A 57,671-nucleotide genomic window follows, 5' to 3' on the forward strand; every position below is an offset into this window, starting at 1 on the left:
CGTAATACTCCGCTATTAATACAATTATTTTTCTTGTATTATGGATTAACTAAACTTGGGGTAACTTTAAGTGGAACAGCCTGTGCAATTATTGGACTATCCTTCCTTGGTGGAAGTTATATGGCTGAAGCATTTAGAGGTGGAATAGAAGCAGTTAGTAAATCGCAAATTGAATCTGGTCTTAGTATTGGACTTACAAAGGCTCAATTAGCGAGATATGTAATATTGCCTCAAGCTTTTTCAGTAAGTGTACCAGCTATAGGAGCAAATTGTATATTTCTTTTAAAAGAAACTTCAATTTTTAGCGCCATAGCAATAGTGGATTTGATGAATGTTACTAAAGATTTGATAGGACTTTATTATCAGACATTCGAATCTTTATTTATGTTAGTTGTATCTTATTTAATAATATTATTGCCTCTGTCCCTTCTTTTGACATGGCTAGAAAGGAAGGTAAGGTATGCAGAATTCGGTAATTAGCGCTATCTTTGAAGGAAACAATTTTCTTAGGCTTTTGGGTGGATTGTTGGTAACAGCCAGAATAGCATTTATCTCAATAATAATTGGATCTGTTTTTGGTATTGTTCTTGGATTACTTAGAACTACTAAGTATAAGGTAATAAAATTTGTCTTGAGACTTTATTTAGAGATATTTAGAATAATACCAACTCTAGTATGGCTATTTATACTTCATTTTGGAGTAACTGCTGCCTTGGACATACAAATCGATGGAGAAGTTGTGTCTATAATAGTTTTTAGTTTATGGGGTGCAGCTGAGATGAGCGATATAGTTAGAGGAGCTTTGGAGTCTTTACCTAAACATCAGCTTGAATCAGGAAAAGCTTTGGGGTTAACTTATATTCAGTTGTATAGATATATACTTATACCACAGGCTATAAGGAGATTGCTTCCTGGAGCTATAAATTTAGCAACTAGAATGGTTAAGACTACTTCTTTAGTTGTATTAATTGGAGTTGTTGAAGTAGTAAAAGTTGGACAACAAATAATAGAAACAGCAAGATTTACTGTTCCAACAGCTTCTTTCTGGGTATATGGGATAGTATTCATATTATATTTTATAATTTGTTATCCTCTATCATTGTTATCAAAAAGACTTGAAGCAAAGTGGAATAGTTAGGGGTGGTTATCATAGATAAAGTAAATAATGAAGTGTTGCTTGAGATAAAAGGCTTACACAAAGAATATGAAAGTAAGAAAGTTTTAAATAATATAGACTTGGAAATACACAAAGGTGAGGTTCTTGTAATACTAGGACCTTCTGGATGTGGAAAAAGTACCCTTCTAAGATGTTTAAATGGTCTTGAACCAATTCAAGGAGGGGATATAAAACTATCTGGAAAGTCATTAACTGATAAGAATGTAAACTGGCAAGAGGTACGTCAGAAGATAGGAATGGTATTTCAGAATTATGAGTTGTTTCCACATATGACAGTTATTGAAAATATTCTTTTAGGGCCAACTAAGGTTCAGAAAAGAGATAGAAATGAAGTATTGGAGCAAGCAAAGCAACTTTTGGATAGAGTAGGACTTCTTGATAGAATGGATTCATATCCACGTCAGCTTTCAGGTGGACAAAAGCAAAGAATAGCCATAGTAAGAGCTTTATGCATGAACCCGGAAGTAATGCTATTTGATGAAGTAACTGCATCACTTGATCCGGAGATGGTAAGAGAAGTATTAGATGTTATGTTAGAACTTGCAAAGCAAGGGATGACAATGGCAATAGTAACTCATGAAATGAATTTTGCTCAAGCTGTTGCAGATAAGATAGTTTTCCTTGATTCAGGAAACATATGTGAAGTTGCAACTCCTGAGGAGTTTTTTAAAAATCCTAAGACAGAACGTGCTCAGCACTTTCTAAATATATTTGAATACTAAAATTGGGGGGAAGATTTATAATGAAAAACATTAAAAAGGTTTTAGCAGCAGTTATAGTTGGTACTTTACTAGTGGGTAGCTTTGTTGGATGCAGCAAGTCTACTACATCAGATGATAAGTCAAAATCATCAGCAGCTACAAGTTCATTAGAAGATATCAAAAAACGTGGAAAGATTAGAGTTGGTGTATTTAGTGATAAACCACCTTTCGGATATGTAGATTCAAACGGTAAGAACCAAGGTTTTGACGTTGAAATAGCTAAGAGATTTGCAAAGGATCTTTTAGGGGATGAGTCAAAAGTAGAATTTGTATTAGTAGAAGCAGCAGCAAGAGTATCAGTTTTAGAATCAAATAAAGTTGATATAACAATGGCTAACTTCACAGTTACAGATGAAAGAAAGCAAAAGGTTGATTTTGCTAATCCATATATGAAGGTTTCTCTTGGAATAGTTTCTCCTGATGGAGCTCTTATAACTTCAGTTGACCAATTAAAAGGTAAGAAGCTTATAGTTAACAAGGGAACAACTGCAGAAGCTTACTTCATGAAGAACTATCCAGATATAGAATTATTAAAGTATGACCAAAATACAGAAACTTTTGAAGCTTTAAAGGATGGTCGTGGTGCTGCACTAGCTCATGATAACACAGAAGTTCTTGCTTGGGCTAAGAGCAACAAAGGATTCACTGTTGGAGTTCCAACACTAGGAAGCCAAGATACAATAGCTCCAGCTGTAAAGAAGGGTAACAAAGAGCTTTTAGATTGGATCAACACTGAACTTGAAAATATAGGAAAAGAAAACTTTATTCACAAAGCATACGAAGATACCTTAAAGCCAGTATACGGTGACTCAGTAAGTCCTGATAACCTTGTAATTGAAGGCGGAAAATTAAAATAGTTTTTGAGCAGCTGATACTGTAGTATCAGCTGCTTATTTTCATTTATATGAAGATATATATTGTTTTTAAAAGGGAAATTATATAAATAAAATACTTCATATTAGAATTTATCCAAATAAAGATTCGTAGAATTATCGAAATTTAATGATTGAAGTAGTTTATCAGTTCAGAGGAATAAATAATCCAGTTCTATGTAATAAGACTAATAGATACTTATATTAAATAATAATGTCGGTAAGATTATCAACTATAAGTTTTTATGTAATCTAAATATCTTGATTGAGGTATAGCTACTATTCTATAATTAATAGATAATAAATGTCAGTAAAGTATTAAATATTTAAAATTAAAATGGAGGTGAGACACATATTAGAAAATATTGCAGTTGTGAATGACAATGATGAGATTATAGGATATAAAGAAAAAATGTCGGTACATAAGGAAGGTATATTGCATAGAGCTTTTTCAGTAGTACTTTTTAATTCGAAAAATGAAATGCTATTGCAGAGAAGGAGTTTTTCAAAATATCACTCGCCAGGAGAGTGGACTAATGCATGTTGCAGTCATCAGAGAGAGAATGAAACAATTAAAGAAGCTGCGATTAGAAGACTGTATGAAGAACTGGGAATTAATGATGCTATACTTGAAGAAGAATTTATTTTTCATTATAAATGCCAATTTGAAAATGAACTTTGGGAAAATGAAATTGATCATGTTTTTATTGGTAGATATGATAAAGATGTTGAATCTTTTAATATAGATGAAGTTCACGAGGTCAGATGGATTTCAGTATCGGAGTTGCTTAACTGGATTGATGAAAAGCCTGAAGAGTTTACTTTTTGGTTTAAAATTCTAATAAAGAAAGCAGAAGAACTTAAAAAATTATACACTAAATATTAATTTGTTAAGATTTAATGTATAATTCTTCTACATATTGAGGCATAATAATCAATGTAATGTAGCATCTTCTTATAAGTTTTATTCTTTGTAGTTTTAAAATATTTAAGTTACGAAACTATAACTTTAGAAGATTTATACACAAATTACCAAATGAACTCTTCTGAAAACTAATTAGAAATCAAGGTAACCTAGTACATAGCAAGAAAATAATGGATTAAAATGCAAATTATCATCCATAAGGAATGGCTGGTTACATCGGAATTTTATTAGTGAAATGTTCCAGAGAGTTTAAAAAAATAAAATTTCGGAGGTTCAAAATTATGAATGGTACAGTTAAATGGTTTAATCCAGAAAAAGGATTTGGATTCATCACAGGAGATGATGGAAAAGATGTATTTGCACACTTTTCACAAATAAATGCTGAAGGCTATAAATCTCTTGAAGAAGGCCAAAAAGTATCTTTTGATGTTGCTCAAGGTCCAAAAGGTCCACAAGCAGAAAATATTACACTAGCTAAATAGACAGCGGAAATCCCCTTAAAGTATGTACTTTAAGGGGATTTTAGCAATATTTATTGAAAAAGGATACTTAAGGATATTTTATAGTCTCTATTATTTATGATTTTGTTATTCAATCCAAAATGGCTGAGTCCATGCCATGCAACCATCTTCTCTGTTCATTTCAATTCTTACATATTTCTCATTTCCTAATACTGTATATTCGGCTTCATGACCGTAGCTTTCTTTTAAAACTTTGCCTTTATAACCTATAAATTTAAAAGATACTGGAATATTGTGATGTTTAAGCTCCAGATATAGTCTATTATCAATAGCTTCAATTTTATTTAGTAAGATACCAGTGGAACTATAGAAACTTCCTTTTCTCAAAGATTCAAGTATTGATACAGAACTTTTCTCTTCACATAATGCCATATTAAAAGCACAACCACAGCGCTGGAATACGTGCATATCATCGTTCGCGAATCCAAATACTTTTTTACCATTCGACAAAAGATTGTCCCATAAATCAGTAGCTAAAGCTCTTCCTTTGTTATCGAATTTAACATTGTTATTATAAATTTCTAACCCAGTATACCCATTTAACTGTAGTAATTCTTCTAGTGGCCAGTAATTATCTTCATAAACATGAGGATGGCATATTATATTTAATCCGCCTTCATCATTTACTTTATTAAAAAGTTGTTGATGATTATCATAATTACGTTCATCGTCACAGTAATCTTTAATGTTTATACCAAGAGTTTGATAATCTCTATATTTATATTCAGTTCCAGGGAAAATAACTATATCTTCGTAACTTTCATTAAGTTTTGTGAGCATACAGTGATCCGTAATGGCTAAAAAATCATATTTCATTTTATAAGATTTGTACATATCTATTACTGTCTCTAAAGAGTAGTGACCACATTTACTATTTTCAGTATGGGTATGTAAATTTCCCTTAAGCCATATCCCAGTAGACAGGTAAGGATTAATTATCATAAGTTTACCTCCATATGAGTTTTAATTTTAAATACACAATTCAAGTTTAAAACCTATTAAAATTTTAAAAGCTCAATTCATTAATAAGCTGCTATTTTGTCAAATAGTATAATTTTATTATATAACAGTTAAAAAAAATAGTAAAATTTATATCGAAAAACAGAAAAAACTTATTAAAGCTACTTTATAAAATAACTTGAAAAAGTTTTTTTCCAATGATATACTTTAGTCAAGGATGGTCAATACAATTAATAAATAAAATGGGAATGAGAGGGTACGAGAATGAAAGAGTATTTTTCAAACATATCTAAGGTAGTATATGAGGGGCCAAAATCAACCAATCCATATTCATTTAAATATTACAATCCTGAAGAAGTAGTTGGAAATAAAAAGATGAAAGAACATTTAAGATTTGCAGTATCTTATTGGCATACTTTAACTGCAAATGGAACTGATCCTTTTGGGGTTGGGACAATGCTTCGTCCTTGGGATAATGTAAACGATTCTATGGAACTTGCTAAAGCAAGAATGGAAGCTGCATTTGAATTAATGGATAAGCTAAACATTGATTATTTCTGTTTCCATGATAGAGATATTGCACCAGAAGGAAATAGCCTAGCTGAGACTAACGAAAACTTAGACAAGTTGGTAGCATATTGCAAAGAATTAATGAAAAAATATGATAAAAAATTGTTATGGGGAACTGCAAATTGTTTCTCTAATCCAAGATATGTACATGGAGCAGGTACTTCATGCAATGCTGATGTTTTTGCATATACAGCAGCTCAAATTAAAAAGGCTATTGAAGTAACAAAAGAATTAGGCGGAGAAAATTATGTGTTCTGGGGTGGAAGAGAAGGTTATGAAACTCTTCTAAATACAAACATGGAATTAGAACTTGATAACTTTGCTAGACTTCTTCAAATGGCTGTTGACTATGCTAAAGAAATAGGATTCACTGGACAGTTTTTAATAGAACCAAAGCCAATGGAACCAACAAAACACCAATATGATTTTGACACAGCTACAGTATTAGCATTCTTAAGAAAATATAAATTAGACAAGCATTTTAAGATAAATATTGAAGCAAATCATGCAACCTTAGCAGGTCACACTTTCCAGCATGAGCTACATGTAGCTAGAATAAATAATGTTCTTGGAAGCGTAGATGCAAATCAAGGAGATCCTAATTTGGGATGGGATACTGACCAGTTCCCAACTAATGTATATGATACAACTCTTGCTATGTATGAAATACTTAAGAATAACGGTATTGCACCTGGTGGTTTGAATTTTGATGCAAAGGTAAGAAGAGCTTCATTTGAACCAGAAGATTTATTTTTAGCTTATATTGCTGGAATGGATACTTTTGCGAAAGGGTTAAGAGTAGCTCATAAACTGCTAACTGATGGAGTTCTAGAAAACAATATAAAAGAGAAATATTCAAGTTTTGAAGGTGGAATCGGAAAAGAAATAGTTGAAGGAAATGTAGGCTTCAAAGAGTTGGAAAAGTACGCTTTAGAAAACAGTAGAATTTCCAATAAGTCTGGAAGACAAGAGATGTTGGAGTCTATTGTTAATCAATATATATTTGAAGATAAATAGATTTCTTAAATAAAAATAAGATTTATATTTAAGTAAGAGTGTATCTTAAACTGAATTAATTAAAAAGATGTACCACTTCGTATTTAATTTTATATTTTTAAATTTAATCACTATAAGCAGTGAGAGTTTAAAAATTAGATTGAAGATCGGAGTGGTACATACTGTATATAGATGAATCCATTCATAATTAAATTTATATTTTTAAAATATCCTCTGAATTTTGAAAATAGGTTTTGGATTAGAACGTTTCATCTTTAATAATATTTGCATTAAATTGGGATATGATTAGAAGCTGAAATGCAGAAGCATATAAAAGCTATTATATGGTATATTTAAGCATCCCTTTAGAAATAGAAGTGAATTATTAGTAATCATGCCAGTTGAAGTGAAAACGTTGTATTTGGTATAATTAAGAAAATTATTAAGATAACGTAAAATTTGAACTTTTAGATGTAAGTAAATTAAATGTACAAAGGAATGATAGGATAATGATGAAATTTAAAAATGTAGATAAAGACACAATAAGGAGTTCAAATATAAAGCTTATATTGAACTTATTGTTTGATAAAAGGGAACTTACAAAGCAGGAAATATCAAAAGAAACAGGGCTTAGTATACCAACTGTAATTAACATTACAAACGAACTTATTGAAGATGGATTAGTTGAGGAATGTGGAGTTGCAGAATCAAGCGGTGGAAGAAAACCAATAATAGTAAGATTTATGCCAAATTCCAGATATTCTTTTGGAGTAGAGATAAATTCTAAATACATAAGAATAATTTTAATTAATCTTGATGCTGCTATTTTGGAAGATGAAAGCATAATGTTTAATGATTCATTTAAGCTGAATGAAGGTAATGTAAAAAATATTTTTGATGAAATTTGCAAAATAATTAAAGTTATAATTTTAAAAAGGAATATAAAAGAAGCGAATGTGCTTGGAATAGGATTTTCACTTCCAGGTACAGTGAATGAAGAAAAACTTTTGCTAGAGCTTGCTCCAAATCTTTTTGTTAAGAATATGGATTTTCATTACGTAGAAGAAAAACTTAATATTAAGGTATATGTAGAAAATGAAGCTAATTCTGCTGCAGTGGCTGAGCTAAGACTCGGAATAGCAAAAGATATGAGAAATTTAGTCTACATATCAGTCAGAGAAGGTGTGGGTACCGGAATTGTTGTAAGTGGATACCTTTATAAAGGAAAGAACAAAAGAGCTGGTGAATTTGGTCATATGACTGTAGAAAAAAATGGTATTCCTTGTACTTGTGGAAAAAAAGGATGCTGGGAAGTTTATACTTCATCAGAAATGATTTTAAAAAAATATAATATAGAAGAAAAGAATCCTGTAAGGTCTTTCGACCAATTCTTTAATTTACTTGATGGAAAAGATTTAAAAGCTTCTGCAATCTGGGAAGAATATTTAGATTACTTATCTGTTGGAATTCAAAATATAATTCTAATAATGGATCCCCATTATATTGTAGTAGGAGGAGACATAAGTAATTATGAAAAGTTTCTTATCCCTCCTTTAAAAGATAGAATTTTTAAGGATATCAATTTCTTTAGTGAAGATGATTTAAAGCTACTTACTTCTAAATTTAAGGAGAATTCATCCATAATAGGAGCGTCGATCTTACCAATTGAAAAACTATTTTTTATAAATGAAAGAATATTATAGTGGAGGCATTTATGAAAGTAAAAAAGGAATTTGGAGAAGGACCAATATTTATAGCAACAAATTATATATGGTGGTTTTTAGTTGGGAACTTCTATTTCTGGCTTTTGAATTTGCCAATGTTGTTAGTTGTTCTAGGGATAGTATCTACTGTAGGCAGTGATAATACATTATTGTTCATAATAACTCTTTTACCAATGGCTCCAGCATTAACAGCACTTTTAAGTTCAATGGGGAAGCTTATTAGAGAAAAGGACATAAACATGACAAAGGAATTTTTTAAAGCTTACAAAACAAATTTTGTTGAGTCAATAATTTTTGGCTTTTTTGAAGTGGTAATCCTCGGGGTATTATATTTTGACAGAGTTTATTTTGCGGCTACATCTTCAATCGCAATTCTTCAGATGGTTATATTAGTGCTAGCTATTATTTTCTTTGCAATTATTAATTTTTATATTTTGCCTATAGTTTCTAGGTTTTATTTGAAAAAGATGCAAATAGTGAAGTTAGCCATCTTTTATTTCTTTAGAAGAATACATGTAGCAGCGGCTGCATTAGCAATTTTATATTTACTATGGACAATCTCACTTAAAGGCGGGTCTATTATTTTACTTTTTTCAGCTAGCATTTTATGTTATATAATAATGCTATTTCATACAAATACCTTAATTGAGATAGAAGCTAGGTTGCAACCAGAAGATACTAATGGATTAGATGCATAGAAGGTGTATAGGTGTGAAAAAGATCATAGACTTTTTTAATAATTTAAGTGTGAGATTTAAGTTTGCTTTAGTTTATTTTTTTATATTACTTATTCAGATAGTAATTTTCGGACTTTATATGTATGAGCAAACATCAAACTCAACAGTTAAGCAAGGACAGCTGGTTATGGAACAAAATCTGTTGCAAACCAAAGAGAGTATTCTACAAAAAAGAAACTCTATAGAAAGTGCTGCAGACATACTAGTTTTAGATAAAAGAATACAAGATTTTTTAGATTATAAATATGAAAATTCTGTATATCAAATACAAGATTATCAGTTTAATATATCACCAATTGTTGAAAACATATTAAAACAAAATAGATATATAAATTCCATTAAAATATATATGTCGGATAATATAGTAACCGAAATGGCAGATAGTTATTACAGCGTAAATAAAGATTCAGACTTGAGCAAGTTCTTGGCATTGAATCAAAAGAAACCTTTGGATAATGGATGGACTAGTACCCATGAAGCAAAGACGCGCGCTCTTAAGGATAGTACTGGTACAGGTGAACAAGTATTAACCTACTCAAAGAAAATAATTTCAAGTAATACCTTTAGGGAAACAGGTACTCTTGAAATTGAAGTTAAAGAGACTGTTCTCTTCGATATGCTTCGGGATCCGATTGTAACAAAGCTTGGTAAGATATTTGTTGCAGATGATAATAGCATGGTAGTATCTAACAATATTCCAAGTTTATTCAAGCAAGATGTGATAAAGAGTAATTTCTTTGATTTTACACCAAATAAAAGAATTAGTGAGGTTGGTGAGATATTCAATAAGAAATATATTTTTATTTCAATCCCCATAAGTGAAATCAATTGTAATATACTTGGAATTTTCCCGGCTGAAAACTTCAATAATGAGATAAAAAGTTCATTTAGAAATATTGAACTTGTGTTATTAGGTTCTTCCATCTTTTTGGGGATAATCATATTTTTTACTACAACTGCATTGTTGTCAAGGATTAAAGACATGGTTAAGGCGATGAAGCAAGTAAGAGATGGGAATCTTAATGTTTCTGTGAAGGTAGATTCTACAGATGAATTTGGCGAACTTGGAACTACGTTTAATCATATGACTTCAAGAATACATGAATTAGTAGAGACAGTTTATAAAATAGAGCTTATGGAAAAAGAGGCCGAGCTTAAAGCGTTAGAAGCTCAAATAAATCCTCACTTTTTGTACAATACGCTTGCTACAATAACGTGGGCTGCCAGAAAAGTAAAGTCATCTCAAATAGAAACTATTTCAAATTCTTTAGCTAAATTTTATAGATTAGTTTTAAGTAAGGGAAATAGGGAAATTACCGTAGCAGAAGAAGTAGAAATGGTGAAGGCTTATCTTCATATACAGAAGATAAGATTTGAAGACAAGTTTGATGTAATATATAAAATTGACGAAGCCTCGTATTCTAAGAAAATCATAAAAAACATCCTACAGCCTATAGTAGAAAATGCATTAAGTCATGGGATTGAACCAAAGAGCTCTCATGGAACTATTGTAATAAAAATTAGTTCCTTTGAAAATTTTTTAAGCATAAAGATAATAGATGATGGTGTAGGAATTGCTCAAGGCAAATTGATTAAGGTGTTAAATGGTGATGTAGAAAGCGCTAAAGGCAGTGGATATGCAGTGAAAAATATAATTCAAAGACTGGAAGCTTATTCAGGTAGAAAAGATGTTTTTTCTATTTATAGTAGAGAAGGCATTGGAACTGAAGTGGTGATTTTGATTTAGATACTTTGCTTTCTATCGACGTACTGCTTCTTATTGAAATCTATCAAAGATTTTGGGAACTGGTATATCTACAGCATAATTTTAATTCATGATATAACCAGAAATCACTTTAGGAGGAGGATCTTATGTTAAGAATGTTAATCGTTGAGGATGAGAGATTAGAAAGAGAAGGTCTTCTTGAATTTTTGGATTGGAGTAGCTTTGGAATAGAGGTAGTAGAGACAGCATGTGATGGGTTAGAAGGTATAGAATTAGCTAGAAAGATGAGACCAGATTTAATTATAACAGATATAAAGATGTCAGGTATGGCAGGATTAGAGATGTCAAAAAAGATTAAAGAATTTCTGCCAGAAGTAAAAATCATAATATTGTCTGGATATAATGATTTTAAATTCGCTAAGGAAGCTATAAGGTTTCAAGCTTATGCATATTTGTTAAAGCCTGTGGAAGAAAAAGAGATGGTAGAAGTGATAAAAGGGGCTACAAATGAATGCATAAAAGCTTATGAAATAGCTTTAGAAGAAAGCAAAAATAAGCTTCAGATAGAAGAAAGCTATAGTGTTGCTAGGACACAATTTATAGCGGATCTTTTCGAGGGAAGAGTAAAGGAAGAAGAACTATATGAATATTTAAAGTATTTTCATATAAATCTTATAAAAGAAGATAACATATTAGTAATGATTATAAGGCAATCTAAGTTAAATGATTCAGTAATTATAGATGAACATGATTTATTTGATATAATCAATAATAATATTGATGAATTAAAGGATAAAGATTATTTTAATGTTGAAAAATCTTTTTTATACAAGGACAGTGTTAGAAATCAACTAGTAGCCTGTGTTTCACTAAATTCTGAAGAAGATTTTGATACTTTGCTATATTATATTTCAAACAAGTATCTTGCAAGAATAAAAAGAGAGAACAATGTAACACTTCAGATTGGAATTGGCAAGAAGGTTGAGACAATTGATGATATACATTTATCCTATAACTCAGCTTGCGAAGCAATTGAGTTTGGTGAATTTTGGTCAATACAAGGATTGACCTATTATGAAGGTGTGGAAGTTAATTCAAAAAAGTTTGAGGACAGGTTATGCGAATTTGTAGTAAAAGGGAATTACTTTTCAAAAAATTTGGTTAGTGCATTGAGTTCTTCTGAGGAAGATAAAGTATATCAGCTTATTACTGACATGTTTGATTATATAAATAATACTAAATGCACCGATAGAGACTTACTTAATAACTATCTTTACAATATAATAAATGAGGTGTCTCTTTTTGTTTATAATATAAATAAAAGAACTGAAGAATTTATGCAAGACTACAATGATAGTATTAAAGCTTTTATGAACTTAAGTAATATAAATGCTATAAAAGAATATTTTTATACGTTTTTTGGAAGCGTACTTGCATTTCTAAATGAAAAAAGAGGAAGCAAGGATGAAAGTATTGTAAAAAAGGTTATAAAGCTGATTGATAAAAAATATATGGAATGCATTAGTCTTAAAACAATTGCCGCAGAAGTTTATTTATCTCCTAACTATTTAGGGAATATATTTAAGAAGGTTACCGGAAAAACCTTTAATGTTTATCTATGCGAATATAGAATGGAAAAGGCTAAAGAACTTTTAAGTAAGGCTAATAAAAAAGTCTCTAGTGTTGCTCAAGAAGTTGGAATCCCAAATACGTCATATTTTTGTATGGTGTTTAAAAATACATTTGGTATAGCTCCAGGAGAGTTTCATGAAAGGGTCATAAGAGGATAATATAAGATTTTTAAAAGGTATCAGGTTATTAAAAATTCCTGATACCTTTTTACTGTTTAGTAAAGTATAATATTTTAAATTTAGCTAAATCTAGAGAATTAAAAAATTCTAGGAGTTTTTGATGACCAGACAGTAAAAAATTTAGACTTATTCGCCTGCCAAATTTTCCTCATATGCATTCGGAAAGGCAGATGCGCAAAAAAGCTTGCTGAAGAAGATTTCTTCAGCAAGCTTTTTTACTTTATAATTAACCAACTTTATAAAGAGTGTTGATTATCAAAAGGAGTGTTGTTTTTTTATATATACAGTATATACCATAAGTTTTAAGATATAAATATAGCAAATAACTGAAACATAAAAGTCTAATTAATGTAAATGTAATCCTTTTCTAGAGTAGCTTTTAATATAATTATCGGCCCTAGATATAAAAAAAGCTTAGTAAACGTCTTAAAGTAACAGTAGTTTAAGCAGAAACATTAGCAAACATATATTACTAATTTAAGGGGATAAAAAAAGATGATAACGGTTAAAAAAGCTCATAAAACATCAAATCAAAAGAAGTTTTCAATTCCTAATAAGTATAAACTGTTTCTTATAGCATTGCCATTCTTAATCTTAACATTTTTGTTTTCGTATTTACCGCTTCATGGCTGGTTGTATTCTTTTTATGATTATAGGCCTGGAATACCATTAAGTAAGTCAGAGTTTGTTGGGCTTAGATGGTTTAAATCAATCTTTGCAAATCCTGTACAGACTAAAGAAGTTTTAAGAGTTATGAAAAATACAATTGCAATAAGCAGCATTAACATTGTAACTTCTGTATTTCCTGTTATTTTTGCAATATTACTTACAGAGATAAGGAAGGAAAGATTCAAAAAAACTGTACAAGTTTTAACCACAATACCAAATTTTATAAGTTGGGTTTTAGTTTACTCAGTAGCTTTTACATTATTTTCAGTGGATAACGGGCTAATAAATCACTTACTTATGAATCTTCATATTATCAAGACTCCAATAAATTTCTTGGCTTCTGATAATCACACATGGTTAAATATGACACTTTGGAGTATATGGAAAGGACTTGGATGGGGAGCCATTATGTACCTAGCAGCAATAACTGGTATAGATCAAGAGTTATATGATGCAGCAAAGGTTGATGGATGCGGAAGATTTAAATTGATATGGCATATAACAGTTCCTGGAATTATGCCAACATACTTTGTTCTACTGCTACTATCTATAGCAAACTTTATAAATAATGGTATGGATCAATACTTTGTATTTCAGAATGCAATAAATAAAGAACATATTGAAGTGTTAGATCTTTACGTTTACAACATAGGAATGGTAGGTGCAAACTTCTCATTCTCAACTGCAATAAGTATGTTAAAGTCTATAATAAGCGTGTTCTTATTATTCGTAGCAAATAGCATGTCTAAGTTATTTAGAGGAGAAACAATAATTTAATAGCAATATAGATAAGGAGCGTGGTAAAACAATGAGAACCCATTCAAAGAATTTATCTGATACAATAGTTAATATATTGATTTATATATTTTTTATAGCATTTACCTTAATATGCATATTTCCATTCTATTATTTATTTATAAACACAATAAGCAATAATGATTTGAGTAGTAAAGGGCTCATAAACTTTATCCCTAAAGGAATACATTTTACAAATTATCTACAAGTTCTAAAGATTAGAGGCCTTGGGCAAGCTGCTTTTATTACACTAAGCAGAACTGTAATAGGAACAGCACTTACAGTATTTGCATCTGCATTTTTAGGTTTTTTATTTACGAAAAAAGAAATGTGGGGTAGGAAGTTCTGGTATAGGTTTGTAATAATAACAATGTATTTTAATGCTGGAATTATGCCTTGGTATATAACAATGATGAATCTAAAACTTACAAATAATTTCTTGGCTTACGTTTTGCCAAGCATTATATCACCATTCAATATTATACTTGTAAAGACTTTTATTGAAGGAATACCAGAATCTCTTCAAGAAGCAGCAGAAATAGATGGAGCAGGACTTTATACTATTTTTTTTAAGATAGTAATGCCTCTAATAAAACCAATTCTTGCAACTATAACAATATTCTCTGCAGTTGGTCAGTGGAATTCTTTTACAGATACACTTTTTCTTGTAACTGATTCAAAATTATTTACTTTGCAATTTGTTCTTTATAAATATTTAAATGAGGCTTCTTCACTAGCAGCACTTATAAAGAATAGTCAAAGTGGAATAGCAGCTGCAAATATAGCTAATATGCAAACTGCCACATCTGTAAGAATGACAGTTTCAATGATTGTTGTTATACCAATATTATTTGTATATCCATATTTCCAAAGACACTTTGTAAAAGGTGTAATGATTGGTGCTGTAAAGGGTTAATATTAAGTTTTTATTATTCTAAGTGCTGCTTATAAGTATTTATGATTATGGAAGCTTAAAGAATGTCATTAACATGAGCAGCAATATGGATATTAAAATAAATAGAAACAAATTTAAGGGGGATTAGTAATGAAGAGAGGTTTAAGCAAAAATATTGGAAAAGCAGTAGCTTTAGCTACAGCAATCACAACTATGTCTTTTGGTATGGTTGGATGTTCAAGTGATACTAAAAAAGATGCCAGTAACAGTGATCTAGAAAAAATTGATGTTTTCTCTATGAGTGCAAACTTTGCTGGTGAGCAAAGTGGATGGTTTGGGAAGGTTGTAAAAGATAAGTTTGGTTTAGATATGAATATTATTTCTTCAAACCTTCAAGGTGGAGATAGTAAATTTGCCACAATGATGGCTTCAGGTAACTTAGGAGACATAGTAGTATTCGGTGCTGACGATCAAAAGTATAGAGATGCGATAAAAGCAGGTCTTTTATTAGACTGGACTAAGGATGGTCTTTTGGATAAGTATGGAACTCATATTAAAGAATTCCAAAAGGCTATTGAAAAGAATAAGACAAATTTTGGTGATGGAAAAGCTGTGTATGGCCTTGGAAGCTCAGTTTCTACAATGCCAGCTACCACTCCTTCAGAAGGAACTGAATTGGCTTATGGACCTCATCTACGTTGGGACTTGTATGAAAAATTAGGTAAGCCAACAATAAACACAATGGAAGATTACCTACCAGTACTTAAAAAGATGCAAGAAGCAACTCCAAAGAGTGATTCAGGAAAACCAACATATGCATTTTCAATGTGGAGTGATTGGGATGGAAATATGATGATGATAGCAAAGCAGTTCGCATGTATGCAAGGCTATGATGAATTAGGATTTTTACTAGTTCATGGTAACGAAGAAAAGTATCAAGATATATTAGATCCAAACGGTTACTATCTAAGATCTTTAAAGCTTTATTATAATGCTAATAAGATGGGCTTAGTAGATCCAGACTCAATTTCCCAAAAGTATGATGATGCTGCTAACAAAATGAAGGATGGTCAAGTATTATTCTCATGGTTCCCATTCTACAGCACTGGATATAATACTCAAGAAAGAGTAAATAAAGGACAAGGCTTTAAGCTTGTACCATTTACAGATGAAAAGGATTATTCAAATGGTTTTGCTAATTATGGTAATAGTCAAGTAATAGCAATAGGTTCTAAAGCTAAAAATCCAGAAAAGATAATGAAGTTTATAGATTGGTTATACTCACCAGAAGGTATTATGACAAGTACTAATGGACCTAAGGGTTTAACTTGGGACCTAAAGGATGGCAAGCCAGTATTAACTGATTTTGGTAAGAAAGTTGTTCCTTCTACAAGTTCAGATGTTATTTCTGATCAATATGGTGGTGGAGCATATAAAGATGGTGTAAATGCTCTTAACTTCGTAACAGTAAATGCAAACTCTATAAATCCTGAAACTAAGGAACCTTATAACTGGCAATTATGGTCATCAACAACTAACGATAATGTATCAACTCTTGATAAAAACTGGAGAGCAGCTATGAATGCTAACAATGATAAAGATTACTTTATTAAAAATAATAAGATTGTTGTTAATCCAGTAACTAATATTAGTAGTGATGCTATGGATACAGCTACTCAACAAAAATTAGGTCAAATTGCTACAGTTATAAAGCAAGATTCTTGGAAAATGATATTTGCAAAGAGTGATGCTGAATTCCAATCAATACAAAAAGATATGATCGAGAAGTCTAAGGGCTTAGGTTATGATGATGTTGTTAAGTTTGATCAAAAACAAGCAGAAAGAATATTTGCTGCAAGAAAAACTTTAAAGTAGTTTCTATAGAAGAGGGTCTGATAATATATCAGGCTCTTTTTGCTGTTGAGGAAAGGTAGATGCGCAAAAAAAGCTCATAAAAGAAGGTCTCTTCAGTTGCTATTTCATTAGTTTAGAAACTAAGTTGATTTTTAAGATAATAGTTGATTTTTATTATATACAGCATAAAACATAGTAATTTATAATAATACTAGGAAAACATTTACATTAAATTAGAAAATATTTTCAAGTTAAAAAATATTTTTATGTGTAGATATGCCACTTCCAATCAAGATACCAGTAATAGTTAAAACAACTTTTTGTATGGTTTTTAGATGAGAAGAGTGGGATATCAATTACGCAAGACTGAATTAGTGAGGTGTAATTATATGAAATTTAGTAATGGTTGCTGGCTTAATAGAGATGGTGTAACAACCTACAGTCCTGCTGAGGCTTATGATATTAAAGTGAAAGATGATTCAGTAATTGTATATGCACCATGTAATAAGATTAATCATAGAGGTGATACTTTAGGAGGACCTGTTATTACTGTAAAATTATCTTCACCAATGGAAGATGTTATAAGAGTTCAACTATATCATTATATGGGTATTAATAAAAAAGCTCTTGAATTTGAGATACAAGATCAAGGTAATATAGTGAAGATTAGTGAGGATGATCAAGTAGTAAAACTTAAATCGGGAGACTTAAGCGTAAGTATAGATAAGACTTCTGGGTGGCAGATGAACTTTTTTAACAAAGATGAGAAGTTAACTGGTACAGGCTTTAGAGATATGGCTTATGTTAAAACTAACGATGAGGGAGTATTTATGAGAGAGCAGCTTAGCCTTTCAGTAGGAGAGCTTGTATACGGATTAGGAGAAAGATTTACGCCATTTGTAAAAAATGGACAGGTGGTAGATATATGGAACAAAGATGGAGGAACTAGCACAGAACAATCCTATAAGAATATACCTTTTTATATGACTAATAAGGGCTATGGAGTATTAGTAAACCACCCTGAAAATGTATCCTTTGAGGTTGGCTCTGAGAAGGTAACAAGGGTACAATTTAGCGTTGAAGGTGAATACTTAGAGTATTTTATAGTAAATGGACCATCTATGAAAAAGGTTCTTGAAAACTATACTACTCTTACAGGAAAGCCAGCATTGCCACCAGCTTGGTCTTTTGGATTATGGCTTACAACTTCCTTTACAACAAACTATGATGAAGCTACTGTAACTAGTTTTGTTGATGGAATGAAGGAACGAGATATTCCTCTTCATGTGTTCCATTTTGATTGTTTCTGGATGAAGGAATTTAATTGGTGTGATTTTAAATGGGATACTAGAGTGTTTCCAGATCCAGTAAATATGCTTAAGCGATTAAAAGATAAGGGTTTAAAAATATGCGTGTGGATTAACCCATATATAGCACAGGCTTCAGAGCTTTTTGAAGAGGCAATGGAAAATGGATATTTAATAAAAAGAGCAAATGGAGATGTATGGCAATGGGATATGTGGCAGCCAGCTATGGGAATAGTTGATTTCACTAACCCTAAAGCATGTGAGTGGTTCCAAAGTAAACTGCAAGCTCTTGTAGATATGGGAGTAGATAGCTTTAAGACTGATTTTGGAGAAAGAATTCCAACGGATGTAGTTTATTATGACGGTTCTGATCCTAAAAAGATGCATAACTACTATACTTATTTATATAATAAGGTAGTTTTCGAACTCTTAGAAAAGAATTTCGGAAAAGGAAAGGCAACTTTGTTTGCAAGGTCAGCTACAGTAGGAGGACAAAAGTTCCCAGTTCATTGGGGCGGAGATTGTTCTTCTGACTATGAATCTATGGCAGAAAGCTTAAGAGGTGGTTTATCGCTAACCTTATCAGGGTTTGGTTTCTGGAGTCATGATATTGGAGGATTTGAAAGCACTTCTACAGCAGATGTGTACAAGAGATGGGCGGCATTTGGTCTTCTTTCTACTCACAGCCGTTTACATGGCAGTCATTCCTATAGAGTACCTTGGGTTTATGATGAAGAATCTTGTGATGTAGTTAGGTTTTTCAGCAAACTAAAATGTAGCTTAATGCCTTATATTTTCACTCAAGCAAACAATACTTCATATACGGGTGTTCCTATGATGAGAGCAATGGTTCTTGAATATCAAGACGATCCGGCAACTCATTATTTAGATAGACAGTACATGCTTGGTGATTCACTTTTAGTTGCTCCAGTGTTTAGTGAAGATGGAACAGTTTCGTACTATCTTCCTAAAGGAACTTGGACTAACTTCATAACAAACGAAGTTGTTGAAGGTGGAGTGTGGAGAAGTGAAAAACATGATTATTTAAGTATACCTTTAATGGCTAAAGAAAATAGTTTGATTCCAGTAGGAAGTAATACAAGTAAGCCAGATTACGAATATGCTGATGATGTTACGTTACACTTATTTAACCTTAAAGATGGAAAAACAGCAACAACTAAGCTACTTAATTTAGAAAGTCAACCGGTATTCTCAGTAACAGCTAAACGAGAAAAGGATATTATCAGTATCGAAATAGAAGGAGAACATAAGCCTTTTAGCATTCTTCTAAGAGGAATAAATAGGATTAATGAAGCAGAAGAGGCTTCAATTGATAAGAGCAATTTAGGTGTACGAGTTTTAATAAATAAAGATATAAACAAACTTACAATAAGATTATAGTTTATGAAATAAGTAAACTAGTATAAGTTTGGTTTGTGGGGGATAGTGAGAATGAACGAATTAAATCAGTCAGTAAATAAAAAAATAAAAGAAATTATTGAAGAGATGACCTTAGAAGAAAAGGTATCAATGATTCATGGCAATGGTCTTTTTAGAACAGAGGCTGTTAAAAGATTAGGCATTCCTGCTTTAACTATGTCTGATGGACCAATGGGAGTTAGAAAAGACTATAAAAATGATAAATGGGAAGATATCGGAAATACCTATGATTACTCAACATATTTTCCATCAAACATGGCGTTAGCATCTACTTGGAATCCAGATAAAGCATATGAGTTTGGAACTTCAATAGGAGCAGAAGCAAGAGCAAGAGGAAAAGATGTAATATTAGGTCCTGGAATAAATATAATAAGAACACCTCTTTGCGGTAGAAACTTTGAATATATGAGTGAAGACCCACATTTAATTTCAAAGATGGCAGTACCTTTCATAAAAGGTGTTCAGACAAAGGATACAGCTGCATGTGTAAAGCATTTTGCAGCTAATAATCAAGAGTATGAGAGACTTAATATAAATGTAGAAATGGATGATAGAGCGCTTCATGAAATATATCTTCCTGGTTTTAAAGCTGCTGTTAAAGAGGGAAACTCATATACAATAATGGGTGCTTACAACAAAATCAGAGGAGAATACTGTTGTGAAAGTGATTATCTTATTAATGACATTCTAAGAAAACAATGGGGTTATGATGGCGTAGTTATATCTGACTGGGGAGCTGTTCATAATACTGAAACTGCTGCAAAATATGGAATAGATATAGAAATGAGCGTAACAGATAATTTCAATGAATACTTCTTAGCAGATCCATTGATTGAAAAAGTAAAAGCTGGATTGATTGATGAAAAGTTTATAGATGAAAAAGTAGAAAGAATATTGAAGTTAATGTTTAAGTTAAATGTATTTTCTGAAAAGAGAGTAAGAGGGAAATACAATGCTCTTGAACATAGAGAAGCTGCTTTGAATGTAGCAAGAGAATCAATAGTTTTATTGAAAAATCATGATAATGTATTGCCGCTTAAGGATGATAAAGTAAAGTCTCTAGCAGTTATAGGAGAAAATGCTGATAAACAACATTCAAATGGTGGAGGAAGTGCTGAGATAAAAGCATTGTATGAATATACACCACTCATGGGGATTAAGATGAGAGTTGGCGGTAATACAAAGGTGCAATATGCAAAGGGATACTCAAAAGATGAATCTTTAAAATCAGATTTATTAAATGAAGCAGTAAAGTTAGCTGAAAATTCTGATGAAGTGATTATAGTTGTTGGTTTAGATCATGACTTTGATGTTGAAGGAAAAGATAGAGAGGATTTAAATCTTCCATATAATCAAGATGAATTAGTTAAAGCAGTATTAGAAGTTAAGCCAAATGCTATAGTTGTAAACATAAGTGGTTCACCAGTATTTATGGAACAGTGGATTGATGAAGCTAAAGCAGTAGTACATTCTTTCTACGCTGGAATGGAAGGTGGATATGCACTGGCTGAAGTTTTATTCGGTGATGTAAATCCTTCTGGAAAACTTCCAGTAACTTTTCCTAAAGCACTATCTGATTCACCTGCACATTGTATTGGTGATTTTCCAGGGGTAGAAACTGTAGAATACAAGGAAAGTATATTTGTTGGCTATAGGTATTTTGATTCAAGGGGTATTGAACCAAGGTTTGAGTTCGGGCATGGATTATCCTATACTAAGTTTCAATACAGTGATTTGACGCTAATAGTTGATAACTCAGAAGAAATCAATATCGAATTAAGTTTTAATATAACAAATACTGGAGGAACTTCAGGAGCTGAGATAGCACAAGTTTATGTATCTGATCTGGAATCGTCGTTAATAAGACCTAAGAAAGAATTAAAAGCTTTCGAGAAAGTGTTCTTAGAAATTGGTGAAACGAAACTAGTTAAATTAAGCCTTAATAAAGAAGACTTATCATTCTATAATGATAAAGAAAATAAATGGGTATGTGAAGCTGGAGAATTTAAAATCCTTGTGGGAAGTTCTTCAAGTGATATAAAGCTAGAGAGGATATTTACTGTATAGATTTTATTGTGAATTTATAAGATGTAAATTTGCATTAAATTAATTTTTTGTGAGAAAGCATGCTCAAAAGATAAAGTGAAAATTTTGAGTATGCTTTTATTTTGAACTGTGTTTAATTTCAACACGGTACTTTAACAGGCCTTATTTTTAAATTTGATAGGAGAGAATTTATGATAAATGAAAAATTGCCATTTATGTTTTATGGTGGAGATTACAATCCTGACCAATGGCCAGAAGAGGTTCTTGAAGAGGATATAAGATTATTTAAAAAAGCTGATATTAATGTAGTTACTTTACCAGTGTTTAGCTGGGCAAAGCTACAGCCTTCAGAAGAAGTATATGATTTTCAGTGGTTAGATAAGATTATGGATAAGCTTGCTGAAAATGGCTTATATGTGTGTCTAGCGACTTCTACAGCTGCACAACCTGCATGGATGTCTAAAAAGTATCCAGAAATGCTGCCAGTTGATTTTGATGGAAGGAAGAGAAAGCACGGGGGAAGAGTTAACTTTTGTCCAACCAGTGAGATATATAAGGATATGTCTACAAAACTAACTAGAAAACTTGCTGAGAGATATAAAGATCATCCAAGTTTATTATTATGGCATATTGGCAATGAGTATGGAAATTACTGCTATTGCGATCATTGTGAGGAACAATTTAGAATTTGGCTTAAGAAAAGATATGGAACTATTGAGAATTTAAATAGAGCTTGGAATATGAGTTTCTGGGGACATACTGTTTATGAATTTGATGAGATAGTTGTGCCATCTGGAATAAGTGAGATGTGGAGAGATAATGGGAGGGATAGATCTAATTTTCAAGGGATTTCACTAGATTATCATAGATTTATGTCTGAAGCTATTTTTAAATGTTATCTAGAGGAATACAAGATTATTAAGGAAATTACTCCAGATTTATATGTCACAACAAATCTAATGGGAACTTTTAAACCTTTAGATTATTTCAAATGGGCAGAAAAAATGGATGTGATATCTTGGGATAATTATCCTCAGCTAATAGATCCAATGTATGTTACTGCGCTAAGGCATGATCTTATGAGAGGTTTAAAGGATGGAAAGCCATTTATGCTTATGGAACAGACTCCAAGCCAACAAAACTGGCAGCCTTACAATGGCTTAAAACGCCCAGGTGTTATGAGACTTCAGAGTTATCAGGCTGTTGCTCATGGAGCAGATACAGTTATGTTTTTTCAACTAAGAAGATCTATTGGAGCATGTGAAAAGTATCATGGTGCAGTTATTGAACATGTTGGCCACGAAAATACAAGAGTATTTAGAGAATGTACTAAACTTGGAGAGGAGCTTAATGCACTTAAAGATAAAATAATTGATTCTAGAATAGAAGCAAAGGTGGCAATAGTCTTTGATTGGGAAAATTGGTGGGCGGTGGAGCTTTCAAGCGGTCCAACTATAGAGCTGAACTATATAAAGCAGATTGAGAAATATTACAAAGCTTTTCATGATAAAAACATAGCTATAGATTTTGTTAAATCAGAAGCGGATTTTTCTAAATATGACGTAGTTATTGCTCCACTACTATATATGGTTAAAAAAGGTGTTGCAGATAATATAGAAAATTTCGTAGAAAATGGAGGAACTTTTATAACTACTTTCTTTAGTGGAATAGTTAATGAAAATGACTTAGTTACCTTAGGGGGATATCCTGGTGAACTCAGAAAGGTTTTAGGTATTTGGGTAGAAGAAATAGATGCGCTTTTCCCTCATATGAAAAACAGTATAAAGGTAGTTAATAAAGCAATTAATTTAAGTAATGAATACAGCTGTGGAATGCTATGTGACATTCTTCATCTTGAAGGTGCTGAAGCAATAGCTCTTTATGGAAGTGATTTCTACAAGGATTCTCCTGTGTTAACTGAAAATAAGTTTGGAAAAGGAAAAGCATATTATATAGCTTCAGATCCAGAGGAACTGTTTATAAAAGACTTTATAGGACATGTATGTAACGAGAAAAATATATCATCAAGTTTTGAAAATATTGAGGGAGTGGAAATAACAGAAAGAGTAAAGCATGACCGTAAATATATATTTATACTAAATCATAATGAATACAGCGTAGAGCTTAAACTAAATAAAAATGCATATGTAGATCTTTTAACTGGAGATAAGAAATGTGAATCAGTCACAATAAATTCTAAGGATTTACTTATATTAGAGGATAAGATCTAAGAATAAATTTAATTCTTTAGGAGGTTATATATGAATTTTAAAAACAATTGTAAAGTTCTTTTTCAAGGTGATTCAATAACTGATGGTAATAGAACTCGTGATAATGATCCCAATCATTTCTTAGGTCATGGGTATGCATATATAATAGCTGCAAAACTTGGAGCTGATGAGCCAGAAAAGAATTATGAGTTTTTTAATAGAGGAGTAAGTGGTAACAGAATCATAGATTTATATGGTAGATGGCAGGAAGACACTTTAAATCTGAATCCGGATATATTAAGTATATTAGTTGGAGTAAATGATATAGTTTGGGAATTAAATATTAAAGCAGGAATCTCAGCTGAAAAATATGAAAAGATATATAAACTTCTTATCGATGAGACAAGAGAAAAGAATCCGGAAGTGGTAATTGTAATTTGCGAACCGTTCATTCTTCCAGTTAAAGGTGTGAAAGATAACTGGAACTATTGGTGTGAAGAGATAAAAAAACGGCAGATAGCAGCAATGAGTATTGCAAAAGAATATAATTGTATATTTGTGCCTTTGCAAGATGAATTCAATAATGCCTGTAAAAGGAATGAGCCAGAATATTGGATTTGGGATGGAGTACATCCAACTGCTGCAGGACACGAACTTATAGCAAGAAAATGGATTGAAACTATCAATAAGTCTTTGAAATAAATCACTGTTTAAGCATAGCGTTAAAATTAAATGGTTAGTCATTTTCTGCATAACCATTTAATTTTAAAAACATTCTTAAATATAACATTTAAAAAATATATTGGATACAAACAATAGTAGGAGGTGGCTAGATTGAAATTATGGTATACAAAGCCAGCTGAATTAGACAATTGGAATGAAGCTCTACCAATAGGAAACGGTAGCATAGGAGCTATGGTTTTCGGAGGAATAAAGTCTGAAAGGATTCAGCTTAATGAGGAAACTGTGTGGGATGGTGGACCAAGAGATCGAAATAATAAAGATGCACTTAAATATCTTCCTAAGATAAGAAAGCTTTTATTTGAAGGAAATATTAAAGAAGCAGAGAAATTGACCTCTTTAGCAATGGCTGGAACCCCAGAAGATTCCCGACACTATGAATCCTTAGGTGATATATTTTTAACTTTCAATGAAAACACAGATGAAGTTACTAATTATGAAAGATCTTTAGATATAAGTAATGCCATTGCCGAAGTTAAGTACAAGCAAGGTGACGTTGATTTTAGGAGAGAGATTTTTATTAGCTCAGTAGACAAAGTTATGGTGATGAAAGTCTCTTCAAGTAAGAAAAGTTATATTTCTTTTACTTTGAATCTAAGTAGAGAAAGATATTTTGATTATATAGATGCTGTATCCGATGATACAATAATTTTAAAAGGAAAGAGTGGAAGCGAAGAAGGAATTAGATTTTGCTCCATGGTTAAAGTGGAAGCTGATGGAGGAAATACCTACAGTATAGGAAATAAAATAGTTGTTGAAAATTCAGATGAAGTTACAATATTGCTGACTGCTAGGACTGATTATTATAAAGATGAACCCGTAAAGTGGTGCAGTGAGACCATAGAAAAGGCAATGAAAAAAACTTATAGTGATTTGAAGAATGATCATATTGCCGATTATAAGTGTTTGTTTGATAGAGTAACTTTAAAATTAGATAAAGATGAAAAAGTTGATAAAATGCCTACAGATCAAAGGCTTATTAGGATGCAGGACGGAAAGGAAGATTTGGGATTAATCAGTCTATACTTTCAATATGGAAGGTATTTACTGATAAGTAGCAGTAGGCCTGGAACTTTGCCAGCCAACCTTCAAGGAGTATGGAATAAAGATATGATAGCACCTTGGGGAGGAAGATTTACAATTAATATAAATACTGAAATGAACTATTGGCCAGCAGAAACTTGTAATCTTTCTGAACTCCATACACCACTTTTTGATCATATAGAAAGAATGCGAGCTCCAGGAAGAATAACTGCTAAGAAGATGTATGATTGTAGAGGTTTTGTATGTCATCATAATACTGATATTTGGGGAGATACAGCTCCACAAGACTTATGGATGCCAGCAACGCAGTGGCCAATGGGTGCTGCATGGTTATGTCTTCATCTATGGGAACATTATGAGTTTACGAAAGATTATGCTTTTTTAGAAAAAGCATATGATACCATGAAAGAATCAGCTTTGTTTTTTGTTGACTTTCTAATAGAAAATGAAAAAGGACAATTAGTTACTTGTCCATCTGTATCTCCTGAAAACACTTATAGTTTACCTAACGGACAAACTGGATGTATATGTATAGGTCCTTCTATGGATAGTCAAATTTTATTTGCATTATTTTCTAATTGCATAAATGCTTCAAATATTTTAGAATGCGATTATGAGTTTAGGGATAAATTATATGGATTAAGAGATAGATTGCCTAAACCAACTATAGGAAAATATGGGCAGATTCAAGAATGGGCTGAAGATTACGATGAGTTAGAGCCTGGGCATAGACATATATCACAGCTTTTTGCATTACATCCATCAAATCAAATTAATTTACAACAGACTCCAGAACTTGCAGCTGCAGCAAAGAAAACTATTGAAAGAAGATTAACTTATGGTGGCGGTCATACTGGATGGAGTAGAGCTTGGATAATAAATATGTGGGCACGTTTGGAGGAGGGCGATTTAGCATATAAAAATATAAAGGCTTTATTAACAAAATCTACTTTACCAAATTTATTGGACAATCATCCTCCTTTTCAAATTGACGGAAATTTTGGTGGAAGCTCAGGTATAGTAGAAATGTTAATTCAAAGCCATGGAGGATGGATAAAGTTTCTTCCAGCACTACCTAAAACGTGGAGTCATGGAGAAGTAAAAGGATTATGTGCCCGTGGCGGTTTTGAAGTTGATATTATGTGGAGTCATTGTAATTTAGTTAAAGCGACTATTTTCTCAAAGGCTGGTCAACTATGTAAGATATATTCAAATGATAATATATCAGTAATGTGTAATAACAAGTCTGTTGGAAGCTACGATAAAGAAAAATCTCTCATTACTTTTGAAACAAAAGTGGGAGAGACATATGAAGTTATCAAGAACTAAAGAAGGTTGTAAATTAAGGTAATTTAATCAAGTGTGGAATATTAATAATAGGTTTGAAAGCTAGAAGAGTATTCTTCAATGAAATTATGAATTTTTTACAAATACTTTTTTAAAAAATTTAAAAAATTTTTAAAATACGCGTATTAAATTCTGTATAAAGGTTATATTAATATCGTAAGGAACATAGTGATAAGGCAATGCTTATGAAACTAGTTTATACTAACATTATAAGTGATTCTGAATAGTTGCAGCCTGGAACTGCTTTTGTTCAGATTTAGTAGATTTTATATGGTTAGGAAAAGCTTTATTATGGTCATCTTGTTGATCATAATGAGGTTCCAACTTATCATATAAGGTCGAGATAAGATTTTATTAGGTGTTGTAATGGTTATATATAGCCGAAAGGTTATATATAGTTGTGTAAATATGTAATAGGGTCGAGTGAACCATTAATATTGGTAGTGATGTGCTTTTTTATGGTCGAAAGATTATAATCAGGTGATAAATTATCTTTATTAGTGCTAACCACATCACTATGTTTCTTATTTTTTAAAATTAAGGTTAATATTTATACCTAAATATTTAGAGATAGTCTATGAAGACTACCTCATTTTTTTTGTAAAATAATAATTTATAGATAAAACGACTTCAAACATATAGTTAATTGTAATTTTTATATATCTTTGATATAAAGCCAAAAAATGCTGAAGATAGCATGATTCCAAAGGCAATAGCTCCTGCAATTCCAAGCATTAGTACTCCACTATTTTGGGCAGCAGTAAAATTGCTTTGAACAAGGTAAGTTATAGTACTATAGGCCGTAATTCCAGGTACTAAAGGAAAGATACCAGGTACGTAAAACATGGAAGCGGGAGTTTTTATAACTCGCGCCATCAGTTCACTATAGGCATTTACCACTAAAGCTCCCAAAAATGAACTTAACACTTCACTGCTTGTCTTATTTAAAACAATACTGTACACAATCCAACCAAGGGCTCCCCCTATTCCAGCATAGATGATTTTTTTTCTATCAATGTTAAATAGTATTACAGGAAATACACTTCCTACAAACGCTAAAGCAATCATTTTTATTGACATATCAATAGAATCCTTTCATACCTATAAGCAGAGCAGTACCTACTCCTGCGCTTACAGCAGTTATGATTATTAATGCTTCACAGAATTTAGCTATACCAGCAGAAAAATAACCGAAAATAACATCCTTAATTCCATTTGTGAGAACTACCCCAGGAAGTAGAATCATAATTGATCCAGTTATTACGTTATTTTCTTTTATAGAAGGAAATAGTATATGTGAGAGTAGGCTTGTTCCACCGATAATAAAGCCAGCTAAATAATATTTGAAAAATTGAGAAATACCAAAGTTTGAAATCTTTTCAGTAATTAAGTAAGTGATAAGACATACAAATATTGAGGCTATTCCATCAATAAGTGAACCATTAAAAAACAATGAGTAAACAAATCCCGTCATACAGGAAGCAAAAATACGGACAGGGAAAGTGAAAGTTGGAGAGTCCTGTATAGATTCCAGTATTTTTATTGCATCTTCATAAGATATCTTATTATTTTTAAGTTTCCTTGAAAAGGAATTTATTAGTTCTATTCTATATAAATCAACTTGCTTAGGACACACCTTTTTCATTGATGTAACCTTTCTGTGTGCAGAATCTTGAGTTGATAATAATATACCATTAGACATTGATAAGCACTCAGCATTTAACCCGTAGGATTGACAAATAGATGAAACAGTTCCCTCTATTCTATGCGTCTCAGCACCATTTTCTAATAGTATGCCGCCTGCCATAAGAGCAATTTCGCTAACATTTTCTACAGTCATAAAAAATCTCCTTTAAAGCAATACTATATAACTTTAATTCCTTTTATATGGTATCAAGAATGATATTTTAATGCAAGCTTAATAAGGCCACACAATCAAAAGCAAATAATTGTGTGGCTTAAGGTTTAAAGATGCTTATTTTAAGTTTATGCAGATACTGAATAATTTTTTAAGGATATATATTCTTGATGAGATATGTTATCTTTTTTTATTCTTTTTTCTTTTTGTATTTTTTTTAATATTATTCTTAGAAACAGCACTATTAACCACAACAGTTTTCTTTGGTTTTCCTATTGAAAGAAAGTCCATTGCAGCAAACATCAAAAATAAAAATGCTAGGAAAATAAAGGTTGGACCACCTAAGTTTTTATTTATATTTGCAAAACCTGTAATTAAAAATAGACCTATTATAATACCATAAAAAGTTATTGAAACTTTTTTTGATTTTTCCATGAGCAATGCTCCTCTCTACAAAAATTAAAAATATTATTACTTATAAGAATATTATAATATCGTTTTCATTAAAAGTACAGAGGTTGTCCTAATTAGTGATGGGTTTTAACTTCATAGAAGCAATTAGAGAAAAAATAGTAAGTAGATGCCTAAGCACATGTTTATTTAAAATCTCAATAAAATGGTTTATAATCAAATGTGTAATATAAGATTCATCGAAATCTTTACTTTGAGTGTAAGGATTGAAGTAGTTTATCTATAATTAAACAATTATTAAGTGAAGTTCTAAATTACAAACTTTAGAAAAGAAAATTAATATATTAAAACATGTTAATAAAAATATATAAATTTAGGAGGTACTTTTATGATATCTAAGACTAGCGATATTTATGATATAGCAACAAGTAAAAGTTTAACGTACCAACAAAAGCTTTTTAATTTGGCTAATGTAGCAGAAAGACTTTTAGACCCACGAGAAATACTAGGATATACAGAAGAGGAAATGAAATATATAGAGGATGAAATGATTTGTGACCTTAATGAAGGCTATGCAATCTACAGACCAAGATATATTGTTCCTGATTACTCTGTATTACTTGAGAAAGGTTGCAAGTTTTTAGATCTAAAGGCTCCAACTGATTTAGACGAGCTACTTGATAGCTTATTAATATTATATGTTCATATACCATCTATAACTTCCTTCCCTGTATATATAGGAGATTTGGATAAGCTTATGGAACCTTTTATAACAGATGAAGAAAGCGATTATAAAAAGATAAAAAGATTTTTAAATCATGTAGATAAAACAATTGTTGATTCTTTCTGTCATGCTGATATAGGACCAGAAAAAACTAGAGCAGGAGAATTGATTTTAAGAGCTATAGTTGAACTTCAAAATCCAACACCTAATATGTCTATAAGATATGATAAAGATATCACTCCAAGAGACTTTGCATTAAAAGCTGCAGAAGCTTGTTTGAAAGTGTCTAAGCCATCTTTTAGTAACAATAAAAAATATACAGAAGATGTTGGTGACCATAGAATAGTAAGCTGTTATAATGCACTACCAAACGGTGGAGGGGCTTATACTCTTCCAAGACTTAGACTTGGAACTATAGTTAAAGGAATAAGTTCTCTTGAAGAGCTTTTAAATGAAAAGCTTCCAAAAATAACAAAAGCTATGGCAACAATGATGGATAAAAGAATAAAATTTCTAGTTGAAAAATCAAATTTCTTTGAAAGCTCTTTTTTAGTAAAAGAAGGTTTTCTTAAAAGAGAGAATTTTTCTGCAATGTTTGGTATAGTTGGGCTTGCTGATTCTGTTAATTACATTTTAAACCTTGAAGGCTCAGAAGAAAGATTTGGAGCTTCTAAAAGAGGAGACGAAATAGCGCATAGTATATTGAAGCTGGTTGAAAAGATTGCAAATGAACATGAAGCTGTTTACTGTGAAAGAACTGACAACAAATATCTTCTTCATGCACAAGTTGGTGCTAGTTTAAGTGAAGAAGATCACAACAACACACCAGCTCATAGAGTGCCTGTTGGAGAAGAACCAATTCTTCCAGTTCATATAAAACAAGCAATGCCTTTCCATGTTTATTTCACTTCTGGTACTGGTGATTTGTTTGCTTTAGATCAAACATATTTAAATAAACTAGATGCTGTATTAGATATAATTGATGGTGCTTTTGCTGCAGGTGGAAGATACCTAACTACTTATCTTCACAATACTGATTTGATAAGAGTTACTGGTTATCTTGTTAAGAAAAGTGAGATAATGAAAGTACGTGAAGGTGAAGCGGTACTTAGAGACACTGATATCTTAGGTTCTGGTTCAAATACAATGGCACGTGTTCTTGATAGAAGAGTGAGAAAAGATGGAAACTAAAGTTCCTGTAAATAAAATTATACCTTTTTCAAATGTAGATGGGCCAGGCAATAGATTGGCTATATTCTTTCAAGGTTGTAATATTAGTTGTGTCTATTGCCATAATCCTGAGACTATTAACCTTTGTTCTAATTGTAAATTATGTGCTCCAGGATGCCCTGTAAAGGCTATTAAAGAAGCAGATGGGAAAGTAGTTTTTAATGATAAACTTTGTGTTGAATGTGATAAGTGTATAAAGACATGCAAAACTAAGTCTTCTCCAAGAACGAAAAACTACAGTGTAGATGAGCTAATTGAAATAATCGAGGAATACAAGCTTTTTATAAGAGGCATAACTGTTTCAGGTGGTGAGCCGACATTAAAAGCACCTTTTATAGCTGAGCTTTTTAAAAAAGTTAAGAGCTTAGGCCTTACTTGTTTTGTAGATACCAATGGTTTTTTTGAAAAGGATAGTATTTCTGAGCTTATTGAAGTTACTGATAAATTTATGGTTGATATAAAAGCTATAGATAAGCTAGAAACTTTGTGTGATACTAAGATGAAAAATAATTTAGATAATCTAAAGTATCTTCTGAGTATTGATAAAGTTTATGAAGTAAGAACTGTGTTGATTGAAGATCTGATGGATTTAGATAATACAGTTGTTACTGTAGCAAATATTCTTAAAGCCTATCCTGAGGTAATATATAAACTCATAAGGGTTCATACTGAAGGGTTAAAAGATGATCAAAAGGAAAAAATAAAAGATAAAATTCCGACAAAAGAGCGAATGAATTATATTGAAAAGCTTGTAAGAGGAATTGGAGTTGAAAAAGTTGAAATTATTGATACACCAATAATATAGTTTGGAAATTGAATTTAAGCCAAGATAGTGAATATTGCTACTGATTAAGCAGATAAACTACAAATAAAGATTTCGATGATTCTACGAATCTTTATTTGGATAAATTCTAATATGAAGTAATCTATTTAAATATAAAAGTACTCTGAATATATGAAGATGTATTAGAGTACTTTTTCTTTGGTGAAATTAGAAATAGCTTATTAAAAGTTTGATATATGCGCAATTTCAATAAATAAAGAATAAAGTTTCTATCTATAATTAAAACTATATGTTATTATTAATTGTTACATAAAATGCAGTTATAAAATTATGAGATATATCTTAATCTATAGTGTTCCAATATTAATCGTTAATTTATACCTTATCAAAAGTATTAAGATGCTAAGATTTTTGAGTAAGTTTAAATTGAATTTCATTAGAGAACCTATAGCTAGACTATTCTTTTGTTTCTTGAATTTAAAGTAATAATAAGGATAGTGAATTGATTTTACTGTAGGCAAATTTATTAAATATATTAGGTGTGTTCGTTTGACAATTAGATACGCGATTAGATTTTATGTTTAAAAAATGAAAAGATTTAAAGATGTACTATTTTGATTTGAAAATATAAATTTTATTAAAGTTGTGCATCATATTTAAGGCAAGATGAGTTTTAAGTGATATATCTTATGTAAGTGTATAAAGGTAAACTATATAAAGAAGAAAGGTAATTATAATGAATTTTAAAGAACTTGGAATTAATGAAGAAATAATAAAAGTATTAAAAAAGTCAGGAATTACAACTCCTACTCAAATACAACAAGAAAGTATCCAGTTTGTAAGATCTGGTAGAGATGTTATAGCAGAAGCTCAAACTGGAACAGGAAAGACTTTAGCATTTTTGCTGCCTATTTTTGAAAATCTTTGGGGTAAAACTGATACTGTGCAGGCTTTGATACTAACTCCAACTAGAGAATTAGCAATCCAGATAACAGAACAAGCAAATAAACTTAAAGAGGCTAAGGATATTAATATTTTAGCAGCATATGGTGGTAAAGATATTGATGGGCAGCTTAGAAAACTTAAAGGTAACATACATTTAATAATAGCAACACCAGGAAGGTTACTAGATCATATTAAAAGAAAAGCTGTTGACCTGTCAAAGCTAAAGACTTTTGTTTTAGACGAAGCAGACCAAATGCTTCTTATGGGATTTAAAAACGAAGTAGAATCTATAATGAAAGAAACTTCAAAGAAAAGACAGATTCTTTGTTTTTCAGCAACAATGGATTCACAGGTCAAAAAATTGGCATATAGATATATGAAAGATCCTGTTGTGGTTTCAGTAAAGAAATCACAGGAAATCACCCTTGATAACATTAAACAGGAAGTTGTAGAAACTACAGATAGGAATAAGCAAGATGCTCTTTGCAAAGTGCTAGACGAAGATAATCCGTTTATGTCCATAATATTCTGTAGAACTAAAAGAAGAGCGGATGACTTAGAAGAAGCTCTTCATAAACGTGGTTATAACTGTGAAAAGCTTCATGGGGATTTGATTCAGTCTAAGCGTGAAAAAGTTATGAAAGCATTTAGAAATGCTGAAATTCAGTATTTAATAGCTACTGATGTTGCAGCTAGAGGACTAGATGTAACTGGAGTAGGGCATATATATAATTATGATATACCAGAAAATGCAGAAGGGTATATTCATCGTATAGGAAGAACTGGTAGAGCTGGAGAAGAAGGCTATACTTGTCTCTTCATAGATCCAAAGAATAAGAGAGATTTAGAGGAAATTGAAAGAGCTATAAAATATAAGATACCAAGAAGAAGTTTATAGAAAATGAGGACCTAATCTAATCATATTATATGATTAGACTAGGTCTTTCATTTTAGGATATGTTTGATGTTAAGCTTAAGTGGCTATCTTTTATCTTTCATATCATTATTAGTTTTTTCGGCTATGTATATGTCAAAAGCTTTTATCCCTCTATTACAAAGCTTTACGAAAAGAACAAAACCATAAATGCCAAGCGCGAAAAATACAAATGGAAACAAAGAAACTATAAACTCAAATATACTAAATTTAAGCAATATTATCTCCCCCTTAATAGTATATAAAAACTATATTTTTTAAAAATAAGATTTTTATATTCTATCACAAAGTGGCTTGTCAGTATACATAAACTTGAAATCATTACAATATTATACTCATTGCGAGATAAGTTTTTTGTTTGAATATAATTTAATAAATGCATAATATTAAATGAAATTATTCAGAATAATATAAATAAATGTCATAAAAATAATCTTATAAATATAAGTTAAAGTAACACATAATATAGGTTGACATATTATAGATAAAATGATACTATACCTATAACATACTAAATTGATAATAATACTAGGAATTGAGGGAGAAAAATGAAAAAGATAGCATTACTTATGGGCGCTTTACTAATTGCAACAGTAGGATTGGTTGGATGTACATCAAAGAGTAACGATACAACTAAAACTACAAACTTATTAGAAAGTATAAAAAAACAAGGAACAATCAAAATAGGAACCGAAGGTACTTATGCACCGTACACATTCCATGACAGCACTGGAAAGTTAGTTGGCTTTGATGTTGAAATTGCAGAAGAGGTGGCTAAAAGATTAGGGGTTAAGCCTGAGTTTGTTGAAACAAAATGGGACGGAATGCTTGCTGGTTTAGATGCGAAAAGATTTGATATTGTTGTAAACCAAGTAGGAATAAATGAAGAAAGAAAACAAAAATATGATTTCTCAGATCCTTATGTAACTTCAAGAGCAGTACTTATAGTTAAGAGTGATAACAATACTATAAAAACTTTTGAAGATCTTAAGGGTAAAAAAGCAGCACAAACTTTAACAAGTAATTTAGGAAAACTAGCAAAGGAAAATGGTGCTGAAATAGTTACTTCAGATGGGTTTAATCAATCTATAGATTTATTACTTGCTGGAAGAGCAGATGCAACTATAAACGATAGTTTATCTTTCTATGATCTAAAGAAGCAAAAACCTGATCTTGCAGTAAAGATAGCTGCAGAAAAGAAGGATGCAGATCAAAATGCTATTCTCATAAATAAAGGAAATAAAGAGTTAGTAGATGCAATAAATAAAGCGTTAGCAGATATGAAGAGTGATGGTACTTATCTAAAAATATCAAACAAATACTTTAATACAGACGTATCTAAGTAGGATATAAAATGGTATTTGACGAAAGTACTACGAGAATAATTAATATTCTGTTAGATGCATTTTGGCCAATATTAAAAGCAGGCTTGGTTTTTACCATGCCTGTTACCATCATATCTTTTATATTAGGCTTAATTGTAGCACTTTTTACTGCTCTTTGTAGATTATCAAATTCAAAAATTTTAAATGGAATAGCAAAATTCTATGTTTGGATAATAAGAGGAACTCCTTTATTGGTACAATTATTTATAATTTTCTATGGATTGCCTAAGATAGGTGTTGTATTAGATCCATTACCTTCTGCTATTATCGCGTTTACTTTAAGTGTAGGAGCATATAACTCGGAAGTTATTAGAGCAGCGATATTATCAATTCCAAAAGGACAATGGGAATCTGCATTTTCACTTGGGATGAGCAGAAATAAAGCTCTTAGAAGAATTATTTTGCCACAGGCAACTAGAGTTTCAGTACCGCCTTTATTTAACTCTTTTATAAGTTTAGTAAAGGATACTTCATTGGCAGCAACTATAACTTTAACAGAAATGTTTCAGATTGCTCAAAGAGTTACTGCAACAACTTATGAACCACTATGGCTTTATACAGAGGCTGCTGTAGTTTATCTGATATTCTGTACTGTACTCTCTGCAATTCAAAGAAGAATAGAAGTAAGACTAGAAAAATATGTTGCTAAGTGATGGAGGAGTACAATGATTGATATAAAAAATTTAGACAAGATTATAGGAAATAATCACATTTTAAAATCGATCAATTTAAATATTAATGAAGGCAAAACAACTGTTGTTATCGGTCCATCTGGATCAGGAAAAACAACATTACTTAGGTGTTTAAACCTTCTTGAAATTCCAAACGAAGGAGAAATTACTTTAGGTGATATGACTATCGTCTTTCATAAAGATGCCAAGCTTTCTGAAAAGGAAATAATTTCTTTTAGGAAGCAAACAGGAATGGTATTTCAAGGGTTTAATTTATTTCCACACATGAACGTACTTCAGAATGTAATGGAAGGACAAGTAACTGTTTTAAAGCGTTCAAAAGAAGAAGCAAAAGACAAGTCAAGAAAACTCTTAGCTAAAGTAGGTTTGAGTGAAAAAGAAAATAGCTATCCATACGAATTATCAGGTGGTCAACAGCAAAGGGTTGCCATTGCTAGAGCTATGGCTATGGATCCGAAGATTATACTTTTTGATGAGCCAACCTCGGCTTTAGACCCGGAACTGGAAGCAGAAGTTCTTAAAGTTATGAAAGAATTAGCTGTAGAAGGAATGACAATGGTAGTTGTAACCCATAATATGAATTTTGCTAAGGAAGTTGCACATAAGGTCGTATTTATGGAAGATGGCAAAATACTTCAAGAGGGTAGCCCTGAAGAGATTTTTACAAACCCTAAAAATGAAAGAATGAATAGATTTTTAAATATACTAACTTAAAATCTTAAGTGAAAAAATCGCTGAAGTGACTATCTTCAGTGATTTTTTATACAGTAAAAAGCATCTTGAAAATATATTTCATGATGCTTTTCTCTTTTGTGACAGGTAAAGAAAGTGTTTTATATTTTTAGAAGATGCAAGACTCAAAGTGTAAAATTTAAAGGATTTAACCGTTTTGTTAATATTATAATAAAGTTTTATTATAGATTATAATAGTAAATACAAATTTGATTTGAACAATCAATAAGAAACGTTCATAATAATTTAATAACCTTATTTAAGTAAGCTGTTGTGGTAGTTTAGGTGAAAAACATGTCCTATTTACTCAAAAATAGTATTATTTTTGTGAAAAAGAAATAAAATTGTGGTAGAATACTGTATGTGAGCTTTAACGTCCATAAATAATTATAAGAATTTGACCATAACAGTATAATTGGAGGAATAAAGATGGCAAAAAGAGATAAGAAGAAAAAGAAGATGAAAAAGTCTACAAAAATAACTTTAATAACTATAACAGCTATTTTAGTATTTGTAGTAGGTTTTGGAGCTATGTATTTCTATAATACCTTGGGAGGTATAAAGAAAGACAATATTTCTAAAGCAGACATAGAAAGCAGTATAGATAATACTGTAAAAGAAAAATATGATGATAGTGTAATTAATATAGCTTTACTTGGTGTAGATAGAAGAAGTCACGATACAGGAAGATCAGATGCAACTATGTTCCTTACTGTAGATAAAAAGCACAATAAACTAAAACTAACTTCTATAATGAGAGATAGTTATGTAAGTATTGATGGACATGGTAAGGACAAGCTTAATGCAGCTTTTGCATTTGGGGGCGGAGCTTTATCAATAAAGACTATAAATCAAAGTTTTGGATTAAATATTAAGGATTATGTAGTTGTAGATTTTGGCGAACTGGCTAATATAATAGATGCTATTGGTGGCGTTGATATTAATGTAAAACAAAGCGAATTTACTGAAACTAATAAATACATACAAGATGTTGCTGGGGAATTGAAAAAATCTGCTAATTCACTTTCTGCTCCTGGAATGCAACATTTGAATGGTATACAAGCTGTAGGTTATTGCAGAATAAGATATAATGATAATGATTTTGCAAGAACAGATAGACAAAGAGCTGTCTTAGTAGCAATGTTTAATAAAGTTAAAACCTTAAGCCCTACAGAATTGCCTGGTGTAATTCAAAAAATTTCACCATATCTAGAAACTTCATTAGGTGCTTCTGATATATTAAGTTTAGGAACTGGTGTTTTAAAGAGTGGAGTTGGAAATATACAACAACAAATATTCCCGATTGAAGGCTTAGATAACTGTAAGGGTGGAATAGCAAGTAATGGTATATTCTACTTTAAATACGATGAAAATGCATTAAAGAAGAGAATGCAAAACTATATATTTGAAGATAAAGATGCTAAAAATCAATAATAGATAATTAATAAAGTCCTAATATAGACAATGCTATATTAGGGCTTTATATATTTAAATTAAGTTATAAAAGTCCTCAAATAATGTACTGGCTTTTAGACAGGGTGCTTATAATAGTATAAATTATATAGATATATTTGATATTTGACAGTTTACTGTTATAATTTAAGAGTAATTTTAAGATGAAGTGGAGTAGTTGGATGGAAAAGTTGTATAATGTATATACAGATTCTGATCAAATTATATTGATTAATAAAAATATAAAAGACGAAGTGAAAATTTTCGCGGAAAACAAGTTTGAATTGGATAATGAGATTGAAAGCCAAAATTTAATCTTTTGTTATTCACCTACTTATGAAATACTGAACAATGGTTATAGGCATTTATACGATGTAAGAGTACATGAGGATTTAAGTAATATAAGGACCCATTATGACAAAGATGGAATTTTAAGTGAGTTTGGAATAATGGCTGATTTAAATGAGGAATATATTCCAGTATATATTAGATATGATCTGTTAAAAATTAAGCAAGACATGCAAGAGTTAATTAAAGCTATAAGTGTTTTTTTTATAACTGAAATAGAATTGAAGTATAATAAAATAAATATTTATACTATTGGTTTACTATATTTCTATGATTCGGAAGCAATTGATATAAATCTTACTATTGGAACTGAAAGTGAAAGGTCAAAACTTGAAGAAGATAATTATGATGCAGATTATCTGGGAAACTACTCTTCAAGGCTGAATTTAAGTGGACAAATAAAGCATAAACTTGATACATTGATATTAAGCATAGCAAAAGATGATTTGGCGGATGAAAATGACCTTTTAAAATATATTGTAGATGGTGTGGAAGAAAAGTTGAAAGCTGTTGCCTGGAAAGATATAATTTTAATTTCTAATGATTTTACTTTTCAGCAAAGTGAACAATATGATTAGAAAATATTTTAGGAGGAGAATATTATGGAACAGAATCAAGATGAAGTAAAAGAATTATTGAAGCAGTTGCTTGCTGAAGTGAAAGATGTAAAAGAAAGAGTAGCTGCTATCGAAAAAAATCAGATTCAAGTTGCCAATGCAGAGCATAAAAACTGGCATATGCTTGCAGAGAAATTAGAAGTGTATGATAAGGTGCTTTATAAAGTTTTTGGTAAAAATCAATAATATTAGACTTTATTATAATAATGTTCAAATACAATTGTTATAAAAAAATATTTGAATGTCATCTTTCCTACTTATATATTAGGAAATACAAATGCTCAAAGAAGTAGCTAAAGAATTGCTTTAGCTACTTTTCGTTTTTTTATTGTTTTTATTAAGTTATAGATAAACTACTTCATATTAGAATTTATCCAAATAAAGATTCGTAGAACCATCGAAATCTTTATATTATTTTTTAAAATTCAGTATATTGAAAATTTAAACATAGTAAAATATATTAATGATAATGACTAAATGATTTTTATATAAGCAAAGCTTAAGTATAAATTTATTGGAGGTATAATAAATGGATGTAATAGAAGCAATAAAAACAAGAACCTCTATAGGCAAAGTGAGAGAAGAAAGTGTACCAAAGGAGATAATAGAAAATATAATTGAGGCTGGGATACATGCGCCAAATAGATATTTAACTCAACCGTGGAGATTTTTTGTTATAAGTGGTGATGGAAGGAAAGCTCTTTCAAAAGTAATGGAAGATATTGTACTATCATCAGGGGTAGATATACAAAGTGAAGCTGGAAAGAAAAAATTAGATAAAGAAATAAATAAGCCTTTTAGGGCTCCGGTTATAATAGCGGTTGCTGCAGAGGTAAGTGAAAATGAAAAAGCATTAAGAATAGAGGAACTTGGAGCAACATATGCTGCAGTGGAAAATATGCTTTTAGCTGCACATGCCTTAGGAGTAGCAGCTTACTGGAAGACAGGAAAAGCATGTTATGACAACAAAATGAAAGAATTTTTCGGCTTAAAACCAAAAGACGAGGTGGTTGCTCTTATTTATATTGGATATGCTGATATGGATAAGAAACCAACAGTAAGGAAAACAGGTAAAGATCTTACAAAATGGATTGAGAAATAGAATGTGATAGTAGTCTGCTAAATGGAAGAAACTTGGTAACTTAATGATGCAAATATATTAATATATAATATACAAATATTAAGGTGGTAACATATGAACGATTTCGGAAGCAGACAAATAATTGCAGTAAAAGAAGGTAATGTGACAGGGTACTTTTCTCAGGATAAGGTTATTTTAACTGGTGAATACCCTTACGTAGAGACAACATTCACCAATAATATTGAATTAATAGTACAACCTAAAGGAAGAAAAAGACCATCTATTGTAAAGGTGCCTTTTAGTGGATATTATTTTCAAGTTTTTTTAGGTGATTTTAATGGTGATGGTAGAGATGAAATACTGGTAAGAGGCAGTTTTTTAGATGTAAGAGGATATGCAGTTGGTGTAATGTATGCTTATTCAAATGGTTTCTTGGAGAAGATATTTGATCATGAAATATTTACAAGTAGTTATCTGTTTAAGGCTAGATATCTTGATAACTATAAAATAGAAGTTATAAGCCTACCATTAAAAGAAAAATATATAATCGATATTTCTGGAAGATCAAAAGAATATTTAGATTTATTATTTGACCCAACAGGTAAAGTGAAAAATAATGTCGCTCCTGCTATATCGCCAGTAATAGATGTAGATCCAGTGAAGTCAATTTATGATGACACATATAGTATAATAATTAAACAAAATGTCTTAGGACTTGATAATGATGACGTTTATGCAATTATTGAGAGTTTCATTTCTCTAAATGAAAATAAGACTGAATTGATTAGCATGGGCATACTCACTTTTGGAAAGAAGGAAGAGAAAATCACAGACTGTGGTTATTAAGGATATTTAAAATTTACACTCAAGTTATAGCAAAAACAAAGTTTATATTCAAGCAAATAGAGTGATATAAAAAAACACACAATTAGTTGTGTGTTTTTTATTTAAGTTCAATTCTTAATCTTAATATTGAGGTAATTGATTCAATTTTACTTTAGCATTTACTCAGTTCTATCGAAAAGTTTAATCAGGTCTTCCGTGCTTAACTTATCAAAAGAATCGCTATCTCTTAATTCGCCAGTTAAAATTGCGTCTATCAGTTGCTTTTTACTATGCTGAAGGGTTAATATTTTTTCTTCTATGGTTCCCTTAGCGACTAATTTAATCACTTCGACAATATTCTTCTGCCCGATTCGATGAGCTCTATCTGTAGCTTGATCTTCTACAGCAGGATTCCACCAGGGATCAAAATGAATAACTAGGTTTGCAGAAGTTAAATTAAGACCAGTTCCACCAGCTTTCAAAGAAATTAAGAATACATGAACGGTATCATCTTCATTAAATTCATTCACAAGTCTCAGTCTTTCCTTTGCAGGAATTGACCCATCTATATAGCTGTAAGCTATATTTAGCTTCTTAAGATCATCTGCTATTTTTCCTAAAGCAGAGGTGAATTGAGAAAATAGAAGAACTTTTCCTCTATTTTTAATTTGATTTTCTATAATAGATAAAGCTGCTTTTAATTTACCACTATCCCCTGAATAGTTAGGGATTATCAAGGAAGGGTCTAGGCAAATTTGACGAAGCCTTGTTAGGTAAGAGAATATTTCAATATTTCCTTTTGAAGCATCTCGTAAGTTTTGTCTTATATCTTTTATATAAGAACTATATATTGATTTTTGCATTGAAGTCATTTCTATAAGCAATGTCTTTTCTGTTTTGTCAGGCAATTCATCTATAACTTCTTGTTTAGTTCTTCTTAAGATAAAGGGACCAATAAGTGTTTTAAGAAGTTCAATGCTTTCATAATCATTAGCTGAAAATTTCTTTTCAAAACTTTCTTTAGAATGAAGATAATTTGGCATTGCAAAATCAAATATAGACCAGAGTTCTGTCAAAGTGTTTTCTAAAGGGGTTCCAGTTAAAGCAAAATGAACTTTTGCGTTAATACTTTTAACAGCTAACTTGGTTTTTGAAGCTGAATTTTTTATATTTTGAGCTTCATCGATTATGCAGTAATCAAAGTAAGAGTCTATATAGTTATGAACATTATTTTTTAGAGTACCATAGGTAGTTAAAATCACTGTATTATTCTCTATAAGTTCGGACAAGTTTTCACTCTTGTTTTTATTTCCATGTATTATCTCAAACTTAATATCAGGAGAAAACCTTTCTAACTCATCCTTCCAGTTATATATTAGAGAAGTAGGGGTAATTATCAGAAATTTTTTGTTTATTTCTGAGGTTATAAAAGCTATGGTTTGCACAGTTTTACCAAGTCCCATTTCGTCTGCTAAAATACCGCCAAATCCTAAGTTTGCTATACTTTTAAACCACTTGAAACCTCTAATTTGATAATCTCTCAATGAAGCCTTAAGTCCAGTAGGTATAAGAACTTTATTATTTTTTAAATCAAATAAATTGTGTTCTATGTTTTGTAGCTGCTTTGAAAAGTTATTCACCACATAGTTGGTGTTATTAAGTAGATGACTTGCATATGGAAGTTTATCTTTGTCTATATATAAGGTTCCGTCATAGGATGTTTTATCATTTGATAGTAAATCAAGCAAATTGAAAAATCTTAAAATTCCTTCATCTCTAAAATCTAGGAAATTATTATTGCTATCTTTGTAGAAGTTATCGCCGGATTTATATGCCTCATTGGCAGAATTAAGTTCTGATAAAGACATATCTCCAACTTTATATACTATTTTTACGTAAGAGTTTTCATCATAAAAGTCAATCTTTACATTAGTTGAATTGTATATTTTAACTTTTTCAAAACCATTACCAAAGGAAACTTTACCAAGTTTATGAATATTATTTTCTTTGTTAGCTAATAAATCGAAGAGATCATGATCATCACCTATGAATAATAGCTTATCTTCTTTGTATATAAAACGTAGAGCTTCTAGTTTCATTAAAACTTTATTTTCCTTAGCATAATCTCTTATGTTGTTTAAACTATTTTTCTTTTCAACAAGTATATCAATTTTATTATCAAAATAAAGACCGTAAACTTTACAATATATAGTTGACTTGTCTTTAAAAATGAGGAATTCAAATTTGAGATAATTTAAACTAAAGTTTTTTACTCCTTCGCTTAAGCTTATATTTTTTGATATTCTAGTGATTTTAGAAGTTAGCATGTCGTAGTTCTCTTCAGTTTTAGCAAAGGTTAAACTATCTTCTTCGACAAATCTATTGTAAAAAGGCAAATAATTGCAAATTTGATTTTTGCTAGGCAAATATATATTCCCATTAAAGAAAAATACATTAGCTTTAGTATCAAGCATAGTTGGTAGCTTTTTATGGGTTGTCAATATAAAATGTGCATTATCATCTTTCAAAGTGAAGCTTAGTGGTAGATCTTCATTAAATATAGTAGGGGAGTATTCTATACTTTTATATTTAAATTGTATTTTTTCATTGGTCAATGCTTTAAAAAAATCTTCTAATTCTGACGAATCTAATAATATAGAGCGTCCATTAAGAGAAGTTGAAGCATTTAGTTGCATGCGCTGTTTTAGAAAACGCAAAAGCTTTCTATGATTTTGGCTAATCTCATATTCTTTAAGGTCATATTTAAGATGATCATCAATATAGATATAGTCATTATGAAATATTGAGGAAATAAATTGCTGCAAATTAGTAATTAAATATTTATGTTTTAACCCTATACGGAATTCAGCCTCGTATGTTGAATATTCTTTGAATGATTTAGAAATAAGTGAAATCTGCATTGTGAGAATTGACTTATCTTTAGTATTTATCTCAGACTTATTCTCAGAATAAGTCTGAGATTTATTGCGCTTGTTTATAGAGTCTATAAATTTAAATGATGTAGCAGTTAAATGTTCACACATAAACAGGGGCTTATTTTGAGAAAAATCTTTAAAAAGATTGCAATTGCATCGCGTGCTGATTACAGTTCCTTTTATTAAATCTATTTTTATATGTGTGTTAAATTCAGTTGTGTTATCCTTATTTTTTATATCACCATAAATATGATAAATAGCATCTATTCTTTTTCCTCTAACTTTTTTTACAAAACCATCTTTGAATAATTCATTGCCTTTGGTTTTCATTAAGTTAGAAGAAGGCTTTAAAATTATTTGCTTTAAACTCATTATATCCATACTGTCACCTCATTTTGCAGAGTTTTTTTACACATTTAGTAATTATGTGGTATTATTAATATTGGTTTACAGATGTACCACTTCAATCTAAAACTATTTTCAAAACTCTGCTGGGTTCTGAGAGGAGAATTTGAAAATATGAATTTTACAACGAAGTGATACATACATAGTTCTGTGAAGCCGGTAATATTATAACATATTTTTATGAATTGGATGGATATAAAGATATGCTATAAAAATGTAAAAATGTTTTGTGAAATTTTATGACATCAATGAATAGCTACAAAATTAAATATACTAAAATACTCAAGTTAACATAATCAGGTTGTTGCATGATTATCCACTAAGTGTCAGTTTAGATCATGGGCATTATGCAAACTATATATAGGAATTGAACTTTAAATATTAAGTTATTTATACTAAAAGGTATAGGTGCATAATTTTACAATATAGATAACTTAAATTTGCATAAAGAATCTCTTGAAAAGTAATTTAATGATACATAAAAAATATAAATTTATTTAATTTTGCGTTTAAATTTGTCATAAGTGTTCTTTGTCAAAAAAATATAGAAGAAGAGATGCATCCTTCGAACCAAGTGTTTAAGCCAATTTCGACAATTTTAAAATTGTCATTGAAAACGTATCACAAAATTGAAGTTAAATGAATTGAAAACGAATACTTTTTATTTTATTATAAGTACATAGCAATTAAACATTATAAAAATTAATAAAAAATTTTTTAAACAGGAGGTCTCATAATGGCAAATAATTCATCAGCAAAAGCCAAAGTTCAAAGATTTGGTAACTTCCTTAGTTCAATGGTTTTACCAAATATAGGAGCATTTATTGCATGGGGATTAATAACAGCATTATTTATCCCAACAGGTTGGATGCCAAATGCATACTTTGCAAAATTGGTAGGTCCAATGATCACTTACTTACTTCCAATACTAATAGGTTACCAAGGTGGTAAACTTGTATATGATACAAGAGGAGGAGTAGTAGGTGCTATAGCTACAGCAGGTGTTGTTGTAGGAGCATCAATCCCAATGTTCTTAGGAGCAATGGTAATGGGTCCACTAGGTGGATGGTTAATCAAGAAGTTTGACAAACTAGTAGATGGAAAAATCCCAACTGGATTTGAAATGTTAGTTAACAACTTCTCATCTGGTATATTAGGTGGAGGACTTTCATTATTAGCTTTCACTTATATAGAACCACTTGTTGCAGGAGTTTCAACTGGTCTAGGTAATATAGCTCAAGGAATTACAAACGCTGGATTACTTCCTCTAATAGCAATAGTTGTTGAACCAGCTAAGATATTATTCTTAAACAACGCTATCAACCACGGAGTATTATCTCCTTTAGGAATTCAACAAGCTGCATCAGCAGGAAAATCAATATTCTTCTTATTGGAACCAAACCCAGGTCCAGGACTTGGTATACTTCTAGCATTCTGGTTATATGCTAAAGGAACTGCAAAACAATCAGCACCTGGTGCTATCATAATCCACTTCTTAGGTGGTATACATGAAATTTATTTCCCATATGTATTAATGAAACCACTTTTATTATTAGCTGTAATAGCTGGTGGAATCGCTGGAGACTTAACATTTGTAGTATTACATGCTGGTCTTGTAGCAGCTCCATCACCAGGAAGTATAATTTCCTTAATGGCAATGTCTCCAAAAGGTGGACAATTACCAGTATTAGCGGGTGTTGCAGTAGCAACAGCAGTATCATTCTTAGTGGCTTCTGTAATAATAAAGAGAGATCCACAAGGTGAAGATATCGAAGAAGCTCAAGCTAAAGTTAAAGACATGAAAGCTGAAAGCAAAGGTCAAACAATAGCTCAAGCAACAACTGGCGACGTTAAGTTAATAGTATTTGCTTGCGATGCTGGTATGGGATCTTCAGCAATGGGAGAATCAATACTTAAGAAAGCATTAAAAGATGCAGGTATCACTGGTGTTGAAGTTAGCCACTCCCCTGTAGATAGTATTCCAGGAAATGCTGATGTAGTATTTACTCAGGAAAACTTATACGAAAGAGCTAAAAAGTCAGCTAAAACTGATAGAATCCTAACTGTGAAAAATTTCTTAGATCGTGCTAGATATGATGAATTTATAAATCAGTTAAAGAAATAAACTAAAAACTAGGTGTCTAAGTTAATGGAAAATTTCACCCCTAGACAACAGTTTATATTAAGTAGAATTTTAAATGAAGGCTCTTTAAATATAAAGAGCCTTCTTAAACAATTAGATATCAGCACGAGAACAATTCTAAGAGAGATCACAGCGATAAATAAGGAACTGAAGAAGTACAGTGTTACCATATTTTCGCATGAAGATATGGAATTATCTATTTCAGGTAATAAAAAGAGTATTGAAGAGTTGAAGATATCTTTAAATCAAGTTCCTATGCAATGGCTATTTAGTAAAGAACAAAGACAGATAATAATGGCTTGTGAACTTCTTATAACAAAAGAACCATTAAAAGCAAGTTATTTTAGTCATAAATTCAATGTTGTTATGGGAAGTATAAGTTTAGATTTAGATAACATTGAAAAATTACTACTTACTAAAAATTTATGTCTATTCAGAAGAAGAAATCAAGGCATAAGTATTGAAGGTTCTGAATGGAATATAAGAATTGCATTGGTTGAGTTTTTATTAGAACTTAAACCTTATGAAGATCTTTTAGCAATATTATATGATGAAGAGGTTGATCAAACAGTTCAAGCTTTCTTCGAGATAATATTTGGAACTAAGCTTATAAATCTTGTGAAATCAATATTCAATGGTTCTAAGTTTAGTTATATAAGAGTAAATGATGTGAAATATTTCACATTGTTCATACAGTTGCTTTTGGCAATTAGAAGAACAGAATCTGGTGACAGTATTAAACTGCCAGAAAAAATGAAAAATGAAATTATTAGTTCCGAAGCTTATGAAAAAATAAAAATCATTGATGAAGATTTAAGAGAGAATGGAATAACTTTACCTGAAGAAGAATTGGTTTATTTAACTTTGTATTTAAGTGAATATAATTATTTTCTAAATAATAGTAATAATCTTATGCAATCAGATGTTAACTATGAAGATATTGCTTTAGAGTTAATAGCTGATGTGTCAAAGAAAATACAAGTGGATATTACCGGAGATGCACAATTAATTAAGGATCTATCGCAGCATTTTAAGCAAACTTTTTACATGCTTAATATAGGACTTGTGGTAATAAATCCGTTAGTAAATGAAATAAAGGAGCACTATAGTGAGCTATTTAAGATAATAAAAAATAGATGTAAGCTCATTTTTTCAAGATATAATTTGAAAATTCCTTCTGATGAAGTAGGATATATTGCTATGCATATAGATGTGGCCATCCAAAGGCAGCAAGAAGCCTCTAGGAAGATAAATGCCTTAATAGTATGTCCTGGTGGAATAGCTACAGCTAGGATACTTTCAAGTAAGGTAAACTCGCTTTTCCCGGATATAGGAGAACTTACTGTTTCATCTATAAATAATATGAATAATAAAATTGAAGAGGATTTATATGATTTAATCATATCTACAGTAGCTATTAATTCTCAGACTAAAGGGAAAGTTATTGTTGTATCGCCATTTATGTCTAAAACTGATATTGAGAAGATAAGTAATTTTATCTTTGATTTTAAGGTAAATGGAGAACAAAGAACTTCAACACTTTCTAGTTCTTTAAAAAATGAGGAAGTCACAAGCTTAGATTATGGGCTTGCAGATGATCTTCTAAAAAACTTTCGTTTGAATAAAACAAAAGTAAATGATTTTTTAGAACTAATAGATTTTATTGCAGATGATGTATATAAAAGTAATCTTACTAATGATAAGCAAGCAATCAAGTTTGGGATACTTAAAAGAGAAGAAAAAGGAAATGTAGTTGTTCCGGGAAGCAATATTGCATTGCTTCATACTAGAACTGATAAAATGACAAAGCCTTTTATAGGGGTTTATAGGATTACTGATCCATTAAGCATGAACAGCATTGGATTTGCTACAGAACAAACAGGTACTTTTCTAGTACTTATAGCTAGAAGAGATGAAAGTAATTATATCTTGCAGCTTTTAGGCAAGATAAGTGTTGCATTGATAGAAGATAAAAATTTTGTAAATATATTAAAGCTAGGTGGAATAACTGATATAAGGAACTATCTAGTTAATATCGTAAATAAAGAGGAGGACATTTGAATGAACAAAAACGTTTTAGTCGAAGAAAATATTGTATTAAATCTCCAATCAGAAGGAAAATATGAGGCGATAGAAAGAGCAGGAAGATTACTAGTAGCTAATGGATATGTAAATGAAAACTATATCCAAGGAATGAGAGAAAGAGAAGATGAAGTTTCAACATTCATGGGAAATGGAGTTGCTATTCCACATGGAATGAACGAATATAAAAAACAAATATTAAATTCAGGAATAGTTATACTACAATACCCAAATGGTGTTGATTTTGGTGACGGAAATACTGCATATATGGTAATAGGAATAGCAGGTGTTGGTGATGAGCATATGGCTATCCTTTCCCAAATAGCATTAACTATACAATATGAAGAAAATGTAGAAAAACTAAAAGCTGCAAAAACTCCACAAGCAATAATGGAGATTATACAAGAAGAAGGTGAAATGTAATGAAAGCTGTACATTTTGGTGCTGGAAATATAGGTAGAGGCTTTATAGGATACCTATTATCAAAATCAGATTATCAAGTAACCTTCGTGGATATTTCAGATTTTTTAGTTGATGAAATAAATAAACACAAAGAATATACTGTAATAACTTTAAGTACTTCAGAAAATAAAGAAAAGATAAATGGCGTAGATGCTATTCATCTTAAAGATCTTGAGAACTTAGAAAAGGCAATAATAGAAGCTGACTTAATCACTACTTCAATAGGTGCTAACAACCTAGGAAGCACTGGAAAGCTATTAAAAGGCTTACTAGAAAAGAGAATGGCTGTAACTGATAAGAAGGTTGACATAATTGCTTGTGAAAATGCAATAATGGCTACTGACATGATTAAGAAGGCTATATTAGAAGATGCTAGTGAAGAATTAGTTAAGTATTTAGATGCTTATGTAGGTTTCCCAAACAGTGCAGTTGATAGAATCGTTCCTAACGTAAATATCGAAAAAGAACTTCCTATAGACGTAGCTGTTGAAGATTTCTATGAATGGGATATTGAAAAAGGTAAAGTAAAGGTAAATGGATCAGTAGCAGGTGCTGAATATGTTGAAAATCTAGCTCCATATCTTGAAAGAAAGTTATTCCTTTTAAATGGAGCACATGCAACTACAGCATACCTTGGATACTTATTGGGATATAACTTCATACATGAAGCTATAAAAGATGAATATATAAGAGCTGTTGTTGTAGATTTCCATAAAGAAGCTGTTAAGGCTTTAAGTGAAAAGCATAAAATGGATTTCAATGCGCTTACTGAGTATTCTCATAAGCTTATTGGAAGATTTGAAAATCCTTATCTTCAAGACGAAGTTTTCCGTGTAGGACGTGATCCAATAAGAAAACTATCAGCTAACGATAGATTAATAACTCCATTAAAACTTTGTTATGAACTTAACTTAGAAAATGGAAATATAGTAACTGGTATAGCAGCAGGTCTTTTATTTGATGCTAAAGATGATGATAAGGCACAAGAGATCCAAACTGCTATAAACACTAAGGGTGTAAAAGAAGCTATTGTTCAAGTTACTGGTTTATCAATAGATAGTCCACTAGTTGATTTAATTGCTAAGAAATATGAAGAGTTAAAGAAATTAAAAAAGTAGTTATATAATTAGTAATTATATATAGATATAGCCCTGTATCCATGCATCTTTACTTAGATGCTATAGATTTTTAATAACTATATCATTAATAGACCTACAGAAACTATTCATAGTTACTGTAGGTCTATTTGTTACTTAAGTAACTATGATTTGTTAATTGAGAGACTGCAAAATGAATTATATGTATTATATAGCTCAATTTAAATCGTAATATGTTAAAGAAATGTATTGAAATTAAATTGTAGTTATTCGATGCTCTTTTTGATGAACAACTTTATATTAAATTTATATTTTTAGGATTAGAGTTAGTCATCCTTAATGAGCTTACGCAAAGAATTAATATGATTTTGTTAGTTGAAGATTAAGTGATTTCACACAAAAAATCAGTAGATTTGTTGTGATTATATATAATTATAGTTGACTATACCAGTAAAATTTTGTTTATCAATCAAGAAAATTTTGGTGTTAAATGGAAAGGCTATACCTATTTATAGTACAAAAAATTGATAAATTTATAAAAATAGATTAGCACTTGTTTAAAATGTAACAAAGAAATTGACTTTAAATAGTATATAGTATAATATATAAAATTGTGAAGGCTGAAGAGACCATAATTATAGAAATACAAGAATAAGGAGGATAGAAAATTAACTAATTATTAAATTAAGCGCTTGGGGTTAAACATTTGGGACGTGCTGTGTTTAACCAGACGAGGATGAGGAGTATCGGAAATTCAGCGGGTGCCTCACGGTATGATACTACCGTTAAAGCCTGGTAAACCTAAAAAGTGATTTTTAGAACAAATCCAGTCAGGTATCAAGATATTTAAATATATCTTATAGAATATGGTTCCAACTTCAACTATTAATTCATACATGCACGAAAATCTCCAGAAGCCGAGATTTTCGAACAAGTATAAATTAAGTTTTCGTAGAGGAACCATATAGGATTCCTAACTCAACTACTAAGTTATACGTGTCCGATAATCCCCAAAAGCCGGGATTATCAAACAAGTACAACTTAAGTTTCGATATAGGAATCCTTAGCTTCAGCTTTAGAAAAGCCTAATTTTTAAAAATTAAATATTAAAATTTTGCTTCTAAGGTTGAGCTGTAGCAATAAATATATTAAGCCTTCCATGGATAAAATAACTCATATAATTATGGTTGAATTAAACGAATAATTGATATGAAAGGAAGATTTTTTTATGTGTGGAATAGTAGGATATTTAGGAGAAAAGAAAGCAACACCAATATTAGTTGAAGGATTAAGCAAGCTTGAGTATAGAGGTTATGATTCATCAGGAATAGCTGTTATTGAAGATGGAGAAATAAAGATCGAAAAGTGCAGAGGAAGACTTTCAAACCTTAAAGACAAAGTTGCAGACAAAGAATATGCTGGTAGCATTGGAATAGGTCATACAAGATGGGCAACTCACGGAGAACCATCTGATGTTAACTCACATCCTCATAGCAATAATGACGGAACTATAGCAGTTGTTCATAACGGAATTATCGAAAACTATATAGTTCTTAGAGAATGGTTAATATCAGAAGGATACAAGTTTGTTTCTGAAACAGACACAGAAGTTATACCTCATTTAGTTGATTACTACTTCGATGGAAACTTAGAAGATGCTGTAATAAAAGCAACTAAGAAGATGGAAGGAAGCTATGCATTAGGAGTTGTTGCAAAAAATGATCCTGGTAAGATAGTAGCTGTAAGAAAAGATAGTCCACTAGTAATAGGTGTTGGAGAAAACGAAAGCTTCATAGCTTCAGATATTCCAGCAGTTTTAAATATGACAAGAGACGTTTATTTATTAGAAGATAAAGAATTTGTTGTTATGACTAAAGATGGAATAACAATATATGATGAAAGCAAGAAGAAAGTTGAAAAGCAAATATTCCATGTAACTTGGGATATAGATGCAGCTGAAAAGGGTGGATATGACCACTTCATGCTTAAAGAAATATATGAACAACCAAAGGCTATAAAAGATACTTTAACTTCAAGAGTTGTTAAGGGAGAAAAGATTAAGCTTGATGGTATTCATTTAACAAAAGAACAAATAGAAAACTTCGATAGAGTTTATATAATAGCTTGTGGAACAGCTTATCATTCAGGTGTAGTTGGTAAGTATGTAATCGAAAGATTAGCAAAGATACCAGTAGAAATAGACGTTGCATCTGAATTCAGATACAGAAATCCACTTATAACAGACAGAACTCTTATGATCTGTATCAGCCAATCTGGTGAAACAGCAGATACTTTAGCAGCTTTAAGACTTGCTAAAGAAGAAGGCGCTAGAATAATAGCTATAACAAACGTTGTTGGTAGCTCAATTTCAAGAGAAGCAGACGATGTATTCTATACATGGGCTGGTCCTGAAATAGCTGTTGCTTCAACAAAAGCTTATATAACTATGCTTATAGCTCTTTATATAATAGCTTTATACATGGCTGAAGCTAAACACACAGTAAGAGAAACTGAAATAGAAAAGATAAAAGATGGTTTATTAAATCTTTCTGAAAAGACTGCTGAAATATTAAATGATGTAGATACAATTAAATCATTTGTAGATCATTTGTACAGCAAGAACGATGTATACTACTTAGGAAGAGGTCTTGACTATGCAGTAGCTATGGAAGGATCATTAAAGCTTAAGGAAATATCATACATCCATTCAGAAGCATATGCAGGTGGGGAATTAAAGCACGGAACAATAGCTTTAATAGAAGAAGGCACTTCAGTAATAGCTCTTGCAACTCAAAGCGAGTTATATGACAAGCAAATCAGTAATATAAGAGAAGTTAAGACAAGAGGGGCAAACGTACTAGGAATAGCAATGGAAGGACAAACAGAAATCGAAAAGACTGTAGACCAAACAATCTACATTCCAAAGGTTATGTCAATACTTGCTCCAGTACTTTCAGTAATTCCACTACAAATCCTTGCTTACTACACAGCTGTTCAAAAGGGCTGCGATGTTGATAAGCCAAGAAACTTAGCAAAATCAGTTACTGTTGAGTAATAGATAATATGAAGACCCATGAACTGTTTAACTGAAAGAAAGTCGTTAAAAATGAAACTAAGTTGTTAAAAACGAAACTAAGTCGTTAAAATCTAAAACAAAGTCGTTAAATTAAAGATTGTTGTATTGCTTAAATAAATAATAAAAATCTTAAGGCCATAGCTTAATGTAGTTATACTATATTTATAAGCTATGGCCTACTTTTATATGAACTTAGAATAAATTATAGATTTTAAGTTATTTTTGTAACTCAATCATATTATGCGGAAATCGAATAAGGGATTAGAGTTATACTAAAATGCTAGAAATGAATGATTAGCAGTTGCTTAAAAAATAAGGGATTTCTTCATAGTAAAGTGATAAAATCAAGTCGTAATTATATGAGATGAGTTAGGACAAGCGTGAAAATACGACAGGGAGGATATTATATGAATTTATTGAAGAACTTGAAGATAAGACAGAAACTTATAAGTTGTTTTTTATTAATTTCAATTATCATGGGAGTACTTGGTGGGATAGGAATATCACAAATAAAGAAAATAAACTCTAATTCGACATCTATGTATGAAGACAATTTAATTCATTTAAGATCTGTAGATGAACTAAAAGAGAATTTTTTGCAAATACATTCAGACTTAATATCTCTTTTAACAACTAAAGATTTAGAGAAGAAATCAAAAATTAAACAAGAAATTGAAGAGTTGACAGAAGAAGATATGGCTCTCTCTGAGAAGTTTAAGAATGAAGATGGATTAACTAATGATGAGAAAGAAATGATAACAACATTTAATCAGTATCATGAAGATTATATGATGGAGCGTAAAAAATTTATAGAACTGATTGATTCTGATAGGTACGAAGAAGAACAGATGGCTTTCGATATGGTAACAGAATTAAGAAATAAAACCTTTGATAGTATTAATGCAATAATTGATACTAATCTAAAAGAAGCAAAAAATGCAAATAACTCAAATAACTCTATATTTAAAAATTCATTCAATTTAATGATTGGCATTGTAGTATTTGGATTTATATCAGCATTAGCACTTGGTTTACTAATATCCACGTTACTATCTAAGCAAATAAACAAGGTGTTAATATTTGCAGATTAATTAGGAAGTGGAGATTTAACAAAAAGGATAGATATTAATTCAAAAGATGAAATAGGAAAGATATCTATTGCTTTAAATAAGGCAGCTGAAAATACACGCAACCTAATTTCAGCAATAATATCGAGCTCGGATAATATAAATAATTTAAGTGAAGAAATTTACACTATAATTGGAGGAGTATCTAAAAAGATAAATAACATAAATGAATCAACAAAAGACATATCACGTGGTATTGAAAATCTAAGTTCAACTACGCAGGAAGTAAACGCTTCAATTGAAGAGATAGCTTCAAATTCAATTGAACTCTCTCAGAAGGCCAAGGAAGGAGATAATGCTTCAAAACAAATTCAAGTTCGTGCGGTACAGATAAAAGACAGAGGATTGAAAGCAATAGATATGTCAAAAAAGATATATCGAGAGAAACAGATAAACATACTAAGAGCAATAGAAGATGGAAAGGTTGTTGAAGAAATTAAGGTTATGGCAGACTCAATAGCAAGTATAGCATCTCAGACTAATCTCCTAGCTTTAAATGCAGCTATTGAGTCAGCAAGAGCTGGTGATCTTGGCAAAGGATTTGCTGTAGTTGCTGATGAGATCAGAATTCTTGCAGAACAATCGTCGGAGAATGTTTCAAATATACAAAAGGTAATAAGTCAAGTTAATAATGCCTTTAACAATCTTTCAAGTAATGTTGAGGATATATTAAAATTTATTGATAACAATGTAAACCCAGACTATGAATTATTCTTAGAGACTGCATTGAAGTACGAAAATGATTCCGCTTTTATTAAAGCTATGTCGGAAGAAATTGCTACTGGTGTATCCAATATACTAAGCTCAATCGAACAAACTAGTAATGCTATTGAAGCTGTATCTGCAACCGCTCAACAATCCGCAGAAAATTCAGAAGGGATACTAAGTAGCGTTGATGAGACAAATCATGCGACTCAAGATGTTTTAAGTTCAGTTCAAAAACAGGTTCTTCTATCTGATGAGCTTAAATCTCTAGTTCAAAGATTTAAAATTTAGAAGCAAATACAAATAATTAGAGCACATTAGATATATATTGGATTAATTCTTCATATTATCTTTATAAAAAAATAGTAAGATGTATTTTATAAAGATTAATTTAGATACTTAAACAAAAATAATATCTAAAAACAAATAATATCATTTGGAGGTGACATCATTGGTTGTTGAAGTTTTAGTTACTATTGGAGTAGTAAGTTTTTCTGCGTTCACCATATATAAAAAATTTAAGAAGAAATCATCATGTGGATGCTGTAAGTAGTAAATTACATAAAAATGATGTTTTATTTAAAAGCAACTATTGAAATTTAGTAAAACAACTTTTAATCACTAATTATTAATAGTTTTTTGCATAATCTACGGAAAAAGAAAAGTCCTAGACTGAATCAATCAGTCTAGGATTTTTTCTTTTACACAAATGTATATATTTTTTATACATTTAGTTCATCTTTACAACATCTTCATAACATCTACATACTATCTACATACATGCAAGTTATACTTTCAGAGAAATATTAATTATAGTAAAACTTTAAGATATCCCTAAATGTAATAGAGTTTAAATTATAAAGAGAGGTGATGAAGTCGTGTTAAGGTTTATTGAAGCAAGTAATGCAGTAAGGAAAGAGCTAAATGAAGTGGAGAATATTTTAAAAAATATAGACGAGGACCTTATAAAAGGAGCATCAAAAGAAGTTTTTGAATATTTTTTTAAAAATTCTGGCAAATACCTTCGTCCAATGCTTATATTACTTTCTGCTAAAGCTATAAAACCAGATATGACTATAGAGCAGAGAGTACATTTAATTAATTTATGTGTAGCTGTTGAACTCATTCATAGTGCCAGCTTGATACATGATGACATAATCGATAATGACTTATTCCGACGAGGTCAGAAAACCCTTAATGGAGTGTATGGAAGAAAAATAGCTGTTCTAGCTGGAGATGCTTTATTTGCAAAAGCTTTCAACATTTTAGCTAGTATGACAACCAGAGATGGAGAACAGGTGATGACACAAGTTGTAGAAAAAATGTGTGTTGCAGAAATTGAACAAGCTCAATATAGCGAAGGTTCTAGAAAAGAGTACCTTAGGATAATTGAAGGAAAAACGGCAGTCTTTATGAGTGCCTGTTGTAAGTTAGGGGCGCTTGTAGCTAATGCTGGAAGAGAAGAAGTCGTAGCTTTAGAGAAGTACGGCTTAAACTTAGGAATGGTATATCAAATTACGGATGATTGTTTAGATGGGGATCTCAATGCTATTAGAAATAATATAACAATAGATAATGCTAAAGAATTTGTTGTGAAAGCTGAGTTGGATGTTGAAGGCATAGAATCATCAATATATAAAGAAGGATTAACAAATCTTTTATATTACGTTATTGAATCTTATGATTCAAAAGTAAAAAAAGCTTAGTAAAAATTTTTATAAATAATATTTTTGAGGAGTGAGTAATAATGAAATTTTTAAAAAACACATATTTTACAGTTGTATGGACTATTTTACGTGTTTGGCTTGGAATTCAATGGATAGTTCCAGCTATTGAAAAGCTTAAAGACCCAACTTGGGTAGGTAGTAAATCTGGAGTGGCTATAACAGGATTTTTAAAAGGTGCAGTAGCAAAAGCAACTGGGGAGCATCCAGCAGTACAAGGATGGTACGCAGCATTTGTACAGAATGTAGCACTTCCAAATGCTCAGTTCTTTTCTTATTTAATACCAGTTGGTGAGCTTCTTGTGGGAGTTAGTTTAATATTAGGCGCTGCTACTATAATAGGATTATTTGCGGGTGCTTTTATGAATCTAAACTATCTATTAGCAGGTACAACTAGTACCAATCCAACTCTTTATACCGTGGCTATTATTTTAATAGCTGTTGGCGCTAATGCATACTTAATAGGTCTTGATCGTTTTATTGTTCCATATATAAAAGAAAAGTTTAGAAGTCAGGTAGCGTAAATTAACTAATTTACTTGTATATGGGAGAGGAGTCGAATAATAATGGGAAAGAAAACAATTAGAGGGTTAATATTTGGCTTAATGTTTGTACTAGTTTCTTCTACAGTTGCTTTAGCCGATGAAATGAATATGGGAAAGGCTACGTCAAAGAGTGTTGATGGAATAACAGCTGAGCTTTCTTTTAAAGATGAAGAAGCAAAGACTGGCAAAGATCAAATAATGATTACTTTGCATGATATCAACG

The 57,671-nt window shown here is 30.9% G+C and carries 47 protein-coding genes and 1 pseudogene (2 of these 48 cut by a window edge); 41 read left to right on the forward strand and 7 right to left on the reverse strand.

What is annotated here, in order from left to right:
• The 6 genes from bsdtw1_RS08555 to bsdtw1_RS08580 form a co-directional block, all read left to right on the forward strand.
• Positions 1-480 carry the 3' portion of an amino acid ABC transporter permease gene (locus tag bsdtw1_RS08555; protein WP_183277163.1) on the forward strand. 186 nt of this gene lie to the left of the window's left edge, so 480 of the gene's 666 nt are visible here — the last part of the coding sequence; its start codon lies off the left edge, out of view; the stop codon is at positions 478-480.
• Positions 461-1,138 carry an amino acid ABC transporter permease gene (locus tag bsdtw1_RS08560; RefSeq protein ID WP_183277164.1) on the forward strand — a complete coding sequence of 226 codons (678 nt, stop codon included), beginning with the start codon at positions 461-463 and terminating at the stop codon, positions 1,136-1,138. The genes bsdtw1_RS08555 and bsdtw1_RS08560 overlap by 20 nt, the downstream gene beginning before the upstream one ends.
• Positions 1,139-1,149: 11 nt before the next feature.
• Positions 1,150-1,899, forward strand: a complete 750-nt coding sequence (locus tag bsdtw1_RS08565; RefSeq protein WP_280514164.1) for an amino acid ABC transporter ATP-binding protein — start codon at positions 1,150-1,152, stop codon at positions 1,897-1,899.
• A 20-nt stretch (positions 1,900-1,919) separates the two neighbouring features.
• The gene (locus bsdtw1_RS08570; RefSeq protein WP_183277165.1) at positions 1,920-2,795 is read left to right on the forward strand and encodes a cysteine ABC transporter substrate-binding protein; all 876 of its coding nucleotides are present in this window, start codon (positions 1,920-1,922) and stop codon (positions 2,793-2,795) included.
• A 352-nt stretch (positions 2,796-3,147) separates the two neighbouring features.
• On the forward strand, positions 3,148-3,696 hold the full coding sequence (gene idi / locus bsdtw1_RS08575) for an isopentenyl-diphosphate Delta-isomerase (RefSeq protein WP_205245274.1): 549 nt from the start codon (positions 3,148-3,150) through the stop codon (positions 3,694-3,696).
• Positions 3,697-4,016: 320 nt separating this feature from the next.
• On the forward strand, positions 4,017-4,217 hold the full coding sequence (locus tag bsdtw1_RS08580; RefSeq protein ID WP_183277166.1) for a cold-shock protein: 201 nt from the start codon (positions 4,017-4,019) through the stop codon (positions 4,215-4,217).
• 105 nt (positions 4,218-4,322) lie between these two features.
• Here the strand turns inward: bsdtw1_RS08580 and bsdtw1_RS08585 are convergent, their stop codons facing one another.
• The gene (locus tag bsdtw1_RS08585) at positions 4,323-5,198 is read right to left on the reverse strand and encodes a CehA/McbA family metallohydrolase domain-containing protein (protein ID WP_183277167.1); all 876 of its coding nucleotides are present in this window, start codon (positions 5,196-5,198) and stop codon (positions 4,323-4,325) included.
• A 282-nt stretch (positions 5,199-5,480) separates the two neighbouring features.
• Here bsdtw1_RS08585 and xylA point away from each other — a divergent pair, with 282 nt between their 5' ends.
• From xylA to bsdtw1_RS08650, 13 genes are all read left to right on the forward strand, one after another.
• Complete coding sequence (gene xylA / locus bsdtw1_RS08590; protein WP_183277168.1) at positions 5,481-6,803, forward strand: xylose isomerase; 1,323 nt, start codon at positions 5,481-5,483, stop codon at positions 6,801-6,803.
• A gap of 488 nt (positions 6,804-7,291) precedes the next feature.
• Positions 7,292-8,485, forward strand: a complete 1,194-nt coding sequence (locus tag bsdtw1_RS08595; RefSeq protein ID WP_244638134.1) for an ROK family transcriptional regulator — start codon at positions 7,292-7,294, stop codon at positions 8,483-8,485.
• Between the two features lie 11 nt (positions 8,486-8,496).
• Complete coding sequence (locus tag bsdtw1_RS08600; RefSeq protein ID WP_183277169.1) at positions 8,497-9,204, forward strand: DUF624 domain-containing protein; 708 nt, start codon at positions 8,497-8,499, stop codon at positions 9,202-9,204.
• Positions 9,205-9,217: 13 nt separating this feature from the next.
• Positions 9,218-10,990, forward strand: a complete 1,773-nt coding sequence (locus bsdtw1_RS08605; protein ID WP_183277170.1) for a sensor histidine kinase — start codon at positions 9,218-9,220, stop codon at positions 10,988-10,990.
• A 125-nt stretch (positions 10,991-11,115) separates the two neighbouring features.
• A complete protein-coding gene (locus bsdtw1_RS08610; protein WP_183277171.1) occupies positions 11,116-12,759 on the forward strand; it encodes a response regulator in 1,644 nt (547 codons plus the stop codon).
• Between the two features lie 516 nt (positions 12,760-13,275).
• Complete coding sequence (locus tag bsdtw1_RS08615) at positions 13,276-14,226, forward strand: ABC transporter permease (RefSeq protein WP_183277172.1); 951 nt, start codon at positions 13,276-13,278, stop codon at positions 14,224-14,226.
• A gap of 31 nt (positions 14,227-14,257) precedes the next feature.
• Positions 14,258-15,160, forward strand: a complete 903-nt coding sequence (locus bsdtw1_RS08620) for a carbohydrate ABC transporter permease (protein WP_183277173.1) — start codon at positions 14,258-14,260, stop codon at positions 15,158-15,160.
• 129 nt (positions 15,161-15,289) lie between these two features.
• A complete protein-coding gene (locus tag bsdtw1_RS08625) occupies positions 15,290-17,014 on the forward strand; it encodes an extracellular solute-binding protein (protein ID WP_183277174.1) in 1,725 nt (574 codons plus the stop codon).
• Between the two features lie 368 nt (positions 17,015-17,382).
• The gene (gene yicI, locus bsdtw1_RS08630) at positions 17,383-19,701 is read left to right on the forward strand and encodes an alpha-xylosidase (protein WP_183277175.1); all 2,319 of its coding nucleotides are present in this window, start codon (positions 17,383-17,385) and stop codon (positions 19,699-19,701) included.
• 51 nt (positions 19,702-19,752) lie between these two features.
• Entirely contained in the window at positions 19,753-21,807 is a 2,055-nt protein-coding gene (locus bsdtw1_RS08635) for a beta-glucosidase family protein (protein WP_183277176.1), read from the forward strand.
• A gap of 170 nt (positions 21,808-21,977) precedes the next feature.
• Positions 21,978-24,017 carry a beta-galactosidase gene (locus bsdtw1_RS08640; protein WP_183277177.1) on the forward strand — a complete coding sequence of 680 codons (2,040 nt, stop codon included), beginning with the start codon at positions 21,978-21,980 and terminating at the stop codon, positions 24,015-24,017.
• A 30-nt stretch (positions 24,018-24,047) separates the two neighbouring features.
• Complete coding sequence (locus tag bsdtw1_RS08645) at positions 24,048-24,698, forward strand: SGNH/GDSL hydrolase family protein (protein ID WP_183277178.1); 651 nt, start codon at positions 24,048-24,050, stop codon at positions 24,696-24,698.
• Between the two features lie 123 nt (positions 24,699-24,821).
• On the forward strand, positions 24,822-27,110 hold the full coding sequence (locus tag bsdtw1_RS08650; RefSeq protein WP_183277179.1) for a glycoside hydrolase family 95 protein: 2,289 nt from the start codon (positions 24,822-24,824) through the stop codon (positions 27,108-27,110).
• Between the two features lie 660 nt (positions 27,111-27,770).
• Here the strand turns inward: bsdtw1_RS08650 and bsdtw1_RS08655 are convergent.
• The 3 genes from bsdtw1_RS08655 to bsdtw1_RS08665 form a co-directional block, all read right to left on the reverse strand.
• Entirely contained in the window at positions 27,771-28,208 is a 438-nt protein-coding gene (locus bsdtw1_RS08655; RefSeq protein ID WP_183277180.1) for a threonine/serine exporter family protein, read from the reverse strand.
• 1 nt (position 28,209) lies between these two features.
• Positions 28,210-28,968: a threonine/serine exporter family protein gene (locus bsdtw1_RS08660; protein ID WP_183277181.1), complete on the reverse strand. Its 759-nt coding sequence runs from the start codon at positions 28,966-28,968 to the stop codon at positions 28,210-28,212.
• Positions 28,969-29,166: 198 nt separating this feature from the next.
• Complete coding sequence (locus bsdtw1_RS08665; protein WP_183277182.1) at positions 29,167-29,421, reverse strand: hypothetical protein; 255 nt, start codon at positions 29,419-29,421, stop codon at positions 29,167-29,169.
• A gap of 364 nt (positions 29,422-29,785) precedes the next feature.
• Between bsdtw1_RS08665 and bsdtw1_RS08670 the strand changes: the two genes are divergently transcribed.
• The 3 genes from bsdtw1_RS08670 (at position 29,786) to bsdtw1_RS08680 (ending at position 33,978) form a co-directional block, all read left to right on the forward strand.
• Entirely contained in the window at positions 29,786-31,312 is a 1,527-nt protein-coding gene (locus tag bsdtw1_RS08670) for a YjjI family glycine radical enzyme (protein WP_183277183.1), read from the forward strand.
• A complete protein-coding gene (locus bsdtw1_RS08675) occupies positions 31,302-32,156 on the forward strand; it encodes a YjjW family glycine radical enzyme activase (protein ID WP_183277184.1) in 855 nt (284 codons plus the stop codon). The genes bsdtw1_RS08670 and bsdtw1_RS08675 overlap by 11 nt, the downstream gene beginning before the upstream one ends.
• 715 nt (positions 32,157-32,871) lie before the next feature.
• Positions 32,872-33,978, forward strand: coding sequence for a DEAD/DEAH box helicase (locus bsdtw1_RS08680; protein WP_183277185.1), 1,107 nt, complete (start codon positions 32,872-32,874; stop codon positions 33,976-33,978).
• A gap of 83 nt (positions 33,979-34,061) precedes the next feature.
• Here the strand turns inward: bsdtw1_RS08680 and bsdtw1_RS08685 are convergent, their stop codons facing one another.
• Positions 34,062-34,232, reverse strand: a complete 171-nt coding sequence (locus tag bsdtw1_RS08685; protein ID WP_183277186.1) for a hypothetical protein — start codon at positions 34,230-34,232, stop codon at positions 34,062-34,064.
• A 330-nt stretch (positions 34,233-34,562) separates the two neighbouring features.
• On the opposite strand from bsdtw1_RS08685, the gene bsdtw1_RS08690 reads away from it, so the two are divergent.
• From bsdtw1_RS08690 to bsdtw1_RS08725, 8 genes are all read left to right on the forward strand, one after another.
• Positions 34,563-35,360 carry an amino acid ABC transporter substrate-binding protein gene (locus bsdtw1_RS08690; protein WP_183277187.1) on the forward strand — a complete coding sequence of 266 codons (798 nt, stop codon included), beginning with the start codon at positions 34,563-34,565 and terminating at the stop codon, positions 35,358-35,360.
• 8 nt (positions 35,361-35,368) lie between these two features.
• Positions 35,369-36,052, forward strand: coding sequence for an amino acid ABC transporter permease (locus bsdtw1_RS08695; RefSeq protein WP_183277188.1), 684 nt, complete (start codon positions 35,369-35,371; stop codon positions 36,050-36,052).
• 12 nt (positions 36,053-36,064) lie between these two features.
• Positions 36,065-36,805, forward strand: a complete 741-nt coding sequence (locus tag bsdtw1_RS08700; protein ID WP_183277189.1) for an amino acid ABC transporter ATP-binding protein — start codon at positions 36,065-36,067, stop codon at positions 36,803-36,805.
• Between the two features lie 447 nt (positions 36,806-37,252).
• Positions 37,253-38,257 carry an LCP family protein gene (locus bsdtw1_RS08705; RefSeq protein ID WP_183277190.1) on the forward strand — a complete coding sequence of 335 codons (1,005 nt, stop codon included), beginning with the start codon at positions 37,253-37,255 and terminating at the stop codon, positions 38,255-38,257.
• A 200-nt stretch (positions 38,258-38,457) separates the two neighbouring features.
• Positions 38,458-39,201: a hypothetical protein gene (locus bsdtw1_RS08710; protein WP_183277191.1), complete on the forward strand. Its 744-nt coding sequence runs from the start codon at positions 38,458-38,460 to the stop codon at positions 39,199-39,201.
• Between the two features lie 24 nt (positions 39,202-39,225).
• Positions 39,226-39,426, forward strand: coding sequence for a hypothetical protein (locus tag bsdtw1_RS08715; protein WP_183277192.1), 201 nt, complete (start codon positions 39,226-39,228; stop codon positions 39,424-39,426).
• Positions 39,427-39,769: 343 nt separating this feature from the next.
• A complete protein-coding gene (locus tag bsdtw1_RS08720; protein ID WP_183277193.1) occupies positions 39,770-40,342 on the forward strand; it encodes a nitroreductase family protein in 573 nt (190 codons plus the stop codon).
• 93 nt (positions 40,343-40,435) lie between these two features.
• On the forward strand, positions 40,436-41,167 hold the full coding sequence (locus bsdtw1_RS08725) for a YybI family spore inner coat protein (RefSeq protein ID WP_183277194.1): 732 nt from the start codon (positions 40,436-40,438) through the stop codon (positions 41,165-41,167).
• Between the two features lie 158 nt (positions 41,168-41,325).
• Here the strand turns inward: bsdtw1_RS08725 and bsdtw1_RS08730 are convergent, their stop codons facing one another.
• Positions 41,326-44,463, reverse strand: coding sequence for a DEAD/DEAH box helicase (locus bsdtw1_RS08730; RefSeq protein ID WP_183277195.1), 3,138 nt, complete (start codon positions 44,461-44,463; stop codon positions 41,326-41,328).
• Between the two features lie 760 nt (positions 44,464-45,223).
• Between bsdtw1_RS08730 and bsdtw1_RS08735 the strand changes: the two genes are divergently transcribed.
• The 4 genes from bsdtw1_RS08735 to bsdtw1_RS08750 are packed head-to-tail and all read left to right on the forward strand — an operon-like array spanning position 45,224 to position 50,292.
• Entirely contained in the window at positions 45,224-46,612 is a 1,389-nt protein-coding gene (locus tag bsdtw1_RS08735; protein WP_183277196.1) for a PTS mannitol transporter subunit IIBC, read from the forward strand.
• Between the two features lie 24 nt (positions 46,613-46,636).
• Positions 46,637-48,691, forward strand: coding sequence for a BglG family transcription antiterminator (locus tag bsdtw1_RS08740; RefSeq protein ID WP_183277197.1), 2,055 nt, complete (start codon positions 46,637-46,639; stop codon positions 48,689-48,691).
• Positions 48,692-49,135 (forward strand): PTS mannitol transporter subunit IIA, encoded by a 444-nt coding sequence (locus bsdtw1_RS08745; RefSeq protein WP_183277198.1) that lies wholly within the window; start codon positions 48,692-48,694, stop codon positions 49,133-49,135.
• Entirely contained in the window at positions 49,135-50,292 is a 1,158-nt protein-coding gene (locus tag bsdtw1_RS08750) for a mannitol-1-phosphate 5-dehydrogenase (RefSeq protein ID WP_183277199.1), read from the forward strand. Before bsdtw1_RS08745 ends, bsdtw1_RS08750 begins: the two co-directional genes overlap by 1 nt.
• 745 nt (positions 50,293-51,037) lie before the next feature.
• Here the strand turns inward: bsdtw1_RS08750 and bsdtw1_RS23600 are convergent.
• Positions 51,038-51,169 (reverse strand): hypothetical protein, encoded by a 132-nt coding sequence (locus bsdtw1_RS23600; protein ID WP_280514135.1) that lies wholly within the window; start codon positions 51,167-51,169, stop codon positions 51,038-51,040.
• 330 nt (positions 51,170-51,499) lie between these two features.
• On the opposite strand from bsdtw1_RS23600, the gene glmS reads away from it, so the two are divergent.
• The 7 genes and pseudogenes from glmS to bsdtw1_RS08775 form a co-directional block, all read left to right on the forward strand.
• Positions 51,500-53,326: a glutamine--fructose-6-phosphate transaminase (isomerizing) gene (gene glmS, locus bsdtw1_RS08755; protein WP_183277200.1), complete on the forward strand. Its 1,827-nt coding sequence runs from the start codon at positions 51,500-51,502 to the stop codon at positions 53,324-53,326.
• A gap of 428 nt (positions 53,327-53,754) precedes the next feature.
• The gene (locus bsdtw1_RS23460) at positions 53,755-54,438 is read left to right on the forward strand and encodes an MCP four helix bundle domain-containing protein (protein ID WP_244638135.1); all 684 of its coding nucleotides are present in this window, start codon (positions 53,755-53,757) and stop codon (positions 54,436-54,438) included.
• Positions 54,439-54,450: 12 nt separating this feature from the next.
• Positions 54,451-54,525: pseudogene (locus bsdtw1_RS23605) on the forward strand (HAMP domain-containing protein); the annotation flags it as partial.
• A 210-nt stretch (positions 54,526-54,735) separates the two neighbouring features.
• Complete coding sequence (locus tag bsdtw1_RS23465; protein WP_280514165.1) at positions 54,736-55,470, forward strand: methyl-accepting chemotaxis protein; 735 nt, start codon at positions 54,736-54,738, stop codon at positions 55,468-55,470.
• Positions 55,471-56,057: 587 nt separating this feature from the next.
• Entirely contained in the window at positions 56,058-56,885 is an 828-nt protein-coding gene (locus bsdtw1_RS08765) for a polyprenyl synthetase family protein (protein ID WP_183277201.1), read from the forward strand.
• Between the two features lie 41 nt (positions 56,886-56,926).
• Positions 56,927-57,427 carry a DoxX family membrane protein gene (locus bsdtw1_RS08770; protein ID WP_183277202.1) on the forward strand — a complete coding sequence of 167 codons (501 nt, stop codon included), beginning with the start codon at positions 56,927-56,929 and terminating at the stop codon, positions 57,425-57,427.
• Between the two features lie 42 nt (positions 57,428-57,469).
• A protein-coding gene (locus tag bsdtw1_RS08775) for a FixH family protein (protein WP_183277203.1) crosses the window boundary here: on the forward strand, positions 57,470-57,671 show its 5' end (the start). Its footprint extends 320 nt past the window's final position; 202 of the gene's 522 nt are visible here — the first part of the coding sequence; its start codon is at positions 57,470-57,472; its stop codon lies beyond the right edge, outside the window.

This window comes from Clostridium fungisolvens (assembly GCF_014193895.1).
GTDB lineage: Bacteria > Bacillota > Clostridia > Clostridiales > Clostridiaceae > Clostridium_AR > Clostridium_AR fungisolvens.

Excerpts from the sequence above, each read along its gene's own strand:
- bsdtw1_RS08715 (WP_183277192.1), top strand. The coding sequence starts at position 39,226 with ATGGAACAGAATCAAGATGAAGTAAAAGAATTATTGAAGCAGTTGCTT.
- bsdtw1_RS08655 (WP_183277180.1), bottom strand. The coding sequence starts at position 28,208 with ATGTCAATAAAAATGATTGCTTTAGCGTTTGTAGGAAGTGTATTTCCT.
- bsdtw1_RS08700 (WP_183277189.1), top strand. The coding sequence starts at position 36,065 with ATGATTGATATAAAAAATTTAGACAAGATTATAGGAAATAATCACATT.
- bsdtw1_RS08695 (WP_183277188.1), top strand. The coding sequence starts at position 35,369 with ATGGTATTTGACGAAAGTACTACGAGAATAATTAATATTCTGTTAGAT.
- bsdtw1_RS08710 (WP_183277191.1), top strand. The coding sequence starts at position 38,458 with ATGGAAAAGTTGTATAATGTATATACAGATTCTGATCAAATTATATTG.
- bsdtw1_RS08645 (WP_183277178.1), top strand. The coding sequence starts at position 24,048 with ATGAATTTTAAAAACAATTGTAAAGTTCTTTTTCAAGGTGATTCAATA.
- bsdtw1_RS08670 (WP_183277183.1), top strand. The coding sequence starts at position 29,786 with ATGATATCTAAGACTAGCGATATTTATGATATAGCAACAAGTAAAAGT.
- bsdtw1_RS08725 (WP_183277194.1), top strand. The coding sequence starts at position 40,436 with ATGAACGATTTCGGAAGCAGACAAATAATTGCAGTAAAAGAAGGTAAT.
- bsdtw1_RS08640 (WP_183277177.1), top strand. The coding sequence starts at position 21,978 with ATGATAAATGAAAAATTGCCATTTATGTTTTATGGTGGAGATTACAAT.
- yicI (WP_183277175.1), top strand. The coding sequence starts at position 17,383 with ATGAAATTTAGTAATGGTTGCTGGCTTAATAGAGATGGTGTAACAACC.
- bsdtw1_RS08770 (WP_183277202.1), top strand. The coding sequence starts at position 56,927 with ATGAAATTTTTAAAAAACACATATTTTACAGTTGTATGGACTATTTTA.
- bsdtw1_RS08660 (WP_183277181.1), bottom strand. The coding sequence starts at position 28,968 with ATGACTGTAGAAAATGTTAGCGAAATTGCTCTTATGGCAGGCGGCATA.
- bsdtw1_RS08635 (WP_183277176.1), top strand. The coding sequence starts at position 19,753 with ATGAACGAATTAAATCAGTCAGTAAATAAAAAAATAAAAGAAATTATT.
- bsdtw1_RS08720 (WP_183277193.1), top strand. The coding sequence starts at position 39,770 with ATGGATGTAATAGAAGCAATAAAAACAAGAACCTCTATAGGCAAAGTG.
- bsdtw1_RS08750 (WP_183277199.1), top strand. The coding sequence starts at position 49,135 with ATGAAAGCTGTACATTTTGGTGCTGGAAATATAGGTAGAGGCTTTATA.
- bsdtw1_RS08570 (WP_183277165.1), top strand. The coding sequence starts at position 1,920 with ATGAAAAACATTAAAAAGGTTTTAGCAGCAGTTATAGTTGGTACTTTA.
- xylA (WP_183277168.1), top strand. The coding sequence starts at position 5,481 with ATGAAAGAGTATTTTTCAAACATATCTAAGGTAGTATATGAGGGGCCA.
- bsdtw1_RS23460 (WP_244638135.1), top strand. The coding sequence starts at position 53,755 with ATGAATTTATTGAAGAACTTGAAGATAAGACAGAAACTTATAAGTTGT.
- bsdtw1_RS08560 (WP_183277164.1), top strand. The coding sequence starts at position 461 with ATGCAGAATTCGGTAATTAGCGCTATCTTTGAAGGAAACAATTTTCTT.
- bsdtw1_RS08585 (WP_183277167.1), bottom strand. The coding sequence starts at position 5,198 with ATGATAATTAATCCTTACCTGTCTACTGGGATATGGCTTAAGGGAAAT.
- bsdtw1_RS08740 (WP_183277197.1), top strand. The coding sequence starts at position 46,637 with ATGGAAAATTTCACCCCTAGACAACAGTTTATATTAAGTAGAATTTTA.
- bsdtw1_RS08595 (WP_244638134.1), top strand. The coding sequence starts at position 7,292 with ATGATGAAATTTAAAAATGTAGATAAAGACACAATAAGGAGTTCAAAT.
- bsdtw1_RS08600 (WP_183277169.1), top strand. The coding sequence starts at position 8,497 with ATGAAAGTAAAAAAGGAATTTGGAGAAGGACCAATATTTATAGCAACA.
- idi (WP_205245274.1), top strand. The coding sequence starts at position 3,148 with ATGGAGGTGAGACACATATTAGAAAATATTGCAGTTGTGAATGACAAT.
- bsdtw1_RS08665 (WP_183277182.1), bottom strand. The coding sequence starts at position 29,421 with ATGGAAAAATCAAAAAAAGTTTCAATAACTTTTTATGGTATTATAATA.
- bsdtw1_RS08610 (WP_183277171.1), top strand. The coding sequence starts at position 11,116 with ATGTTAAGAATGTTAATCGTTGAGGATGAGAGATTAGAAAGAGAAGGT.
- bsdtw1_RS08675 (WP_183277184.1), top strand. The coding sequence starts at position 31,302 with ATGGAAACTAAAGTTCCTGTAAATAAAATTATACCTTTTTCAAATGTA.
- bsdtw1_RS08625 (WP_183277174.1), top strand. The coding sequence starts at position 15,290 with ATGAAGAGAGGTTTAAGCAAAAATATTGGAAAAGCAGTAGCTTTAGCT.
- bsdtw1_RS08730 (WP_183277195.1), bottom strand. The coding sequence starts at position 44,463 with ATGGATATAATGAGTTTAAAGCAAATAATTTTAAAGCCTTCTTCTAAC.
- bsdtw1_RS08580 (WP_183277166.1), top strand. The coding sequence starts at position 4,017 with ATGAATGGTACAGTTAAATGGTTTAATCCAGAAAAAGGATTTGGATTC.
- bsdtw1_RS08690 (WP_183277187.1), top strand. The coding sequence starts at position 34,563 with ATGAAAAAGATAGCATTACTTATGGGCGCTTTACTAATTGCAACAGTA.
- bsdtw1_RS08615 (WP_183277172.1), top strand. The coding sequence starts at position 13,276 with ATGATAACGGTTAAAAAAGCTCATAAAACATCAAATCAAAAGAAGTTT.
- glmS (WP_183277200.1), top strand. The coding sequence starts at position 51,500 with ATGTGTGGAATAGTAGGATATTTAGGAGAAAAGAAAGCAACACCAATA.
- bsdtw1_RS08705 (WP_183277190.1), top strand. The coding sequence starts at position 37,253 with ATGGCAAAAAGAGATAAGAAGAAAAAGAAGATGAAAAAGTCTACAAAA.
- bsdtw1_RS08745 (WP_183277198.1), top strand. The coding sequence starts at position 48,692 with ATGAACAAAAACGTTTTAGTCGAAGAAAATATTGTATTAAATCTCCAA.
- bsdtw1_RS08680 (WP_183277185.1), top strand. The coding sequence starts at position 32,872 with ATGAATTTTAAAGAACTTGGAATTAATGAAGAAATAATAAAAGTATTA.
- bsdtw1_RS08735 (WP_183277196.1), top strand. The coding sequence starts at position 45,224 with ATGGCAAATAATTCATCAGCAAAAGCCAAAGTTCAAAGATTTGGTAAC.
- bsdtw1_RS23600 (WP_280514135.1), bottom strand. The coding sequence starts at position 51,169 with ATGTATGAATTAATAGTTGAAGTTGGAACCATATTCTATAAGATATAT.
- bsdtw1_RS08620 (WP_183277173.1), top strand. The coding sequence starts at position 14,258 with ATGAGAACCCATTCAAAGAATTTATCTGATACAATAGTTAATATATTG.